45 protein-coding genes and 2 pseudogenes are annotated in these 47,045 nt (G+C 73.6%); 15 read left to right on the top strand and 32 right to left on the bottom strand.

Annotated features, from left to right (window positions below):
* Positions 1 to 415: 415 nt before the first annotated feature.
* The gene (locus AB0R04_RS33900) at positions 416 to 1,420 is read right to left on the bottom strand and encodes a stage II sporulation protein M (RefSeq protein WP_063349146.1); all 1,005 of its coding nucleotides are present in this window, start codon (positions 1,418 to 1,420) and stop codon (positions 416 to 418) included.
* A 293-nt stretch (positions 1,421 to 1,713) separates the two neighbouring features.
* On the opposite strand from AB0R04_RS33900, the gene AB0R04_RS33895 reads away from it, so the two are divergent.
* The gene (locus tag AB0R04_RS33895; RefSeq protein WP_363377430.1) at positions 1,714 to 2,661 is read left to right on the top strand and encodes an RDD family protein; all 948 of its coding nucleotides are present in this window, start codon (positions 1,714 to 1,716) and stop codon (positions 2,659 to 2,661) included.
* A gap of 50 nt (positions 2,662 to 2,711) precedes the next feature.
* On the opposite strand, the gene AB0R04_RS33890 is transcribed toward AB0R04_RS33895, so the two are convergent.
* Positions 2,712 to 3,362 (bottom strand): hypothetical protein, encoded by a 651-nt coding sequence (locus tag AB0R04_RS33890; protein WP_350886472.1) that lies wholly within the window; start codon positions 3,360 to 3,362, stop codon positions 2,712 to 2,714.
* 111 nt (positions 3,363 to 3,473) lie between these two features.
* Between AB0R04_RS33890 and AB0R04_RS33885 the strand changes: the two genes are divergently transcribed.
* Together AB0R04_RS33885 and AB0R04_RS33880 are read left to right on the top strand one after the other, a co-directional pair.
* Positions 3,474 to 3,986: a SigE family RNA polymerase sigma factor gene (locus AB0R04_RS33885; RefSeq protein WP_363377429.1), complete on the top strand. Its 513-nt coding sequence runs from the start codon at positions 3,474 to 3,476 to the stop codon at positions 3,984 to 3,986.
* Positions 3,983 to 5,056: a hypothetical protein gene (locus AB0R04_RS33880; protein WP_363377428.1), complete on the top strand. Its 1,074-nt coding sequence runs from the start codon at positions 3,983 to 3,985 to the stop codon at positions 5,054 to 5,056. Before AB0R04_RS33885 ends, AB0R04_RS33880 begins: the two co-directional genes overlap by 4 nt.
* Before the next feature lie 94 nt (positions 5,057 to 5,150).
* Here AB0R04_RS33880 and ahcY read toward each other — a convergent pair whose 3' ends face one another.
* The 6 genes from ahcY to AB0R04_RS33850 form a co-directional block, all read right to left on the bottom strand.
* Complete coding sequence (gene ahcY / locus AB0R04_RS33875; protein WP_363377427.1) at positions 5,151 to 6,599, bottom strand: adenosylhomocysteinase; 1,449 nt, start codon at positions 6,597 to 6,599, stop codon at positions 5,151 to 5,153.
* 375 nt (positions 6,600 to 6,974) lie between these two features.
* The gene (locus AB0R04_RS33870) at positions 6,975 to 7,952 is read right to left on the bottom strand and encodes a cation diffusion facilitator family transporter (protein WP_363377426.1); all 978 of its coding nucleotides are present in this window, start codon (positions 7,950 to 7,952) and stop codon (positions 6,975 to 6,977) included.
* 76 nt (positions 7,953 to 8,028) lie between these two features.
* Positions 8,029 to 9,303, bottom strand: coding sequence for an SIS domain-containing protein (locus AB0R04_RS33865; RefSeq protein WP_363377425.1), 1,275 nt, complete (start codon positions 9,301 to 9,303; stop codon positions 8,029 to 8,031).
* Between the two features lie 66 nt (positions 9,304 to 9,369).
* Positions 9,370 to 9,552 carry a Trm112 family protein gene (locus tag AB0R04_RS33860; RefSeq protein ID WP_063349138.1) on the bottom strand — a complete coding sequence of 61 codons (183 nt, stop codon included), beginning with the start codon at positions 9,550 to 9,552 and terminating at the stop codon, positions 9,370 to 9,372.
* A gap of 83 nt (positions 9,553 to 9,635) precedes the next feature.
* Positions 9,636 to 11,021 carry a phosphomannomutase/phosphoglucomutase gene (locus tag AB0R04_RS33855; RefSeq protein WP_363377424.1) on the bottom strand — a complete coding sequence of 462 codons (1,386 nt, stop codon included), beginning with the start codon at positions 11,019 to 11,021 and terminating at the stop codon, positions 9,636 to 9,638.
* A gap of 190 nt (positions 11,022 to 11,211) precedes the next feature.
* The gene (locus tag AB0R04_RS33850) at positions 11,212 to 11,655 is read right to left on the bottom strand and encodes a DUF3499 domain-containing protein (RefSeq protein ID WP_363377431.1); all 444 of its coding nucleotides are present in this window, start codon (positions 11,653 to 11,655) and stop codon (positions 11,212 to 11,214) included.
* 85 nt (positions 11,656 to 11,740) lie between these two features.
* Here AB0R04_RS33850 and AB0R04_RS33845 point away from each other — a divergent pair, with 85 nt between their 5' ends.
* On the top strand, positions 11,741 to 12,193 hold the full coding sequence (locus AB0R04_RS33845) for a metallopeptidase family protein (RefSeq protein WP_079135840.1): 453 nt from the start codon (positions 11,741 to 11,743) through the stop codon (positions 12,191 to 12,193).
* 53 nt (positions 12,194 to 12,246) lie between these two features.
* Here AB0R04_RS33845 and AB0R04_RS33840 read toward each other — a convergent pair whose 3' ends face one another.
* From AB0R04_RS33840 to AB0R04_RS33830, 3 genes are all read right to left on the bottom strand, one after another.
* Positions 12,247 to 13,977, bottom strand: a complete 1,731-nt coding sequence (locus AB0R04_RS33840; RefSeq protein ID WP_363377423.1) for a DUF5719 family protein — start codon at positions 13,975 to 13,977, stop codon at positions 12,247 to 12,249.
* A 6-nt stretch (positions 13,978 to 13,983) separates the two neighbouring features.
* The gene (locus AB0R04_RS33835; protein ID WP_363377422.1) at positions 13,984 to 17,835 is read right to left on the bottom strand and encodes a glycosyltransferase family 2 protein; all 3,852 of its coding nucleotides are present in this window, start codon (positions 17,833 to 17,835) and stop codon (positions 13,984 to 13,986) included.
* Between the two features lie 217 nt (positions 17,836 to 18,052).
* Complete coding sequence (locus AB0R04_RS33830) at positions 18,053 to 18,325, bottom strand: WhiB family transcriptional regulator (protein ID WP_063349134.1); 273 nt, start codon at positions 18,323 to 18,325, stop codon at positions 18,053 to 18,055.
* 622 nt (positions 18,326 to 18,947) lie between these two features.
* Between AB0R04_RS33830 and AB0R04_RS33825 the strand changes: the two genes are divergently transcribed.
* The 3 genes and pseudogenes from AB0R04_RS33825 to AB0R04_RS33815 form a co-directional block, all read left to right on the top strand.
* Positions 18,948 to 19,571 carry a cysteine dioxygenase family protein gene (locus tag AB0R04_RS33825; protein ID WP_363377421.1) on the top strand — a complete coding sequence of 208 codons (624 nt, stop codon included), beginning with the start codon at positions 18,948 to 18,950 and terminating at the stop codon, positions 19,569 to 19,571.
* Positions 19,572 to 19,663: 92 nt separating this feature from the next.
* Positions 19,664 to 20,623 carry a 2-phospho-L-lactate transferase gene (gene cofD / locus AB0R04_RS33820; protein ID WP_363377420.1) on the top strand — a complete coding sequence of 320 codons (960 nt, stop codon included), beginning with the start codon at positions 19,664 to 19,666 and terminating at the stop codon, positions 20,621 to 20,623.
* Positions 20,624 to 20,648: 25 nt separating this feature from the next.
* Positions 20,649 to 21,944, top strand: a pseudogene (locus tag AB0R04_RS33815) (coenzyme F420-0:L-glutamate ligase); the annotation flags it as partial.
* Positions 21,945 to 21,948: 4 nt separating this feature from the next.
* Here the strand turns inward: AB0R04_RS33815 and AB0R04_RS33810 are convergent.
* The 5 genes from AB0R04_RS33810 to AB0R04_RS33790 all read right to left on the bottom strand — a co-directional run bounded on the left by AB0R04_RS33810 (position 21,949) and on the right by AB0R04_RS33790 (position 24,207).
* The gene (locus AB0R04_RS33810) at positions 21,949 to 22,218 is read right to left on the bottom strand and encodes a type II toxin-antitoxin system RelE/ParE family toxin (protein WP_363377419.1); all 270 of its coding nucleotides are present in this window, start codon (positions 22,216 to 22,218) and stop codon (positions 21,949 to 21,951) included.
* Positions 22,215 to 22,487 carry a type II toxin-antitoxin system Phd/YefM family antitoxin gene (locus AB0R04_RS33805; protein WP_063349130.1) on the bottom strand — a complete coding sequence of 91 codons (273 nt, stop codon included), beginning with the start codon at positions 22,485 to 22,487 and terminating at the stop codon, positions 22,215 to 22,217. Before AB0R04_RS33805 ends, AB0R04_RS33810 begins: the two co-directional genes overlap by 4 nt.
* A gap of 79 nt (positions 22,488 to 22,566) precedes the next feature.
* Positions 22,567 to 23,013, bottom strand: coding sequence for a PIN domain-containing protein (locus AB0R04_RS33800; RefSeq protein WP_363377418.1), 447 nt, complete (start codon positions 23,011 to 23,013; stop codon positions 22,567 to 22,569).
* On the bottom strand, positions 23,010 to 23,264 hold the full coding sequence (locus tag AB0R04_RS33795) for a type II toxin-antitoxin system prevent-host-death family antitoxin (protein ID WP_363377417.1): 255 nt from the start codon (positions 23,262 to 23,264) through the stop codon (positions 23,010 to 23,012). Before AB0R04_RS33795 ends, AB0R04_RS33800 begins: the two co-directional genes overlap by 4 nt.
* Before the next feature lie 25 nt (positions 23,265 to 23,289).
* On the bottom strand, positions 23,290 to 24,207 hold the full coding sequence (locus AB0R04_RS33790; protein WP_363377416.1) for a DNA-3-methyladenine glycosylase 2 family protein: 918 nt from the start codon (positions 24,205 to 24,207) through the stop codon (positions 23,290 to 23,292).
* Between the two features lie 54 nt (positions 24,208 to 24,261).
* Here AB0R04_RS33790 and AB0R04_RS33785 point away from each other — a divergent pair, with 54 nt between their 5' ends.
* The gene (locus tag AB0R04_RS33785; RefSeq protein WP_363377415.1) at positions 24,262 to 24,753 is read left to right on the top strand and encodes an SgcJ/EcaC family oxidoreductase; all 492 of its coding nucleotides are present in this window, start codon (positions 24,262 to 24,264) and stop codon (positions 24,751 to 24,753) included.
* A 24-nt stretch (positions 24,754 to 24,777) separates the two neighbouring features.
* On the opposite strand, the gene AB0R04_RS33780 is transcribed toward AB0R04_RS33785, so the two are convergent.
* Complete coding sequence (locus AB0R04_RS33780; protein ID WP_363377414.1) at positions 24,778 to 25,890, bottom strand: N-acetylmuramoyl-L-alanine amidase; 1,113 nt, start codon at positions 25,888 to 25,890, stop codon at positions 24,778 to 24,780.
* Positions 25,891 to 25,994: 104 nt separating this feature from the next.
* Here AB0R04_RS33780 and AB0R04_RS33775 point away from each other — a divergent pair, with 104 nt between their 5' ends.
* The 3 genes from AB0R04_RS33775 (at position 25,995) to AB0R04_RS33765 (ending at position 30,023) form a co-directional block, all read left to right on the top strand.
* Positions 25,995 to 26,786 (top strand): TIGR03089 family protein, encoded by a 792-nt coding sequence (locus AB0R04_RS33775; RefSeq protein ID WP_363377413.1) that lies wholly within the window; start codon positions 25,995 to 25,997, stop codon positions 26,784 to 26,786.
* A gap of 141 nt (positions 26,787 to 26,927) precedes the next feature.
* Entirely contained in the window at positions 26,928 to 28,178 is a 1,251-nt protein-coding gene (locus AB0R04_RS33770; RefSeq protein ID WP_363377412.1) for an LCP family protein, read from the top strand.
* A 192-nt stretch (positions 28,179 to 28,370) separates the two neighbouring features.
* The gene (locus tag AB0R04_RS33765; RefSeq protein ID WP_363377411.1) at positions 28,371 to 30,023 is read left to right on the top strand and encodes an LCP family protein; all 1,653 of its coding nucleotides are present in this window, start codon (positions 28,371 to 28,373) and stop codon (positions 30,021 to 30,023) included.
* A 7-nt stretch (positions 30,024 to 30,030) separates the two neighbouring features.
* Here the strand turns inward: AB0R04_RS33765 and AB0R04_RS33760 are convergent, their stop codons facing one another.
* From AB0R04_RS33760 to ssuE, 6 genes are all read right to left on the bottom strand, one after another.
* On the bottom strand, positions 30,031 to 30,645 hold the full coding sequence (locus AB0R04_RS33760; RefSeq protein WP_363377410.1) for an acyltransferase: 615 nt from the start codon (positions 30,643 to 30,645) through the stop codon (positions 30,031 to 30,033).
* 97 nt (positions 30,646 to 30,742) lie between these two features.
* Positions 30,743 to 31,783, bottom strand: a complete 1,041-nt coding sequence (locus tag AB0R04_RS33755) for a glycosyltransferase family 2 protein (RefSeq protein WP_363377409.1) — start codon at positions 31,781 to 31,783, stop codon at positions 30,743 to 30,745.
* 235 nt (positions 31,784 to 32,018) lie between these two features.
* Positions 32,019 to 34,019, bottom strand: coding sequence for a hypothetical protein (locus tag AB0R04_RS33750; protein WP_363377408.1), 2,001 nt, complete (start codon positions 34,017 to 34,019; stop codon positions 32,019 to 32,021).
* A 177-nt stretch (positions 34,020 to 34,196) separates the two neighbouring features.
* Positions 34,197 to 36,764 carry an FtsX-like permease family protein gene (locus tag AB0R04_RS33745; RefSeq protein ID WP_363377407.1) on the bottom strand — a complete coding sequence of 856 codons (2,568 nt, stop codon included), beginning with the start codon at positions 36,762 to 36,764 and terminating at the stop codon, positions 34,197 to 34,199.
* Positions 36,765 to 36,782: 18 nt separating this feature from the next.
* Complete coding sequence (locus AB0R04_RS33740; protein WP_363377406.1) at positions 36,783 to 37,571, bottom strand: ABC transporter ATP-binding protein; 789 nt, start codon at positions 37,569 to 37,571, stop codon at positions 36,783 to 36,785.
* 273 nt (positions 37,572 to 37,844) lie between these two features.
* The gene (ssuE, locus tag AB0R04_RS33735; protein WP_363377405.1) at positions 37,845 to 38,456 is read right to left on the bottom strand and encodes an NADPH-dependent FMN reductase; all 612 of its coding nucleotides are present in this window, start codon (positions 38,454 to 38,456) and stop codon (positions 37,845 to 37,847) included.
* A 963-nt stretch (positions 38,457 to 39,419) separates the two neighbouring features.
* Between ssuE and AB0R04_RS33730 the strand changes: the two genes are divergently transcribed.
* Together AB0R04_RS33730 and AB0R04_RS33725 are read left to right on the top strand one after the other, a co-directional pair.
* Complete coding sequence (locus tag AB0R04_RS33730; RefSeq protein WP_363377404.1) at positions 39,420 to 40,352, top strand: LCP family protein; 933 nt, start codon at positions 39,420 to 39,422, stop codon at positions 40,350 to 40,352.
* A gap of 41 nt (positions 40,353 to 40,393) precedes the next feature.
* A complete protein-coding gene (locus AB0R04_RS33725; RefSeq protein WP_363377403.1) occupies positions 40,394 to 40,849 on the top strand; it encodes a hypothetical protein in 456 nt (151 codons plus the stop codon).
* A gap of 34 nt (positions 40,850 to 40,883) precedes the next feature.
* Here AB0R04_RS33725 and AB0R04_RS33720 read toward each other — a convergent pair whose 3' ends face one another.
* The 3 genes and pseudogenes from AB0R04_RS33720 to AB0R04_RS33710 form a co-directional block, all read right to left on the bottom strand.
* Complete coding sequence (locus AB0R04_RS33720; protein WP_363377402.1) at positions 40,884 to 41,441, bottom strand: hypothetical protein; 558 nt, start codon at positions 41,439 to 41,441, stop codon at positions 40,884 to 40,886.
* A gap of 214 nt (positions 41,442 to 41,655) precedes the next feature.
* Positions 41,656 to 42,126 (bottom strand): NUDIX domain-containing protein, encoded by a 471-nt coding sequence (locus tag AB0R04_RS33715; protein ID WP_363377401.1) that lies wholly within the window; start codon positions 42,124 to 42,126, stop codon positions 41,656 to 41,658.
* Between the two features lie 4 nt (positions 42,127 to 42,130).
* Positions 42,131 to 42,703: pseudogene (locus tag AB0R04_RS33710) on the bottom strand (XRE family transcriptional regulator); the annotation flags it as partial.
* On the opposite strand from AB0R04_RS33710, the gene AB0R04_RS33705 reads away from it, so the two are divergent.
* Entirely contained in the window at positions 42,703 to 43,014 is a 312-nt protein-coding gene (locus AB0R04_RS33705) for a hypothetical protein (RefSeq protein ID WP_363377400.1), read from the top strand. The pseudogene AB0R04_RS33710 and the gene AB0R04_RS33705 overlap by 1 nt on opposite strands.
* A 125-nt stretch (positions 43,015 to 43,139) precedes the next feature.
* On the opposite strand, the gene AB0R04_RS33700 is transcribed toward AB0R04_RS33705, so the two are convergent.
* The gene (locus AB0R04_RS33700; RefSeq protein ID WP_063349110.1) at positions 43,140 to 43,634 is read right to left on the bottom strand and encodes a peptidylprolyl isomerase; all 495 of its coding nucleotides are present in this window, start codon (positions 43,632 to 43,634) and stop codon (positions 43,140 to 43,142) included.
* Positions 43,635 to 43,782: 148 nt separating this feature from the next.
* Here AB0R04_RS33700 and AB0R04_RS33695 point away from each other — a divergent pair, with 148 nt between their 5' ends.
* The gene (locus tag AB0R04_RS33695; protein WP_363377399.1) at positions 43,783 to 44,190 is read left to right on the top strand and encodes a MerR family transcriptional regulator; all 408 of its coding nucleotides are present in this window, start codon (positions 43,783 to 43,785) and stop codon (positions 44,188 to 44,190) included.
* A gap of 15 nt (positions 44,191 to 44,205) precedes the next feature.
* Here the strand turns inward: AB0R04_RS33695 and AB0R04_RS33690 are convergent, their stop codons facing one another.
* From AB0R04_RS33690 to AB0R04_RS33670, 5 genes are all read right to left on the bottom strand, one after another.
* On the bottom strand, positions 44,206 to 44,655 hold the full coding sequence (locus tag AB0R04_RS33690; protein ID WP_063349108.1) for a MarR family transcriptional regulator: 450 nt from the start codon (positions 44,653 to 44,655) through the stop codon (positions 44,206 to 44,208).
* Positions 44,656 to 44,743: 88 nt separating this feature from the next.
* Positions 44,744 to 45,112, bottom strand: coding sequence for an alpha/beta hydrolase (locus AB0R04_RS33685; protein ID WP_363377398.1), 369 nt, complete (start codon positions 45,110 to 45,112; stop codon positions 44,744 to 44,746).
* 246 nt (positions 45,113 to 45,358) lie between these two features.
* Positions 45,359 to 46,027 carry a class I SAM-dependent methyltransferase gene (locus AB0R04_RS33680; RefSeq protein WP_363377397.1) on the bottom strand — a complete coding sequence of 223 codons (669 nt, stop codon included), beginning with the start codon at positions 46,025 to 46,027 and terminating at the stop codon, positions 45,359 to 45,361.
* Positions 46,028 to 46,067: 40 nt separating this feature from the next.
* A complete protein-coding gene (locus AB0R04_RS33675; protein WP_363377396.1) occupies positions 46,068 to 46,550 on the bottom strand; it encodes a GNAT family N-acetyltransferase in 483 nt (160 codons plus the stop codon).
* A gap of 151 nt (positions 46,551 to 46,701) precedes the next feature.
* Positions 46,702 to 47,045, bottom strand: a 344-nt coding sequence (locus tag AB0R04_RS33670; RefSeq protein WP_363377395.1) for an acyl-CoA dehydrogenase family protein, incomplete at its 5' end; no start/stop codon positions are given.

Below are 47,045 nucleotides of genomic sequence, written 5' to 3'. Positions count from 1 at the left end.
TGACTTTTGGCACGCTGTTGAGTTCTCAAGGAACGGACACTTCCTTCGGACCGCCTTCCAGCGGGCCCTCCGGGCGCTTCGTTCTTTCGTGTTTCCAGCTTATCAGATCCTCGCGGCCGTTCTTACCGGCTTCGTTTCTCCGAATTCCCGCTGGCGGGATTTCCTTCGAACTTCGCTCCGAAGCTTATCAAAGCTTTCGGTGTGCTCAGTCCGCGGGATTTTGCTTCGTCGAAGGATGCGCATTCATAAAACGCGCTCACCTCGATTTGGCGGTGTCGTAGACACTAACGCCCGGGACTGACCGTTGTCCAGTCTGTCCCAACCGTTCAAACCTACTAGCCCACCCTCACCACGTCAATGGTTTGGTCGGGATGCGAGAAGAGTACCAGGTCAGAGGCGTGTGGATCACCTCGCCTCAGGCCGCGACGGGTTGCAGATCCGCCCGATCGGCCGCGTCCAGATCACCGACTTCGCCGGCCTCGGCGGCCTTTCGGCCCCACACCAGCGCGTAGAGGAGGAATGCCGCCTCGGCCAGCACGCCGATCGAGATGCGCGCCCAGGTGGGCAGTCCGGAAGGGGTGACGAACGCTTCGAGTACACCGGAAACGGCCAGCACCGTCGCGAGGCCGATGGACATGCCGATGATGGAGCGGCCCTGTTCGGCCAGGGCCGTTCCGCGGGTGCGCGGGCCGGGGTCGATGACCGTCCAGCCGAGGCGCAGACCGAGGCCGCCGGCCACGAACACTGCGGTCAGCTCCAACAGGCCGTGCGGGATGAGCAGGCCGAGGAAGACGTCGAGTCGCCCGGCGGAGGCCATCAGCCCGACGCCGACACCGAGGTTGACCACGTTGGTCCACATCACCCAGAGCACCGGGAGACCCAGCGCGATCCCGAACAGCAGGCACTGCACGGCGATCCAGGCGTTGTTCGTCCAGACCTGTGCGGCGAACGAACTCGCCGGGCGGTCCGAGTAGTACGACTCGTACTGCCCGCCCGGGCGGGTCATCTCCCGCAGGTGATCCGGGGCGACCAGGCTGTTGCGGACCTCGGGGTGGGTGGCCATCCACCAGGCGAGCACCGCGGTGGCCAGCAGCGAGACGACCGCGACCGGCACCCACCAGCGGCGCGCGCGGTACAGCGCGGCCGGGAAGCTCACCGTGTAGTACCGGGCGACGTCGTGCCAGCCGCTGCTGCGCGATCCGGTCACCGCGCTGCGGGCCCGCGAGACCAGGCCGGTCAGCCGGCTGAGCAGGGCCGGGTCCGGTGCGGCGGCCTGGACCTTGGCCAGGTGGCCGGTGGCGCGCTGGTAGAGGGTGACCAGTTCGTCGGCCTCCTCCCCGCTGAGCCGGCGCCGTCGGGCGAGGGCGTCCAGCCGTGCCCACTCCCCCTGGTGGGTGGCGACGAAGACGTCCAGGTCCATTCGGCGGCTCCATGGTCGGCGGTGGGCGCGAGGGGCCCGGTCGCGGGCGGGCGGACGGGCGGGTACGTGCGGACACGCGCGGCCCAGCATGCCAGGAGCGGTGGGCACCCCGGCCGCCGGGATCTCACTTCCCGTGCGGCCACCGGGCGCCGTATGTTTGCGGCTGCGGATCAGACTGCGGAGAGCAGGTCGTGGGGGCCGGTCCGGGTGACGTCCCTCCCCTCGTCCGTGCCGCCCTCGGCGGCCTCCATGAGTGAGCTGTACGGCTCCACGAACGTGAACGGACAGGTGTCTTGAGCGACCTGGTGACGGGTGAGGCGGTCGTCCTCGACCTGCAGACGGCGAAGCTTCCCAGCCGGGCGCTGGCGATCACGCTGGACCTGCTCGTGGAGTTCGCCGCCCTGTTCCTGGTCTCGCTCACCCTGAGCGTCGCCCTGATCGGACTGGACGGTGCGGCGCTGGCGGCCACCCTGATCGGGCTGCTGGTGTTCTTCCTGGTGGCCGTGCCGGTGATGGTCGAGACCTTCAGCCACGGGCGCTCGCTCGGCAAGGCCGCGCTCGGCCTGCGGGTGGTGCGCACCGACGGCGGCCCGGTGCGGTTTCGGCACTCGCTGGTGCGCGGGCTGGTCGGCTTCATGGAGCTGGTCGCCATGACCGGCGTGCCGGCGGTGATCACCTCGGCCGTGAACGCGGACGGCAAGCGGCTGGGCGACATCTTCGCCGGGACGGTGGTCGTCCGCGAGCGCACCCCGGGTGGCGGGACGCCGCCCCCGCTGCCGCCCGTGCACCCGCACCTGCTCCAGGCGATGGGCCGGGAGCTGGTCGCGATGGACCTGTCCGCGGTGCCGGAGCCGCTCTGGCTGGCGATCCGCCAACTGCTGGGCCGCATAGGCCAGTTGGACCCGGCGGTGGCGCTCCAGATGTCCACCCGGCTGGCCGGCGACCTGGCCGCCCGGACCGGTCACCCGGTGGCGCAGGGGCTGCACCCGGCGGCGTACCTGGGCGCGGTGCTCACCGAGCGCCAGCGCCGGGAGTGGACGCGGGCCCAGGCGCAGTGGCAGCGGACCGCGGCCCCCGCACCCGCCGCGTGGCCGGCTCCCGCGCCCCAGCCGGCCGCCCCCTCCTTCGAGAAGCCCGCCCCGCCCACCGCCGACCAGCCGTCCCCGGCCCCGTCCCCGGCCCCGGCCCCGGCCCCGTCCTCGACACCGGCCCCCGGCACCGGCTTCGCGCCGCCCGCCTAGGCTCACCGCGCTGCCGCGCGGGCCCGCCGCCCGGCCCGCGCAACCCGGACCTACTCCCCGAACTGCGCCGGCCAGGCGTTCGGCGGCGACGCCAGCTCCTCCAGTTCGATCCCGTCGGCCGCCAGCACCACGTCCCCCGCGAGGTGCACGACCTGCTGCTCGCCGGTCTCCAGGTCCGCGACCTGGTACCGCTCGACCAGCAGCGGCCCGGAGTCGGTCTGGTGCGTGTCGACACCCTCCAGCAGCCACCCCTGGTCGAAGGTGCGCGGCGCCAGCACCGGTTCGGTGAACGCGACCAGCCGCACCCGCGCGCTCGCCCCCTCCCGCAGCCGCAGCAGCCGGGCGGTGGCGACCAGGAAGGCCGGCGAGCCGCCGGTGAACCCGTGCGCCCGGTCGTGCCCCTCCACGCTGTGCTCGCCGCCCGGGTCCGCCGCGTCCGTCCGGACCCAGGCGACGCCGTCCACCGCGCCGCCGCGCACCTGCCAGCCGCCGGCCCGCAGTTCCATCCGCAGCGGGCGGGCCCGCGAGTCCAGGGTGAGGTCGACGCTGCCGATCACCCGCCCGTCCGGCGCGTAGGTCTTGGAGACGTACCGCCAGCCGGCCGCCCCGGGGGCGCAGCTGAAGCGCTCCTCCCCGAGCAGCACGCGGTCGTGACCCAGAGGAGTCATGGCTGTGTGGAGCGAGTACCGGCCGTTGGGCATGCCCGAAAGCCTACGTGCGCATTCGCATGCAACGTTCGGGGCGGGTGCCCGCATTAGGGGGGTGGACGGCGCGCACGAGCGCCGACGACACGAGGGAGAAGGGGGGCGCAGATGGCGAAGCAGGCACGCGACGAGGAGTTCACGGAGTACGTGACTTCCAGGAGCGGCTGGCTGCGCAAGGTCGCCTATCTGCTGTGCGGGGACTGGCACCGCGCGGACGACCTGGTCCAGGAGACCATCACCAAGCTGTACGTGAACTGGTCGCGGGCAGGCCGCATGGAGAACCTGGACGGCTATGCCCGCAGGGTGCTGGTCAACACCTTCCTGGCCGAGCAGCGCACCTCCTGGTGGCGGCGGACCAGCCGGCCGGGCACCGACCTCGACACCGAGTCCATGCCCGTCGACCTCGACGCCTCGCTGGACCTGCGCCACGCCCTGGCGACGCTGCCGGCCCGCCAACGGGCGGCCGTGGTGCTCCGGTACTACTGCGACCTGACGATCGACCAGGCCGCCGACGCCATGGGCTGCTCGTCGGGCAACGTCAAGAGCCAGAGCTCCCGGGCCCTGGACACCCTCCGCGGCAGGCTCGCCGCCCGCCCCACCGTCGCAGAGAGGACGCCATGACCAGCAAGGATCACCACGACCTCACCGCCCGGCTGACGGCCCTCGCCGACGGGTCGGCGCCACCTGCGCGGTTCGACGCCGACCGTTCGATCGCCGAGGGCACCGCCCGGCTGCGCCGTCGCAAGCGCGCCGCGGTCGGCGCCGTCGCCGCCGTGACGGTGGCGGTGGTGGCGACCACCGCGCTGCTGGCCCCGGGAAGCGGCACCGTCACCCCGACACCGCCGGCGGGGCCCACCTCGAGCACCTCACCGTCCTCGACGCCGACCCCGACCCCGACCCCGACCGTGAGCGGCATCGACCCGCTGACCACCGAGGTCCACTTCGGCTGGCTGCCCGACTGGGTGGGCGGCGAGCAGCACATCAGCTACGAGACCGGCTACCACGGCATCTACGCCAAGGCCCGAGGCGCGGGCGAGAACGCCGCCCGCATCATGCTCTCCCAGTACCCGGCGGGCTCCGAGCCCCCGATGACGGGGGTCAACGTGAAACTCAGCAAGGTCGACGCCGAACCGGTCAACGGACGACCGGCCTACCGGGTGGTCGCCGACCAGCCCGAGAGCTACCAGCCGACGCTGCGCTGGCTGACCCCCGCGGGCCGCTGGGCCGAGGTCAGCGTGGACGGCCAGACGCCCGGGGACGTCACCGACGAAGTCCTCCACAAGGTCGCCACCGGCGTCCGGTTCGGTCACTGGAACGTCCCGCTGCCGGTGCAGTTCACCGGCCTGCCCGAGACGTTCAAGGCCACCGACGTCATGCTCTCGCGTCCGGACCCGGACGGCGTCGGTGCCTGGGACCTGTGGCTGATGTTCCAGGTCGAGGGGAAGAACGTCTCGGTCAGCATGCGGCCGGTCGGGCCGCGCCCGGTCTACACCAGCACGGACGGCTCGCCCTACACCGACCCGCACCCGCTCTTGGAGTCCGTCCAGAACGGGGTGGAGATCTCCATCGGCACCGGAGCCGGCGATCCGCCCTCCCTGGAGCAGCTCGGCGGCCTCCCCTGGATGCTCGCCCACACCAAGGCCCTCGGCCCGGACGCCGCCGACTGGACCACCGACGTCATCGTGCCCTGAACACAGACCGCCGAACGCGCCGGTGGCCGGCACCCCTGCGCAGGGGTGCCGGCCACCGGCGTACGCCGCACCGCGTCAGCCGCGGTTCACCGCATCAGTAGCGGTACTGATCCGCCTTGTACGGGCCCTCGACCGGGACGCCGATGTAGTCGGCCTGGTCCTGGCTCAGGGTGGTCAGCTTCACGCCGAGCGCGTCGAGGTGCAGCCGGGCGACCTTCTCGTCCAGGTGCTTGGGCAGCACGTAGACGCCGATCGGGTACTGCTCGGTCTTCGTGAACAGCTCGATCTGGGCGATCGTCTGGTTCGCGAAGGAGTTGGACATCACGAACGACGGGTGGCCGGTCGCGTTGCCCAGGTTCAGCAGGCGGCCCTCGGAGAGGACGATGATGGTGCGGCCGTCCGCCTTGCGCCACTCGTGGACCTGCGGCTTGACCTCGGTCTTCACCACGCCGGGCAGCTGCGCCAGGCCGGCCATGTCGATCTCGTTGTCGAAGTGGCCGATGTTGCCGACGATGGCCTGGTGCTTCATCCGGGCCATGTGGGAGGCCATGATGATGTCCTTGTTGCCCGTGGTGGTGATGAAGATGTCGGCCGTCTCGACGACGTCCTCCAGGGTGGCGACCTGGTAGCCGTCCATCGCCGCCTGGAGCGCGCAGATCGGGTCGATCTCGGTGACGATGACGCGGGCGCCCTGGCCGCGCAGCGACTCGGCGCAGCCCTTGCCGACGTCGCCGTAGCCGCAGACGACGGCGACCTTGCCGCCGATCAGGACGTCGGTGGCGCGGTTGATGCCGTCGATGAGCGAGTGGCGGCAGCCGTACTTGTTGTCGAACTTCGACTTGGTGACCGAGTCGTTGACGTTGATCGCCGGGAACAGCAGCTGGCCGTCACGGTGCATCTCGTACAGGCGGTGGACACCGGTGGTGGTCTCCTCGGTCACGCCCTTGATGGTGGCGGCGACCTCGGTCCACTTGTTCGGGGAGTCCTTGAGGGTGCGGTTGAGCAGCTCCAGGATGATCCGGAACTCGTCGTTGTCCGCGGTGGACGGGTCCGGCGCGGCACCGGCCTTCTCGAACTCGACGCCCTTGTGGATCAGCAGGGTGGCGTCGCCGCCGTCGTCCAGGATCATGTTCGGGGTCTTGCCGTCAGGCCAGGTCAGGGCCTGCTCGGTGCACCACCAGTACTCGTCCAGGGTCTCGCCCTTCCAGGCGAAGACCGGCACGCCCTGCGGGTTCTCCGGGGTGCCCTCCGGGCCGACCGCGATGGCGGCGGCCGCGTGGTCCTGGGTGGAGAAGATGTTGCAGGAGCACCAGCGGACCTCGGCGCCCAGGGCGGTCAGAGTCTCGATGAGGACGGCGGTCTGCACGGTCATGTGCAGCGAGCCGGTGATGCGGGCGCCGGTCAGCGGCTTCGACTCGGCGTACTCGGCGCGGATCGACATCAGGCCGGGCATCTCGTGCTCGGCCAGCTGGATCTCCTTGCGGCCGAACGGCGCCAGGGAAAGGTCGGCGACCTTGAAGTCACCGGTGGTGTCGGTCGACATGCGTCTGCTCCTCGCTGATGGGGTGGGCGTGGCCAAGGTCCTGTGTGTGCGGTCGCAGCGGGGCGGGGCCGTACGGGTGCACGGCTACGCCGGGGCGGCCGGATCCGTGGTGCTGGACCGGTTCCCTGCTGCGCAGCACAAACCGTCGGAGGACCTCTCTCCCTCGACCGGGGCACACCCCACAGGGGCGGACCGCCGATCAACCGCCATCAGCAGCGACGTTCTGGCTCTGGTGACGAATCTACACCGGCGGCCCCACCGGCCGTCCGCCGATGAGCGATTTCGGCCTCGGACCGGACGGGTCCTCAAGCGGATCCCAGCCGGCCCCCTGGTCTGCCCCCCGGCCGGCCCCGGCCAGGGGCGGACCGGCGCCGGTCAGTGCGAGGCGCCGGGCCCGGGCCCGCCGGGGGTGGCCGCCGGGTCCTCGCCCGCGGCGGCCTTCTCTGCGCTGTAGACGTCGGGCTCCAGGTAGATCGCCCGCGCGATCGGGACGGCGGCCCGGACCCGCTCCTCCGCCGCGTCGATCGCCTGCGCGACGCGGGCGGCGCTGTCCTCCGCGTTGACCGCGATCTTGGCGGCGACCAGCAGTTCCTCCGGCCCCAGGTGCAGGGTGCGCATGTGGATCACGCCGGTGACGGCCTCGCCGTCCACCAGCGCCTCGCGGATCCGGCGCACCGAATCCCGGTCGGCGGACTCGCCGAGCAGCAGCGACTTGGTCTCCAGGGCGAGCACCACCGCGATCACCACCAGCAGGAGGCCGATGCCCAGAGTGCCGACGCCGTCCCAGACGCCGTCGCCGGTGATCACGGTGAGCGAGACGCCGAGCAGCGCGAGCACCAGGCCGATCAGCGCGCCGGCGTCCTCCAGCAGCACCACCGGCAGCTCCGGGGCCTTGGCGGTGCGGATGAACTGCACCCAGCCCTGGCCGCCCTTGGCCTTCGCCGACTCGCGCATCGCGGTGAGGAAGGACCAGCCCTCCATCGCGACGGCGAAGAGCAGCACGCCGACCGCCCAGCCCCAGGAGTCCAGCTTCTCCGGGTGGTTGACCTTGTGCCAGCCCTCGTAGATCGCGAACAGGCCGCCGACGCTGAAGAGGACGATCGCCACCAGGAAGCCGTAGACGTAGCGCTCGCGGCCGTACCCGAACGGGTGCTCCTCGTCCGCCTCCCGGCGCGCCCGCTTGCCGCCGATCAGCAGCAGCACCTGGTTGCCCGAGTCGGCGACCGAGTGCACGCCCTCGGCCAGCATCGACGAGGAGCCGGTGAAGCCGAAGGCGGTGAACTTGGCCACCGCGATCGCCAGGTTCGCGGACAGTGCCGCGACCAGTGCCTTGGTGCCGCCTTCTGTACTCATGTTCCGGGTCCCTCCGCCGCAATGGCTGGTCGCGCTGCTCCGTCGAGCGCTTACCGTACCGGCCGTGCGGCGTGGCTCAGGACTGCGCGGCGGCGAGCCCGAGGTAGACGGCGGCGAAGTCGGTCAGCGCGACCAGGTCGGCGAGCGCGTGCAGCGGGTCCGGCCGGGTGGTCGCGTACTCGGTCAGCCGGACGTCGTGGGCGCCGGCCAGCCGGTGCGCGCGGGTGACGCCGAAGCTGCGCGGGCCCGCGTCGTCCTCCGGCACCTCGGCCGGCCCGCCCTGCTCCTCGGGCGCGCCGCCGGGACGGACACCGGGCTGGGCACCGGGCGCCCCCGGGACGTGCCGCAGCAGCAGGACCTGGAGGTGCAGCGGATCCGGCTCGTCGACCCGGTCACGGAAGAAGTCGTCCGGGTCCGCGCCCGCGCCCAACTGGCCGGTGAACATGCCGCGGTGGGCGGTCAGCACCTGCGGCAGCGGCCCGGCCAGCGCCGGGCGGCCGGCCCGTTCGGCGAGCTGGGCGGCGAAGCGGGTGGCGACGGCCCCGGCGATCGGGCCCTCGGCCCACAGCAGCGGGACCGTCCCGGCCAGCCGGGCGGCCAGGCCCTTGGCCGGGTTGGTGTACGCGGCGGCGTCGGGGCGGCAGCGGACGGCGGTCGCGTCCAGCAGGTCGGCGACGGCCGGCAGCGCGTCGTACGGCAGCTGGGTGATGCCGATCTTCTGGGCGAGCGCGAGCAGCGGGGCGAGGTGGGACCACAGCGCGGCCGGGTCCTCGGCGGGGAGGTCCGGCTCGGCGGCCGGGCCGGCGGGCGCCTCGTCCTCGGGCAGCGCGGAGGCCACGTACGGCAGCGGCAGCGCGCGCACCTGCAGCGCGGCCTCGGCCAGCGGGCTGCCCGCCGGGGCGGTGACCACGATCGCGCAGCCGCGCGCGTAGGCCTGCTCGGCGAGGCCGACCAGGCCAGGTTCGCCGCCGTCGGCGGAGCTGACCACCAGGAGGTCCAGCGGGCCGGCCCAGCCGGGCAGTTGCCAGCCGAGCCCGGCGGTGAAGGCGGGCGGCGCGCCGGCCCGGTCGGCGCGCGGGGCGGCCGCCTCGGTCGGCGGCAGCGTGGTGATCAGGCCGGCGTGGCCGGCCAGCGCGGTCAGGATCTCGCCCGCCGTCAGGGCGCTGCCGTGGCCCGCGACCAGGACGGCGCGCGGGCGGCCGTCCGGGCGCAGCCGGTCCAGGCCGGCCGCGTCGGCCAGCCGCAGCGCGGTGCGGACCCGCGCGCCGGCGCCGGCCAGGGCCAGCAGGGCGCGGTCGCGGTCGGCGCGCTGCAGGGCGGCCGGGTCGTCGAGCAGGGTGTCGTCGAGCATGCGGCGGGCCTCCGACTGCTGTCCTGTGCGCGCTGGGCTGGCGGGGTGGGGGCTTCGCCCCAAGGATCAGGCCGGGCGGCGGGCCTCGTCCACCAGCAGGACCGGAATGCCGTCCCGGACCGGGTACGCGAGGCCGCAGTCCGCGCCGGTGCAGAGCAGCTCGGGCTGCTCCTCGGTGCCGCCCTCGGTGAGCGCGGCCCGGCACTGCGGGCAGACCAGGATCTCCAGCAGGAAGGATTCGAGCTTCATGGGGCTCTCCAAAAGTCGGGGGGTGGCACGGCGGTGCCCCGGCCGATAGGCAACCCTACCGGCCGGGGCACAGGAGGCCTCGGTCAGGCGCGGACGATGGCGAGCACGCCGTCGCGCAGCTCGGCCATCTTCGCCGGGTCCTTGGCCTCGGCGTTCAGGCGCAGCAGCGGCTCGGTGTTGGAGGCGCGCAGGTTGAACCACCAGTCCGGGCCGGCCACGGTGAGGCCGTCCAGCTCGTCGACGGTGGTGCCCTCCAGGCCGGCGTAGGCGGCGCGGACGGCGGCGGTGCTGGCGGCCTGGTCGGCGACGGTGCTGTTGATCTCGCCGGAGGCGGCGTAGCGGTCGTACTCGGCGGTGAGCGCGGACAGCGTGCCGGGCTGCCCGCCGAGCGCGGCCAGCACGTGCAGCGCGGCCAGCATGCCGGTGTCGGCGCGCCAGAAGTCGCGGAAGTAGTAGTGCGCGGAGTGCTCGCCGCCGAAGACGGCGTCGGTGACGGCCATCTCCTGCTTGATGAAGGAGTGGCCGACCCGGGTGCGCACCGGGTTGGCGCCGAGCTCGCGGACCACCTCGGGGACGGTCCAGGAGGTGATCAGGTTGTGGATGACGGTCGGCTCGGCCTCGCCGGCGGCCTGGGCGCGGGCGATCTCGCGGGCGGCGACCAGGGCGGTGATGGCGGACGGGGAGACCGGCTCGCCGCGCTCGTCGACGACGAAGCAGCGGTCGGCGTCGCCGTCGAAGGCCAGGCCGAGGTCGGCGCCGACCTCGCGGACCTTGGCCTGGAGGTCGACGATGTTCTTCGGGTCGAGCGGGTTGGCCTCGTGGTTGGGGAACGTGCCGTCCAGCTCGAAGTACATCGGGACGAGCTCGATCGGCAGGCCGTCGAAGACGGTCGGCACGGTGTGGCCGCCCATGCCGTTGCCCGCGTCCACGACGACCTTGAGCGGGCGGATCGCGGTGAGGTCGACCAGGCCCAGCAGGTGGTCGGCGTAGCCGCGCAGGGTGTCCTGCTCGGACAGCGCGCCGGGCTCGACGTCCTTGGCCGGGACGGTGACGGTGTCGTCCTCGCCCGTCCAGGACTCGACCAGCTCGCGGATCTCGGCGAGGCCGGTGTCCTGGCCGACCGGGGCGGCGCCGGCCCGGCACAGCTTGATGCCGTTGTACTGGGCCGGGTTGTGGCTGGCGGTGAACATCGCGCCGGGCAGGTCGAGCTTGCCGCTGGCGTAGTAGAGCTGGTCGGTCGAGCAGAGGCCGATCTGGACCACGTCCGCGCCGTAGGCGGCGGCACCCTCGGCGAACGCCCGGGTGAGCGACGGGGAGGAGGGGCGCATGTCGTGGCCGACGACGATCGCGGACGCGCCGGTGACCTGCACGAACGCGGCGCCGAAGGCCCGGGACAGGTGCTCGTCCCACTGGTCCGGGACGACGCCTCGGACGTCGTAGGCCTTCACGAGCTGCTTGAGGTCGCGCACTGCGGCTCCACCCTGGTCTCTGTACTGGTCGGTGTGCGTGTGATCGGCGGCTGGCCGCCCACGGTCACGATACGTCGGGGTCACCGCCCGTTCGGTCGACGGTCCGCGGTGACGGTAGACGGGCAGCGTACCCAAGTCGGACGAACGCCCGGTGCAGGCCCGGGCGGGGTACGGCGTCGGCTGTGCGGCGTCAGTTGTCCGGCAAGCGCAGGACGCGCAGGTGGCCGCGGCGGCCGCCCTCGGTGGACTCGCCCTCGGACCCGCGGCCCTGACGGGGGGTCTGCGGCCGGGCGGCCTCGCGGACGGCGTTGGCGAGGGCTTCCAGGTCGTCGCTGCTGCGGCGCAGCGGCCCGGCCTCGGCGGCCAGCCGGACGACCTCCCAGCCGCGCGGGGCGGTGAGGCGCTCGGCGTGCTCGGCGCACAGGTCGTAGCAGTGCGGCTCGGCGTAGGTGGCGAGCGGGCCCAGGACGGCGGTGGAGTCCGCGTAGACGTACGTCAGCGTCGCGACGGCCGGCCGGCCGCACGCGGTCCGCGAACAACGACGTACAGAGCTCACGAGGGTGGACGGTACCGCACTCCTCGCCGGGGAGCGAAGACCGCCTGTCCGGCGGGTGTGCCGTGTCGCGGTCCGCACGCCGGTCCACGCCTCCGCCGCCTCGGGCGTTTCCCCGTCGGAGTAGTCCACTTCCGACCGTCCAAGGACTACCCTCGGCAGTGATATGGACAGCTCTGCACCGCAGTCATCGACGGGACCCTCGCGCCGTCCCCGGCATCGCGACCGGCACGGCAGGGGGCTGCGCGGCCCGCTGGCGCCGCCCCAGGTGCCGATCTCGCTCACCCGCTCCGAACTGTTCGACGACTACGTGCGCGAATCGGTGGAGCGTCTTGAACGGCGCTGGCCGCAGTTGATCGAAGTGGAGTTCGCCGTCCAGGAGGTGCCGCTGCACGAGCCCGACGCGGCCGACGGCGAGGACGGCGTGCCGCTGGGGCGGGTGTTGCCGGGCAAGCAGGGGCGCAAGAGCCAGATCGTGGTGTACCGGCGGCCGGTGGAGATCCGGGCGAAGACCCGGGAGGACCGCGCGGCGCTGGTGCACGAGATCCTGATCGAGCAGGTGGCGGAGCTGCTGGGACTGTCCCCGGACGCCATCGACCCGCGCTACGACGAGGACTGAGCACGCGGACGGGGCGGTACCCGGGCCTGCCGGGTACCGCCCCGTCCGGTTGGTCAGCGCAGGACGACGCCCGGATCCTGGCCGGCCCGCGGGACCCTGACGGTGCTGTGGTCGTCGCGCAGCGCCTGGATGGTGAACATCGGCACGTCCTTGGCGGGCAGCGAGAGCATCCGGGCGGCCATCACCGGGCCGCCGGAGACGGTCTCGACGGTGAGCGCGAAGCTGCCGTTCAGCCCGCCGGGCTCGGGCGCCGGGAGGGCGACCGTGCCGCCGGCCGGCAGCTGGACGTCCTTGCTCACCGGGGTGCCGCCGCCGCTGCCGGCCGAGGCGGTGACCCGGACGGTGGCGGCGTCGCCGGCGGAGGTCAGGAACAGCGTGGACGCGCCGGCCCGGTTGTCGGCGACCGTGGCGCGGGCGCCGACCGGGCCGGTGCCGGTGAGCCAGGCGGCGTCGCTCTTGCCGCCGCCCCCGGCCCGGTCGACCCGCAGGCCGGCCACGACCCGGGTCGGGTGCTTGTCGTCGGTGGGCGACAGCCGCAGCCCGGCGACCTCGTCGCGGGTGACCTTGCCGAGGTCGACGGCGGCCACCATGCCCGCCTTGATGTGGATGGACTCGTTGCCGGCCGGGGTGAACCAGCCGTTCTTGCCGGAGAGCTGGATCTTCAGGTCGGCGTCGTCCTCCGGCGGCGCCCAGACCACCAGGTGGGCGGCGGAGGTGTCGGCGGGCAGGCCGGGCAGCACCTGGGTGGCCGCCGGCTCGGCCGAGGCCGGGATCCAGTCGGCGCCCTTGCCGCCGTCGGCGGCGTGCAGCGCGGCACCGACCCGCCCGCTGCGGGCGACCACGTGCACGGCGAGGTCGTTGACCGCGCCCTTGCTGATCGTCGGCAGCAGCACGGACTGGGAGCTGCCGGGGGCGACGGTGATGCCGTTGGCGGCGTCGTTCTCGATCAGGCCCTTGTCGCCGTACAGCTTGATGTCGACCACGGCGGCGGAGGACTCGGTGTTCACCAGGCTGACGTAGTCGACCCGGTCGCCGGCCGTGCTGGCCCCGGCGAACCAGAAGCTGGTCCCGGCGGGGGTGCAGGTGAGGCCGGACAGGCCGAGGCCGCGCTGCTCGGTGACCACGGTGGTCTGGGTGACGGTGAAGCCGGGGGCGAGGGCACCGGTGGCGACGGCCCCGGTGCCGGGCGCGGTGTCGCCGTTGGCGGCCGGGCCGGTGGCCGGGGCGCCGGGCTTGGCCAGGGTCAGCCGGGCGTCGGCGGGCGCGGCGCCCTTGTCCGGAGCGGCCGGGGCGGCCGAGCCGGACGGCGCGGCGGGGGCGCCGGACGCCGGGGCGGAGGGCGCGGTGGTCGGCGGGGTCGCGGGCGCGGCGGCGTCGGAGAGCCAGCCGGCCCCGCCGGTGGCGCCGCCCGCCCCGGGCGGGGTGTAGGCGGTGAGCGTGGTCGAGCCGGTCAGGCCCTGGAGCGGCTGCGGGCAGACCGCCGCCGTCCGCTCGACCTGCGCGGTGGTCGGGGCGACGCCGCCGTCCGCCTTGGCGGGGGCGGCCGGCGGGCGCGTCTCGGCGATCCCGAACACCGCCGCGAGCACGACGGCCGCGGCCAGCAGGGACTGCGTGGTCCTGGTGCCCCCGGACCGCCCGGCCGGCCGGGCGGAGGCCGCGGGCTCCGGCGCCTGGGCCGGGGCGGGCCCGGACTGCCCGGCCTGCCCGGTCTCGGCGGCTTCGGCGGCCTCCGTCGGCTCGACGGCCTCGGGCGCGGACTTCTTCCTGAATGCGGGCTTCTTCATCGCGGGTCAGCTCCCCGATCCGTGCTGGTGCGGGTACCGGCCCGTGCCGTTGGGGTCGTTCGGGTCGTTGGGGTCGTAGTAGGGCTCGGCCTGCGGCTGCCCCGGCACCCACGGCTGCTGGTGCTCCGCCTGCTGGTAGGGCTGCTGCTCGTAGCCGTACTGCTGCTCCTGCGGGTACGGCTGCTGCTCGTAGCCCTGCTGCGGGTACGCCTGCGGCTGGTAGCCCTCGTAGCCCTGGCCGTCGTACCCCTGGCCGCCGTACGGCGCGGCCACCGGCTGCTGGGCCGCGTACTGGTCGTAGCTGTACGGGTCGGCCTGCTGGTACGTCTGGTACGGGTCGGCGTACGGCTCGGTCTCCTGGACGGCGGCGGCCGCCTGGACCGCCTCGGCCATCGGCTCGCCGGCCGGCTGCGCCGGGATCGCGCCCGGCGGGCCCTCGTACACCCCGCCGTCCTCGCCGCCCTCGCCGCGCTCGGCCATCCGGCGGGCCCGGCGGCTGCCGGGGGCGGGCGCCTGCGCCTGGGCCGCGGCGGCCAGCGCGGCGGCGGCCACCACCTCCTCGGGCAGGTCGTCGTCCTTGTGGCTGCGGCGTCCGGGCAGGGCCAGCACCAGGATGGTCAGGCCGAGCAGCACCTGGGCCCAGATCCAGCCGGTGTGCGCGAAGCCGTCCTCCCGGGTGACGGTCAGCTTGCCGCCGCCGGCCGGGAGCTTGAAGCCCTGCGCCCAGCCGTCGACCGTGACGGACTCCAGCGCGGTGCCGCCCACGGTGGCCTTCCACTCGGGTGCGGCGGACTCGGCGAGCCGCAGCACCCGGCCGTCCGGGCCGGCCGGGACGGTGGCGGTGAGGTCGCGGGCCCCGGCCGGGACGACCACCGGGGCGGCGCCCGGGGCGGTGATCACCGCACGGACGGCGGGGGCGCCGGTGACCTGCCAGAGCGCGGAGTCGCCGTCCTGGTTGGCCTTCACCAGGCCGGGGGTGGTGTCCAGGACGTCCTTGTAGGTGCCGATCACCGACTGCTGGACCAGCACGTAGGCGATGCCGTAGCCGGAGAGCGCACCGGCCTGGTCGGCGCCGGAACCGGCCAGCAGGCTGCCGACCATCTTGTTCAGGCCGTCCTGGGTGCCGGTCGCCGGGTCGACGGTGGACTCGGCCTGGCCGAGCGTCAGGCCCGCGCCGCGGACCACGGTGTAGCGGACCGCGCCGCCGCCCGGGTCGCCGGTGACGACCAGGGTGCGGGAGCGGTCGGTGGTGCCGGCCTCCTCCGCGATGAACGCGGGCACCTGGCCGGCCTGGGCCCGGTGCAGCGGCTTGCCGGCGCCGGTGAGCGCCCACCACAGTCCGGTGCCCAGCGGGGCCAGCACCGCGGCGGCCACCACCAGCGCGGCCACCGGCTGGCGCCAGCCGAACGCGATCCCGGCCACGCGGGCGTTGGCGCCGTCGGCACCGATCGCGGCGGCCGCCAGCAGGGCGATCCCGGCGATCAGCGAGGCCGGGCCGGCCCAGGCGGGCACCGCCGGACCGCCGGAGGCCGGGGTGACGGAGGTGCCCGCCACCGCGACCGCGAAGACCAGACCCGCACCGGCCGCACCCCAGGCGGACAGCACCGCACGGCGACGGTCGGCGCGCAGCAGTGCGGCGAGCGCGGCGAGCACCACGCCGGCCGACAGCCAGACCGGCGGCACCCCGGCGCCGCCCGGGTTGACCAGCAGCAGGCCGGCCGCGCTCGCACCGGTGCCGTGCAGGCCGGGCAGGCCGGCCTCCAGCAGCAGCCACTGCGGGTGCGCCAGCACCGACAGCGACCACGGCGCCAGCACCAGGACGGGCAGCGCGAGGATCACCAGGACGCGCAGGCCGAGCAGGCGCAGCGCGGCGCCGCCCGAGCCGAAGGCACCGCCGCGGACCACCGCGACGACCAGCGTCGCCAGGCACAGCGGCAGGGCGAGCGCCCAGGTCAACGGCACGAAGGAGGTGGCCAGGGTGAGCAGCAGGACGGTCATCCAGACCGGCCGCCACCCCGGGCGGGCGCCCTTGGCGGCGCTCTCGTCGCGGATGCCGAGACCGGCCGCGATCGCGGCGGCGCGGGCCAGCGGCGGCAGCAGCACGGCGAGGACGGCGGTGCCGATCCGGCCCTGGGCGAGCGCGCCGGTCGCGGCGGGCAGCAGCGCGTAGGCGGCGCTGGCCCAGGCCCGGACGAGCTTGGAGTCCAGCAGCGGCCGGGACACCAGGTAGGCGCTGACCGCGGACAGCGGCACGGTGAGCACGACCAGCAGGGTGAGCGCGAGGTCGGCGTGGTCGAACAGCACCCAGGACAGCACCGCGAGCACGCCGAGGTACGGCGGCGCGGCGGCGGCGGAGCCGGTGCCGATCGGATGCCAGGCGTCCGCGTACATCGACCAGAGGCCGCCGGCGCCGTCGGTGGCTGGCAGCAGGGCGCCGCCGAACAGCTCGCCGCTGCCGAACAGGCCGCGGCAGGCGATCAGGGCGAACACCAGCAGGGCCGCGAACAGCACCGGCGCCGGACGCCGGGCCAGCTTCTTGATCAGCGTGAACTGCTCGACGACCAGGTCCTCGTCGTCCTCGCCGCCCGGCCCGGCCTCGACCGAGCCGTGCCGGCCGGTGTCGTCCTCTCCCCCTATGCCGAGGGAGCCGATCACGCCCTCGACGGCGAGCCGGGCGGTGGCGCCGGGCGGCGGGAAGAGCGTGCGGTCGTCCAGGGCGTCGGCGGCCCGGGTGCGGGCGCGCTGCTTGCGCGCGGCCAGCAGCCGGGGGAAGCGGACGAGTTCGTGGCCGAGGCCGGTGAGCTCGTCGAAGGCCTGGCGCGGGTCCTTGCCGAGCAGGTTGGTGACGGCCCGCAGCAGGGTGCCGAGCACCAGCCGCAGCAGGACGTAGGGGAAGAGCGCGCCCTTGCAGTTGGCGAGCAGGGTGTAGACGGCGCCGGCCTTGTCCAGCCGGTGCGGGTGGGCGGGGCCGCAGTCGATGGCGCGGCGCTCGCGGCTGGCCGCCTCGGCGTGCCGCAGCACGGCGTCGGGGGCGACCACCACGCGGTGGCCGGCGGCGTTGACCCGCCAGCAGAAGTCGGCGTCGTCGCGCATCAGCGGCAGCGCCTTGTCGAAGCCGCCGAGTTCCTCGAAGACGTCGCGGCGCACCAGCATGCCGGCGCTGGAGACGGCGAGCACCGGGCGGACCTGGTCGTGCTGGCCCTGGTCCTGCTCGCGGCGGTCGAGGCCGGTCCAGCGGCGGCCGGAGCGGGCGATGGTGACGCCGACCTCCAGCAGCTGGCGGCGGTCGTACCAGCTGCGCAGCTTGGGGCCGACCACGGCGGCGCTGGGGGTGGAGTCGGCGACCTGGAGCAGCCGGCGCAGCGCGTCGGTCTGCGGCTCGCAGTCGTCGTGCAGCAGCCAGAGCCATTCGACGGGCTGGGTCTCGCGCGGGCCGCCGCGGCCGAGGTCGTCCTCCTGGGCGAGCGGGTCGCCGAAGTCGTCCCAGCCGCCGGTGACCGGGTCGTAGCCGGAGGGGTCGAGCCGGTACGGCAGGTCCTCCGGGCGCAGCGGCGGGCTGCCGAAGACGGCCTCGGCGACGGCGGTGCCGAAGCCGGCCCGGCGGCCGAGGAGCAGCGGGCCGCTCTCGGGCAGCCAGTCGGCGAGGGTGTCCGCCAGCAGTTGCGGAGAGTTGTCGGTGGAACCGGTGTCGACCGCGAGCACCCGCTGGACCTGGCGGTCCTGGCCGAGCAGGCCGGCGAGGGCCTGCGGCAGCCAGCGGGCCCCGTCGTGCGAGACGATCACCGCGGTGACCAGGTGGCGCGGGTAGGCGGGCGGCCTGGCAGCGGTGAAGCCGCTCTGGTGGCTGTAGACGGTCATCGAGTGCGCGGGCCTCAGTTCTCGGTGGACACAGCCGGTGAACGGCAACCGGATGGCGCACCACACTAACGGCTCCGGATGGCGGCTTCGTCCGCGGTGCCGGTGCGGGACCGGTGAAGAGCCGGCAGGGAACACGAAAGCGCCCCACCGCCGCGGTGAGGCGCCCGTACTGCCGTGTGGTTGTCGAAGGGTCAGCGGGGGTCGGCGGCCGCCCCGGTCAGACCGCGCTCTTCTTGAGCCGACGGCGCTCGCGCTCGGAGAGGCCGCCCCAGATGCCGAACCGCTCGTCATTGGCGAGGGCGTACTCCAGGCATTCCGAACGGACCTCGCAGGCGAGGCAGACCTTCTTGGCCTCGCGCGTGGAGCCGCCCTTCTCGGGGAAGAAGGACTCGGGGTCGGTCTGGGCGCACAACGCGCGCTCCTGCCAACCGAGTTCCTCTTCCTCCTCCGCGATGCCGTCACCGATCAACAGCTCAAAGAGCTCGCTCATGTGGCGCGCCTCCTCTGCCCCTACTTGGCGTCCCCGTGGTTGCCGTTGCCTCGTGCGGCCGACGACACGAGTGAAATTACAGTTGCGTCACTCTGGCTCAGTCAAGCCGAGCTCTGGTATTGGGGCGAGGATTCACTCCCCGGCACCAAGCCGTTACGAATAGTGTACATATTCGGACACATTGGACCTTCGATCCGAAAGCCCTGAACGGCGTCGAACCAGCCACAACCCTTCGGCGAGTGACGCTCGGTCACCATCACAGGCCGGTCATCGCCCTGCCTTCCCGGCGATCTTCCCATCGAAACATAGAGCGTGATTTATCACCCCATCCGGGCAACTTCTTGGCGTAACCCCCTCGAATGCCGCATCCCTGTGTTTGACACCGGCCCACGGATGCGGTCTGCTTTCCTCTATGTCAGAGTTCGCCAGCCCCCGGAGCGGTTCCACGCTCCGCCGTGCCGTGAACTCTTGTTGTCGCCTCTGCTCCTGCTGTATCTAGGCGCCCGCGTCCCACCGCGCGCCGCCCCCAGGAAGCACAGAGGCCGCCCGCGATTCCCGTCCCAGGACATCCCGGATCCGGCTGATCCCCGACGAACCAGCCGCCACTCCGAGGACGACTCCCGTGCGTATGACCCGCATCCGCAAGCGGAACCGCGACCGCAACAAACTCGCCCACCGAAGCCCCTCCCCCACCGCGCCCGCCGCGCCCGCCCGGGGCTGGACCGACGGCCTCAGCGACGTCTCCATCGCCGGTGACCCGCTCGCCTTCCCGCACCTGGCCCGCACCGACCTGCCCCGCCACCCCACCACCGTGGCCGGCCACGCCCGGCTGATCCGCGAGATCGCCGCCGACCGCGCCCGCTGGGAACCCCTGGTCCGCTACGACGCGCTCACCCGCTGGTACGCCCGGCTGGAGACCGGCCCCGGCTACGAGGTCTGGCTGCTCAGCTGGCTGCCCGGCCAGAGCAGCGGCTTCCACGACCACGGCGAGTCCTCCGGCGTGATGACCGTCGTCCAGGGCGAGCTGATCGAGCGCTCGCTCACCCGCGCCGGCGAGGGAGCCCGCACCCTGCGCCCCGGCGGGCAGCGGGTCTTCTCCTCCGGCTACCTCCACGAGGTGGTCAACGGCACGCTCGAACCCGCCGTCTCCATCCACCTCTACACCCCGGGCCTCACCGAGATGAACCAGTACGGCGGCACCGCCGTCCCCGAGCAGCACCCGCAGGCCCAGGCCGAGGCGCACTGAGCACCCGCCCGCGTCAGCCCGGCCGTCGCACCCGCCGGCGACCGGGCCGGCGACCGGGCTGACGGGCAGTCGGACCGTGGCAGGATGAACCCATGCGCATCGTGGCACTGGCAGGCGGAATCGGCGGAGCGCGCTTCCTGCGCGGACTCCTCGCGGCAGTCGGACCGCAGGACGAGATCACCGTCATCGGCAACACCGGCGACGACATCCACCTCTACGGCCTCAAGGTCTGTCCCGACCTCGACACCGTGATGTACACCCTCGGCGGCGGCATCCACGAGGAGCAGGGCTGGGGCCGCACCGACGAGACCTGGTCGATCAAGGCCGAGATGAAGGAGTACGGCGTCGGCCCCGAGTGGTTCGGGCTCGGCGACCGCGACTTCGCCACCCACCTCGTCCGCAGCCAGATGCTCACCGCCGGCTACAGCCTCAGCCAGGTCACCGAGGCGCTGTGCGTGCGCTGGAAGCCCGGCGTACGGCTGCTGCCGATGAGCGACGACCGGGTCGAGACCCACGTGCGGATCACCGACGAGCAGGGCACCCGGGCGATCCACTTCCAGGAGTACTGGGTCAGGCTGCACGCCGCCGTCGACGCCGAGGCGATCATCCCGGTCGGCGCCGACACCGCGAAGCCCGCGCCCGGCGTCCTGGAGGCCCTCGCCGCCGCTGACGTCATCCTCTTCCCGCCGTCCAACCCGGTCGTCTCCATCGGCACCATCCTCGCCGTCCCCGGCATCCGGGAGGCCGTCGCCGCCGCCCCCGCCCCCGTCGTCGGGCTCTCCCCGATCATCGGCGGCGCCCCGGTGCGCGGCATGGCCGACAAGGTGCTCGCCGCCGTCGGCGTCGAGGCCACCGCGGAGGCGGTCGCACTGAACTACGGCTCCGCACTCATCGACGGCTGGCTCGTCGACACCGCCGACCAGGCCTCGGTCGCCGCCGTCGAAGCCGCCGGGATCGCCTGCCGGGCCGTCCCGCTGCTGATGACCGACGTCGAGGCCACCGCCGAGATGGCCCGGGCCGCCCTCGCCCTCGCCGAGCAGGTGCGCAAGTGAGCGGGCGCGGGCGCAGCGGGGCGGGCGCATGAGCCTGCGGATCCTGCCGGTCGAGGGGCTGCCGGAGATCGACGCCGGGACCGACCTCGCCGAGCTGCTCGCCAAGGCCGGCGAGTACCAGGACGGCGACATCCTGATCGTCACCTCGAAGATTGTCAGCAAGGCCGAGGGCCGGCTGCTGCACGCCGCCGACCGCGAGGCCGCGATCGAGGCCGAGACCGTCCGGGTGGTCGCCCGGCGCGGCCACGCCCGGATCGTCGAGAACCGCAACGGCTTCGTCATGGCCGCCGCCGGCGTCGACGCCTCCAACACGGCCCCCGGCACCGTCCTGCTGCTGCCCGAGGACCCGGACGCCTCCGCCCGCGCCCTGCGCGGGCGGCTCCAGCAGCTCACCGGCCGCCGGCTCGCCGTCGTCGTCACCGACACCTTCGGCCGGCCCTGGCGCACCGGGCTCACCGACGTCGCCATCGGCGCCGCCGGGCTGTCCGTGCTGGAGGACCACCGCGGGCGCACCGACAGCCACGGCAACGAGCTGGCGCTCACCGTCACCGCCACCGCCGACGAACTCGCCGCCGCCGCCGACCTGGTGAAGGGCAAGACCAGCGGCGTGCCGGTCGCCGTCGTCCGCGGGCTCGGCCACCTCGTCACCGCCGAGGACGGCGACGGCACCCGGCCGCTGGTCCGCTCCGCCGTCGACGACATGTTCCGGCTCGGCACCTCCGAGGCGCTGCGCCAGGCCGTCACCCTGCGGCGCACCGTCCGCTCCTTCACCGACACCCCGGTCGACCCCGGCGCCGTGCGCCGCGCCGTCGCCGCCGCCGTCACCGCGCCCGCCCCGCACCACACCACGCCGTGGCGGTTCGTCCTGCTGGAGACGGCGCAGACCCGCACCCGGCTGCTCGACGCGATGCTCGCCGCCTGGCAGCGCGACCTGCGCGAACTCGACGGCTGGGACGACGCCCGGATCGCCCGCCGCACCGCCCGCGGCGACGTCCTGCGCGAGGCGCCCTACCTGGTGGTGCCCTGCCTCGTCATGGACGGCTCGCACCACTACCCCGACCAGCGGCGCGCCGCCGCCGAACGGGAGATGTTCACCGTCGCCGCCGGCGCCGCCGTGCAGAACCTCCTGGTCGCCCTCACCGGCGAGGGCTACGGCTCCGCCTGGGTGTCGTCCACCATGTTCTGCCGCGACACCGTCCGCGCGGCCCTCGACCTCCCGGACGACTGGGACCCGATGGGCGCCATCGCCGTCGGCCGCCCCGCCGAACCCCCGCGCGAACGCCCGGACCGCAGCGCCGACACCTTCATCGAGGTGCGGTAGCGGTTCAGAGACCGCGATAGATCTCGCGGCGATTGCCAACGGCCACCACGAGGATCACCAGCACGCCGTCGTGGATCTCGTAGGCCACACGGTAGACGCCGACGCGGAGGCGGTAGAGGCCGTCGTGACCCGCCAGCTTCTTGACATCCGGGCCATCGACGTAAGGGTCCTCACCGAGAACGGTGAGTGCGGTGAGGATCCGCATCGCATCGACCTGGCTGATGTCACGCAGCTGGCGCTTGGCATGCGAGGTGAAGCGGAACGCGTACTTCACGCAGCGCTCCCGGAGGAGTCCTTGGGCGAGTCGAACAGGTCGGCCAGGAGCTCGGCCATGGTCACGGTGGGATCGTTCCGGTGCTGCTCGGCCTCACGGGCGAGCAGTTCGTCGGCGGCATCCTCGATGGCATCGAGGATCTCGATCGGCACGACCGCTCCGACCCGCTCGCCCTTCCGAGTGATCACGGTGATCTCGCCGGCCTCGGCCTGGGTGACCACCTCGGCGAGGTTCGCACGCAGTTCCCGGATGCTCAGTGCGTCAGTCATGCATCCAGCGTACACATCGGCGTGTACACCGCACGGCACTTTCGATTCACCGCCGCCGGTGGTCGAGGTGCGGTGAGGATCAGCCGTCGAGGTCGTCCGGCAGCAGCCGGAAGGCCTTGCGGTTGGTCAGTGGCCTGATCGCACGGAAGTGGCGACGGTCGACGGTCAGCACGGCGTCGGTCCTGAACTCCGCGGCCAGCGCGACGTTGATGGCGTCCGTCAGGCCGATGTCCAGGTCCGGGTACTGCCGCATGACCGCCCGCGCGGTGGCAAGGTGCGCACCCACCTCGGGCACCTCGAAGCGGCCGATCGCACATCGGTCGATGATGTCGTCCAGAACGCGCATCGCCATCGCGGCTCCGAGTGTCCGGTGCGCGAGGTAGTCCAGCTCGGCCAGCACCAGGGGCGAGATGACCAGATGGCCGACCGTACGCAAGGCCTTCAGGCAGGCGTCGTGGTCGGGTTCCTCACCGGCGTATGCGGCGAGCAGGGCGCCGGTGTCACCGACCACCGCGACGTCGGTCACCTGCCGAATCCTTCCATGTGCTGGTCGAGGTCGGCCAGAATGCGCCCGCCGCCGCCGGGGATGACCGGCATGTCGTCGAGCTCGTCCCCCATCGGATCGGTCCGGAAGGGGTAGACGGGTGCGGCCAGGCTCGGCGGCAGGATGGTGGCCACATGCCTGCCGTCCTTGGTGACGGTGACGGTCTCGCCCCGCTCGACGGCTCCTATCACCCTGGCCGTCTGCTGGTTCAGCTCCCGCATGGTTGCTTCCATGCGAGGCAGTGTACTACGGCGTAGTTCAGCGCCGCCGGTGGTCGTTGGGGGTGAGGCGGGGGCCGTAGCGGGGGGCGTGGGGGGTGGTGGCCAGCAGGAGGCGGCAGAGGCGGTGGCGGTGCGGGCGGTAGGGCTCCAGCAGGGCGAGCATCTGGGCGTCGTCGCTGCGGGGGCGGCCGGCCAGGGCCCAGCCGACCAGGTTGGGCAGGTGGAAGTCGCCGACCGAGACAGCGTCCGGGTCGCCGTTGCTGCGCTGCAGGGTCTCGGCGGCCGTCCAGGGGCCGACCCCCGGGACGGCGGTGAGCCGGGCGAAGGCCTCGGCGTGGTCCATCGCGGCGGCCTCCTCCAGCCGGGGCGCCAGCCGGACGGCGCGCATGACCGTCGCCGAGCGCTTCGGGTCCACCCCCGCGCGGTGCCACTCCCAGCTCGGCACCAGCGCCCACTCCCGGGCCGACGGCGCCACCCGCATGCCCTCGGCCGGGCCCGGCGCCGTGGTGCCGAAGTCCCGTAGCAGGGTGCGCCAGGCGCGGTAGGCCTCGTCGGTGGTCACCTTCTGTTCCAGGATCGCCGGGACGAGGGACTCCAGGACCAGCCCGGTGCGGGTGAGGCGGACCGCGGCGGTGCGGCGCTGGGCGTCCCGCAGCGGGCCGGGCGGCAGCACCAGGGCCTCCGGGTCGTCCTGCGCGCCCAGCAGCGCCGGCAGCCGCTCCAGCAGCCACGGCGCACCCGGGCCCCAGGCCGTCGCCTCCACCTCGCCGGCCGCCGGGCGTGCCAGCACCCGCAGCGTGCCGATCCCGGCCGGGGTCCGGGACGCCCGCCAGAGCGCGCCGTCGCCGGTGGTGCGGTACGCCGGGTCGGCGGGGCCCCGGCGCAGCGGCAGCAGCGTCCGGGCGACGTCCAGCGGGAAACCCGGCCGCCAGCGCCGTACCGACTCGCCCGTCACCGCCGCGCACCTCCTCCGCTGTCCGGCTCCACCGCCTTCGTCGACCATGGGGATATGAACGATACGCGGCTGCCGGAGCTGTCCTCCGGGGACGAGAGCGCGGTGCGGGCGCTGTACCACCGGGCGCTGGAGGGGTGGAACCAGCGGGACGGTTCGGCCTTCGCCGGGCCGTTCGCCGAGGACGGGGAGGTGATCGGCTTCGACGGCACCCGGCACTGCGGGCGGTCGGTGATCGCCGCCGAACTGGGGCGGCTCTTCGCCGACCACGCGACGCCGGAGTACGTGGCCAGGGTGCGCCGGGTCCGCGCGCTGGGGCCCGGGGTGGCGCAGCTGGACGCCGTCGCGGGGCTGGTGCCGGACGCCGCGGAGGACCTGGACCCGGCGCTCAACGCGGTGCAGACGGTGATCGCGGTGAACGCCGGGGCGGGCTGGCGGATCGGGCTGCTGCAGAACACGCCGGCGCGCTACGACCTCCGGCCGGATCTGGCGGCGGCGTTGACGGCGGAGCTGCGGGGGCTGGTCGGGCGGGGGCCGGGGCCGGCGTAGGGCGGTGCGGTGCGGTGAGGTGCGTCAGGGGGTCTGGAAGCGCGCCGCGGCCGTGCGGAGGGCGGGGAGCCGGGCGTAGAGGGCGTTGCCGGGGCACTCGGTGTTGAAGGCGTCGCGGTGGCCGGAGACCGCGTCGAAGTCGACGACGGTGCCCTTGGGGTAGCGGCTGGCGTCGGAGGAGGAGGTGAGCTTGGTGCGGCCGTCGGCGGGGTGGCCGGTGAGGCCGAGCTTCCAGCCGGCGATGGCGGCGAGGCCGTCCAGGAGGGGCTGGGTCGGGGCGTCGCCGACGTAGGTGCCGATGGCGGCGACGCCGGCCGAGTCGGTGTTGAAGCCGAGGGTGTGGGCGCCGTGGACGGGCTGGTCGACACCGCCGGCCCGGCCCTCGTAGACGGTGCCGCAGCGGTCGACCAGGAAGTTGTAGCCGATGTCCCGCCAGCCGCTGCTCTGAACGTGGTACTGGTAGATCGACCTGATCACCCGGGGGGCGTCGGAGCAGGCGTAGTCGGTGGCGGTGGCGGTGTGGTGGACGAACACCTCGTGGACCGGGCCGGTGTACTCGAAGGCCTGGTCGCGCAGGGACTCGTCCGCGCCCCAGCCGGCCCGGGTGACGATGGCGGGGCGCGGGGCCTGGTGGCCGTCGGCGGGGCGTCGGGGCAGGACCCGGGCGGCGGGCGCGGGCGCGCCCTGGCCGGGGTCGACCAGGTCGAGCCGCAGGCCGGGCGGGGGCCCGGCGGGGCCGGGGCGCACCTCGACGGCGACGCCGTCGCTGCGGCCGGTCCACAGGGGCGCGGTGGCGCCGCGCGGGGCGAGGTCGGGGCCGTCCTCGGTGTCGGCCTCCAGGTCGTGCCAGTCGCCCCAGCGGCCGGTGGCCGCGTCCCGGGTGCGGACCCGGACGGCGCCGCCGGCCAGCGCGTCCGCCGGGCCGTCCCAGCCGACGCCGAGGAGTTCGAACGGCCGGGTGGTGCGCGGCGCCAGGGCCGGGCCGGGGCCGAGCGGCAGTGAGGTGACCGACCCGCCGCCGGCGGAGCCGCGGCGCCGGGCACCGTCGGGATCGGCCGGACCGGCGGTGGCGGCGGGCTGGAGGAGCAGGGCGACGGTGCAGCCGGCGAGCACGGCGGCCGGGAGGGAAAGGCGCATAAACCGGATGGTGGCGGCAAATCGGGCCACTCGCCACGTCGCCTCGCGCCCGGTCCGCCACCCCTCCCGACGGCCCACTCGAAGGCCGTAGGCTGGGGCGCACCATGACTGCGCATTTCGCTGCCGATGCCCGCACCCCCGTCGAACTGCTGCACGCATATCTGCGAGGCGGCACGCCCACGGTCGATCCCGCGGCCCCGCTGGTCACCTTCTACGACGACGCCACCGGCGAACGGGTGGAACTGTCCGCCCGGACCTTCGACAACTGGGTGGCCAAGACGGCCAACCTCCTCCAGGACGAGTTGAACGCCGGCCCGGGCGACCGGGCCGTACTGCTGCTCCCCGCCCACTGGCAGAGCGCCGTCTGGCTGCTGGCCTGCTGGTCGGTCGGGGTGGCGGTGGTGCCCGGCGGCGACCCGGCCGCCGCCGACCTGGTGGTCAGCGGCCCGGACGGACTGGCGGCCGCCCACGCCTGCGAGGGCGAGCGGGTGGCCCTGGCCCTGCGCCCGCTCGGCGGACGCTTCCCGCAGCGCCCCGACGGCTTCCTCGACTACGCCGCCGAGGTGCCCGGCCAGGGCGACCGCTTCGCGCCGTACTCGCCCGTCGCCCCGGACGGCCACGCGCTGGAGACCGCCGTGGACGGGCTGCCGCTGAAGCTGACCGGCGAGCAGACCGTCGCGCTGGCCCGGGAGGGGGCCGCCCGGCTCGGACTGAAGCCCGGCGACCGGGTGCTGTCCACCTTCTCGTTCGACGACTGGACCGGCCTGGAGGCCGGTCTGCTGGCGCCGCTGGCGGCCGGCGCCTCGGTGGTGCTGTGCCGCAACTCGCAGGGGCTCGACCCCGAGCAGTGGGAGAAGCGGACCGAATCCGAACGGGTGACACTGCGCCTCGGGTAACCCCCGGGTCGGGCCGGGCGGGTAGGGATCCCTGCCATGGCCGAGGACGACACCGCGCACCCCCCGACCGACCCGCCCCCGACGGATGCGCACCCTTCCGAACCCGAACCCGGACGCCCGCGTCGGCGCCGGCGGTGGCCGATGATCACCGCCGGCGTCGTCGCGTTCCTGCTGGTCGCCACCGGGGCACTGCTCTGGATCGCCTACCGCACACTGGACGGCAACATCCGCACCGACTCGGCCACCGACCGGCTGCTCGCCCGGCTGGAGGCCGAGCGGCCGAGCCGGACCGCCGGGGCCCAGGGCTCCGAGAACATCCTGCTGATCGGCAGCGACGACCGCTCCGGCACCAACTCCTCGTACGGCGGCGAGCCGGGCACCCAGCGCTCGGACACCACGATCCTGCTGCACCTGGCCGCCGACCGGAAGCACGCGACGGCGGTCTCCATCCCGCGCGACGTCATGGTCACCGTCCCCGCCTGCGAGAAGCCCGACGGCACCCGCAGCAAGGCCGGGCTGATGCAGTTCAACTGGGCGTTCGAGACGGGCGGCGCGGCCTGCTCGATCCGCGCCGTCGAGCAGCTCAGCGGCATCCGGATCGACCACTACGTGATCCTCGACTTCAACGGCTTCAAGACGATGGTGAACGCCATCGGCGGGGTCGAGGTGTGCGTCCCGCAGGCGATCCACGACAAGGACGCCAGACTCGACCTGCCCGCCGGGCGGCAGACCCTGCACGGCGAGCAGGCACTCGGCTACGTCCGGGCCCGGGAGAGCCTGGGCGACGGCAGCGACACCCAGCGGATGGGCCGTCAGCAGCAGTTCCTGGCCGCGCTGATCCGCAAGGTGCAGTCGCAGGGCGTGCTGCTGAACCCGGCGCGGCTGTGGCCGGTGCTGGACGCGGCCACCTCCTCGGTCAAGGCGGACGGCGGGCTGTCCTCGCTCGGGGCGCTGTACGACCTCACCCAGGACCTGCGGGACATCCCCTCGGCGGACGTGGTGCTCCTGACCGCACCGCGCCGCCCGTACCGGTACGACTCGGACCGGGATGAGTTCGTGCAGCCGCAGACCACCCAGCTGTTCACCGCGCTGCGGGACGACCGGTCGGTCGCCGTCCGGCCGCCCGGTTCGGCGCCGTCGCCGGGTGCCGTCGCCGGGGCGGGCGTCGGTGTCGGGGCGGGCGTCGGTGTCGGGGCGGGCGCGAGCCCGAGCCCGAGTCCAAGTCCGGTGGCGGCGGGTGCGGGCGCGGGGTCGGACGGGGCGGCCGGGGCCGTGGGAGCTGCGGGGGCTCCGGGGGCTCCGGGGGCTCCGGCGAAGGCGTCACCTTCGGCGAACGCCTCGCCCACCTTCGAGGGACGCACGGCCGACGTGGACGCCTGCGCGCAGCACTGACCGCCGCTGCGCCGCAGGTCGACACGGGTTTTCCGGAAATCCCGCACACCCAGGGGACTTTACCCGGCCATTACCTGGACATGGCGCAGATCACACCGGAACGATTCAGCCGTTCGGCTCGTCTAGTGTGTCCGGATCGGCCCGCCGAACGGGCGAGCCGGAGCCGTGACCGGTCGGAGGTAGGGAACCCCCGTGCAGCAGGACAAACCGGAGGTCGATCCCGCCGACCAGTGGACGCGCGACCCGGAAACCGGCCAGTACCGCCTCGACCCGGCCGCCGGCATCCCCGGGCAGCGCCGCCGGACGGCCGACCGGAGAGCCCCCGGGGAGACGCCGGCCACCGAGTCGGCCGGGACCGCCGACGTCCCCGGGCCGGGCCGCCGCGACTCCCGTCGCCGGGCGGCCGCCGCCGCCAAGCGGACCCGGCGCCGCCGGGCGCTCAAGTGGACCGCCGGGGCCGGCGCCCTGGTGATGGTCGCGGGCTGCGGCGGGGCGTACTACCTGTACCAGCACTTCAACAGCAACCTGACCTCCGTCAAGGTCCAGCTGGGCAACGAGGAGGAGCGGCCCAAGGCCGCCGGGGACGCGCTCAACATCCTGGTACTGGGCACCGACAGCCGGCAGGGCCTCGGCCGCGAGTACGGCGACGAGGGCAGCGCCGGGCACGCCGACACCACGCTGCTGTTCCACATCTCCAAGGACCGCTCCAACGCGACCGCGATCAGCATCCCGCGCGACCTGATGGTGCCGATCCCGGAGTGCCAGAACGGCAGCGGCAAGAAGATCCCCGGCTCCGCGCGGGACATGTTCAACAACAGCCTCGGCCAGGAGGGGCGCGACCCGGGCTGCACCTGGAAGACCGTCGAGAAGATGACCGGGATCCGGGTCGACCACTTCGTGCAGGTCAACTTCGAGGCGGTGAAGACGCTGTCCAGCGCCGTCGGCGGGGTCGAGGTCTGCGCGGCCAAGGACATCAACGACACGGACTCGCACCTGAAGATGAGCAAGGGCCGGCACGTGGTCCAGGGCGACGAGGCGCTGGCCTTCGTCCGCACCCGGCACGCCGTCGGCTTCGGCGGCGACCTCACCCGCATCCCGCTCCAGCAGCAGTTCATCAGCTCGATGATCCGCAAGATCAAGAGCGACGACACCCTGACCAGCCCGAGCAAGCTCTACAAGCTCGCCGACGCCGCCACCAAGGCGCTCACCGTGGACTCCGGGATCGGCAGCGTCGACAAGCTCAAGGACCTCGCGCTGGACCTCAGCAAGGTGGACACCAAGAACATCACCTTCGCCACCGTGCCGGTCCTGGACGACCCCAAGGACAAGGACCGGCTGGTGCTCAAGCAGCCGGACGCCGGGCAGCTGTTCTCGATGGTCGCGGGCGACCGCTCGCTGACCGAGACCGCCGCCCCCGCCGACGCCGCCACGGCCGCACCGGAGACCGCACCGGCGGCCCCGACCGCCGCCGCCCCGACGGTGGACCCCAAGGACGTCCGGGTGACGGTGCGCAACGGCAGCGGGACGCGCGGGCAGTCGGGGCCCACCGTGGAAAAGCTCCGCGCCAAGGGCTTCGCCAAGGCCATGACCGCCCCCGACGCGCCCGTCACCGCGACCACCACGGTGTCCTTCCCGGCCGGGCAGGACGCCGCGGCCGCCGCCCTGGCCGCCGCGCTCGGCCTGCCGGGCGACGCCGTCCGGCCGGACCCGAAGGCGGATCCGAAGGGCCCGCTGGCGCTGGTGCTCGGCAAGGACGTCCTCGCCGCTCCGGCGGCGGCCCCGACCGAGGCACCGAAGGACCTCCAGCGGGTGCAGGCGGACGACACCGATGCGTGCGCCAAGTAGCTAGGCCCTACGCCGGCGCGAGGGTGCCGTCCGTCTCCCGGTAGTGCTCGCCGGTGCGGGGGCAGTGCCAGCGGCCGTCGCCGACGGGTTGCAGCGGCTCGCCGGCGCGGCCGACCCAGCCGATCCGGCGGGCCGGGACGCCGGCGGCCAGGGCGAAGTCCGGGACGTCCCGGTGGACCACCGCGCCGGCCGCGACCAGCGCCCAGCGGCCGACCGTCACCCCGGCGACCAGGACCACCCGGCCGCCGATCGAACATCCCTGACGGAGCGTCACCCCTTCGGCGTGCCAGTCCTGTTGACCCTTGGGCCGACCGTCGGGGGTCACCGCGCGGGGGTGGCGGTCGTTGGTGAGGACGGCGGCGGGGCCGATGAACACCCCGTCCTCGACCAGCGCGGGCTCGTACACCAGCGCGTGGTTCTGCAGTTTGACCCGGTCCCCGATCCGGACACCGGGGCCGACGTAGGCGCCGCGGCCGATCACGCACTCGGCGCCGACCACCGCGCCCTCGCGGACCTGGGCGAGGTGCCAGACCGTCGTCCCCGCGCCGATGACGGCCCGTTCGTCGACGTCCGCGCTCGGCTCGATCCGGGCCGCGCCGGGCCCGCCCTCAACTGTCGCCATGCGCACCGACGATAGCGGCGCGGGCTCGACCGTCAGGGCTTGTCCGACAATTCGCGCGCCCGGCGGGAATTGTCGGACAAACCCTGCCGGGTCGGCGTCAACTCGCCCTGGAGAGCACGTCCTTGGCGGCCGGGCCGACGCTGCCTATCACCCGGCGGGCCAGTGAGCGGGGCGAGGTGAGGAAGCCGAAGCCCCAGCTGAGGTGCATGGTGGCGAGCGCCACCGGCAGCATCGCCCTGGCCTTGAAGGACAGGCCGCGGCCGCCGACCAGCCCGCCGCCGAGGATGCCCAGCAGGTACGCGCCGGGCACCGCGAGGAGGGCCGGGTGGACGGCGACGCCCAGCACCAGCCCGAGGGTGACGGCCAGCAGGGCGGTCGGCGGGGCCAGGTAGCGGAGGTTGACCGAGCCGCGGTGGTAGCGGGTGACCACCCGGCGCCAACGGCCGTAGTCCTTGTACTGCTTGGCCAGCGCCTTCACCGACGGCCGGGGCCGGTAGGTCACCTTGAGCTGCGGGGTGAACCAGACCAGCCCGCCGTCCTGGCGGATCCGGTAGTTGAGCTCCCAGTCCTGGGCGCGGACGAACTCCTCGTTGTAGCCGCCGAGCTTCTCCAGCACCTCGCGCCGGAACACCCCGAGGTAGACGGTGTCCGCCGGGCCGGCCAGGCCGCCGGTGTGGAAGGCGGCGTTGCCGACACCGATCTTGGAGGTCATCGCGGCGGCGACCGCGTTCTCCCACTCGGTCTCGCCCTCGGCGTGCATGATGCCGCCGACGTTGGCGGCGTCCATCTCGTCGAGCAGCCGGACCGCGGTGGTGATGTAGCCGGGGGTGAGCAGGCCGTGGCCGTCCACGCGGACCACTATCGGATGGCGCGAGCCGCGGATCGCGGCGTTCAGCCCTGCGGGGGTGCGGCCGGTGGGATTCGGCACGGTCCGTACCCGCGGGTCCTCCGCCACCAGTTCGGCCGCGATCTCCGCGGTCCGGTCGGTGGACGGACCGAGGGCGATCACCACCTCCATCGGCCCGGGGTACTCCTGGTCCAGGATGCGCCGGACCGCCGTCCGCAGGTGTCGTTCCTCGTTGAGCACCGGCATGATCACGGAGACAGCCGGCAGCTCCTCAGCAGCCTTGGTGTTCATCGGGGCCAACCGTACCGGTGCGGACACGTCTCCGTCTTGTCCCGGTCCGGGCCGCTGCTCGCAGCCCGCGACGCCCGGTTGGACTCCTTGATCACGCCCACCGTACTCCGCTCCGCGTACGGGCCCGCAGCCGGGTCGGAACGGGCGGTTTCCGGAGGGCGGGACGGAGCCCGGGAGAGCGCCCCGGCGGGGTTCGGTGGCGGCCGCGCGGGTTCGGTGCAGGTTCGGCGCAGGTTCAGAGCAGGTGGTGAACGATGGTGAAGAGCGCGTAGCCGCCCAGCGACAACCGGTTCAGCAGGTGCTGCGGGCCGCCCAGCCGGTCCGGCAGCGACCGGTGCGGGCGCAGGTCCGGCCGGTGGGCGGCGGTCGCGACGGCCCGGGCCAGCTCCACCGGGTCGTAGCGGTCCCCGAAGTGTCCGGCCAGCCAGGCGGCCGGGCGGCTGCCGACGGTGACCTCCTCGCCCGAGCGCAGCTGGACGGTGAGCAGGTTGCGGTGGACCGCGGCCGCGTTGATCTCCTGCCACCGGAAGGTCCGGGTACGCAGCGCGGTGGCGATCCGCAGGCCGTCCCGGTCGGCGACCATCTGCCAGGAGAGGGTGCGGCCGCAGGCGAGGATCGCCACCGTGCCGGTCAGGAGCGGGTGCACCAGGCCGCCCCACCAGCCGCTCCGGCCGAGCAGCACGACCAGGCCCGCGAGCAGCAGGGCGGGCACCGGACCGGCCACCGCCCGCAGCGGCAGCGGCATCTCCCAGCGGCGGGCGGGCACCGGTTCGGCGTCCGGCCCGGCCGCGGGGGCGGCGGCCACCGTCTCGGCGGTCAGGGCGGCGACGGCCAGTTCCCGCTCCCGGTAGCCCTCGGTGCGCCGGCCCGGCCGCGGGGCCCGGGCGGCGGGGGCGACCACGGCCGCCACCCAGCGCGGGTCGTGGTCCAGCAGTCCGGGGCGGACCAGGAGCTGCTGCTCCGGCCCGTCGGGCCCCCGGTACAGCACGGCCGGCACGCTCCGGCCGGCGCGGGCGAGCCAGGCGGCGGCCTGCTCCGGGGTCAGCCGGTCGAAGACGTCCCCGAGCTCCTCCTCTTCCTCGTCGTAGGAGACTTCGAGATCGAGGTGGTCGGCGTCGTCGTCCTCGGTCTCCAGGTGTTCGGGCACCCAGGCCGGGCCCTCGCCGTCCGGGGCGCCGTAGCGGGCCCAGCGGTAGCGGTCGCGCTCGACCAGCCGCCAGAGCGCGGGGCCGTCCGGCGGGCCGTCCAGCGGCTGCACCAGCAGGTCGCCCTGGGCGTCGGCGCGGACCCGGACGGCGAGGGCGGGCGCGGAGCCCGCGAAGGAGGGCCGGGAGCGGCGGGCGTTCGCGGTGGCGGCCGAGCCGAGCAGCAGCAGGCCGGGCAGGGCGAGCAGGCCGCCGGCGGTCAGCGCGCCGGTGAGGTCGTAGTCGTCGCCGGCGGCGCGGACGGCGGCGCCGTCCACCAGCAGCGGGACGGGCTCGCCGGGCTGCGGCGGCCGGGCCCACCAGACGTCCAGCCGGGCGGTGCGTTCCGGGCCGCCGCCGGGCGGGTGGAAGCGGACGGTCAGGACGCCGTCCTGGTCGGTGTCGCCCGCGGTGCCGGTGACCTGGTCGGCCCGTTCGGCGCTCGCCTGCTGCCGGGCCTGCCCCCACAGCCCGTACAGCGGGAACGCCAGGGCGGCGGCGAGCAGCAGGGCGCCGAGCGCGCGGCGCAGCACCGGCGGGCCGTCGGGGTGGACGGGCGAGGGCGCTCCGGCGGCGGTCCAGGGGAAGGGGACGGGCGGGGCCATCAGTTCGTCGAGCTGCTGGCGGGCGCGGCGGCGGCCGAGCTCGGCGCCGATCAGCACGGCGGAGAGCAGCAGGTGGAGCAGGACGGCCGTCCAGCGGCAGAGCGGGGTGACCAGGCCGTGCGGGGCGTACCAGAGCACCGCGAGGACGGCCGGCGGGACCAGCGCCCGGCCGCGGAACCGGCCGGCCAGCAGGACCACTTCGGCGAGCACCGACCAGGCGGCCAGCGAGGAGCCCCAGGTGTCCCGGCAGACGCCCTGGACGTTGCAGTCGCCGGGGGTCGGCTCCACCGCGGTGGCCAGGATCACGAAGGCGGCCGGCAGCAGCGCCGGCCAGCGGCCGTCCAGGCGCCAGGCGGTGCGGGCGGCGCGCCAGCGGGCGGCAGCGGCGGCGGTGAGGGGCGCGGCGCTGGGCAGCGGCGGGGCGTCCGGGGTATCCGGGGCGAACATCGGACGATCATCTCAGTCGGCCTGGGGCGGCCCGTGCCGCAGGGGCCGGGTGCTGTCCGCACCCGGCCCCTGCCCCCCGTTCCCCCCTCGGCGGCCCCCCACCGCCGGGTCCTGCGGCCCGCGCCGCCCGGTCGGTCCGTCGCGACGGCTGCGGTCGATCCGTCCCGACGGCCCCGGTCAGTCCGTCGCGATGGCCGCGAGGACGTTCATCCGCCCGGCCCGGAAGGCCGGGACGAGGGCGGCGACCAGTCCGATCACCACCGAGGCGACCAGCGTCACCGCGAGCGTGGTGGTCGGGACGGAGAGCGTGGCCAGGCCCTGGTCGCGCAGCACCCGCTGGGCGGTGACGCCCCAGGCCAGCCCGAGCCCGGTGCCCAGGACCGCGCCGAACACCGAGATCACCACGGCCTCCAGCCGGATCATCCGGCGCAGCTGGCGGCGGGAGAGCCCGATCGCCCGCAGCAGGCCGATCTCCCTGGTCCGCTCGACCACCGACAGCGCCAGGGTGTTGACCACCCCGAGCACGGCGACCGTGATGGAGAGGCCGACCAGGCCGTAGATCAGGTAGAGCAGGGTGTTGACCTGGGACTGCACGACCTCCTTGTAGCCGGCCTGGTCCTTGATGGTCAGCTGCGGGTACTCCTTGAGCGCGCCTTCCAGGGCGGTCAGCGTCTTCGCGACGTCGGCTCCGGAGGAGGCCTTGGCGAAGAACGTCCAGACCGGCGGCTGCTCGTCGGCGGGCACGGCCCTGGCCATGGTGTCGAAGTCGACGAAGGAGCCGTCGCCGAACAGCGAGCCCTTCGCGAACACGGCGCCCACCGGCAGCACCTGGGTGCGGCCCTTGCCGTAGGCGACGGTCACCTGGTCGCCGACCTTCAGGCCGTGGTCCTTCGCGAAGGCCTCGCCGATCCCCAGCTCGCCCCGCCCGATCGCGTCCACCGAACCGGCGGTGACCGGGAGGTGGAAGTCGGTGCCGAAGAAGGCGGGCGGCGCGGCGGTGAGGTTGGTCTTCGCGCTCCGGCCGTCCGGCAGTTGGAGCTTGGGGTTGAAGAACTTCTGGGTGGTGACGTGGTCGATGCCCGGGGTCCGGCGGACGGCGTCCAGCATCTCGGGGGTGATCGAGGTGCGGCCGCCCTGGACGATGTAGTCCGCGCCCACCGACCGGTCGATCTGCGCGTTGGCCGAGGTGACCGTCGAGGCACTGAACACCGAGGAGCCGATCACCAGCGCCAGTCCGATCATCAGCGCGGCGGCGGTGGCCCCGGTGCGACGCGGGTTGCGCATCGCGTTGCGCTGGGCGAGCCGGCCGGACGGGCCGAACAGCGCCGGCAGCAGCGCGCCCAGCACCCGCACCACGGCGGTGGCCAGCAGCGGGCCGAGCACCACGAAGCCGATCAGGGTGAGCAGCACGCCGAGACCCAGGTACTGGCCGCCGGTGGCCGCCTTCTGCGCCTGCGCGGCCAGCACCAGCAGACCGCCGCCGCCCGCCGTCAGGACGAGACCGGCCACCGTGCGGACCAGGTTCGCGCGGCCCTCGGCCGGCGTGCCGTGGTCGCGCAGGGCGGCCATCGGCGCGATCCGGCTCGCCCGGCGGGCCGGGACCCAGGCCGCCACCAGCGTCACCACGATGCCCAGGGCGTACCCGGCGAGGAACACCGTCGGACCGATCTTCAGGTCGCCCGCGTCGAGCTTCATGCCGATCGCGTTCATCAGCTTGATCAGGCCGACCGCGATGCCCAGACCGGCCGCGACCCCGAGGGTCGAGCCGAGCACGCCGAGGATCAGCGCCTCGACCAGGACCGAGCGGTTCACCTGCCGGCGGCTACCGCCGATGGCGCGCAGCAGGCCGATCTCCCGGGTGCGCTGGGCGACCAGCATCGAGAAGGTGTTGATGATCAGGAAGCAGCCGACGAACGCCGAGATGAGCGAGAAGCCGAGCATCGCGTTCTTCATGAAGCCGAGGCCGCTGCCGATGCTCTTGGTGTTCTCGTCCTTCTGCTCGGCCGCGGTCTTGACCTGGTAGCCGGAGCCCAGCGCGGCCAGGGCGTCGGCCTTCAGCCGGTCGTTGCCGCGGCTGCCGTCGCCGAACGCCTCGACCGAGGTGTACGCCTGCCCGCCGAGCAGCACCTGCTGGGCGGTCGGGGTGTCCAGGAAGGCCAGCGCCGCACCGGGGTTGGTGGTGGTGAAGGAGGCGATGCCGGAGATCGTGAACTCGTGCCGGCCGTCGGCGTTGTCGACCCGGAGCTTGGCGCCGAGACCGAGCCCGGCCTTCTTCGCGGTGTCCGCGTCCAGCACCAACTCGCCCGCGTTCCGCGGGACGTGGCCCTGGGTGAGGCGCACCGCGCTGCGCGGGGTCTCGGTCCAGTTGCCGACCAGGGTCGGTGCACCGGAGGTCGGGCCGACCAGCTTGTTGGTGGCCGGGTCGACCAGGGTCGCGTTCTCGACCATGACCTGGCCGACCGCCGACTTCACCCCCGGCACCGCGGCGACCTGCTGCGCGGCCGCCACCGGGACGGTCCGCGGCTTGTCGGAGGCCTGCTGGTCGTCGTCCTCGGCCGGCTTGGGCGGCTGGACGGAGACGTCGGAGGCGGTCGCGGCGAACAGCTTGTCGAAGGTGCTGGTCGCGGTGTCGGAGAAGACCAGGGTGCCGGAGACGAACGCGACCGACAGCATCACGGCGATCAGGGAGAGCACCATGCGGCCCTTGTGGGCGAAGAAGCTCCGCAGAGCGGTTTTGAGCAGCATCTGTCCCGTCCCGCCCGCTCAGCTGGTCCGCTTGCCGTCGAAACGGCGCATGCGTTCGAGGACGGAGTCGGCGGTGGGCGCGTGCATCTCGTCGACGATCACGCCGTCGGCGAGGAAGAGCGCGCGGTCCGCGTAGCCCGCGGCGACCGGGTCGTGGGTCACCATCACGATGGTCTGGCCCAGTTCGTCGACCGAGCGGCGCAGGAAGGTGAGCACCTCGGCGCCGGCCCGGGAGTCCAGGTTGCCGGTGGGCTCGTCGCCGAAGATGATCTCGGGCCGGGCGGCCAGCGCCCGGGCCACCGCGACGCGCTGCTGCTGACCGCCGGAGAGCTGCGCCGGGCGGTGCTTGAGCCGGCCGGCCAGGCCGACGGTCTCCACCACCTGGTCCAGCCAGGCCTGGTCCGGCCGGCGGCCGGCGATGTCCATCGGCAGCGTGATGTTCTCCAGCGCGGACAGCGTCGGGAGCAGGTTGAACGCCTGGAAGATGAAGCCGATCTTGTCCCGGCGCAGCCTGGTCAGCTGCTTGTCCTTGAGGCCGGTGATCTCGGTGTCGCCGATCCAGATCCGCCCGGCGCTGACCGTGTCCAGGCCGGCCAGGCAGTGCATCAGGGTCGACTTCCCGGAGCCCGACGGGCCCATGATCGCGGTGAAGCGGCCGCGCTGGATGTCGACGTCCACCGCGTCGAGCGCGGTGACCCTGGTCTCGCCCGCGCCGTACGCCTTGCTGACCTGGCGGGCCGCGGCGGCGACGGCGGGCGCGCCGTCGGGAAGCTGGGGGTCGTACACGGCTGTGGCTGCCGTCGTCACTGGAGTCTCCTAAGAAGTGGGCCCGACCGTCGACCCCGGCCGGCCCTCCGTACGCGGGCATGGCGCAGGACGCGGGCATGGCGCAGGAAGGGTCGTCGACCGGGAGTTGACCCCACCCACCGGGCCCGGCGGGCGCCGGCTCCCGGGAGAACCTCGCCCCTCGTCGGCACGAGCGGGGACGTCCACAACGTTATGAGCAACGGCGGGCACGCTCGTCATCCGCCGGAATGAAGCCGCCCGACCAAGGATCTACGGGGCGCGGCGCCCCTCCCCCTAGGGGGTGCCGCGGCCCGTCTCGGGGACGCCCCGTACGGGGTCCGGGCCCCGGTTCCTCAGCCGGTCAGCGCCGGTGCGGCCAACCGCTCCAGGGCCTGCGCGAAACCCTCCACGACCGGGGCCAGCAGTGTCGGTCTCGCGCTCGACCAGGGTCGTCCCGTCCTCCCTGGTGGTGATGTGGCGGTCGAGCACGAACCAGCCCTGGGTGATGTGGCCGGCGCCCATCGAGCTGAGCACCGGGCGCAGCGCGTAGTCCACCGCCAGCACGTGCGCGGGCGAGCCGCCGGTGGCCAGCGGCAGGACGGCCTTGCCGGCCAGCGCGTACTGCGGGAGCACGTCCAGCAGGGCCTTCAACAGGCCCGAGTAGGCGGCCTTGTAGACGGGGGTGCCGATCACGACGCCGTCCGCCCGGGCGAACAGCTCGGTCACGGCGACGATCTCCGGGTGGTCGAAGTCGCCCGACAGCAGCGCGTGCGCGGGCAGGCTGCGCGCCTCGAACGGGACGACGTGGTGGCCGCGGGCCTCCAGCCCGGCGTCGACGTGGCGCAGCAGGCGGGTGGTGCGGGAGGTCGCGGACGGGGAGCCGGAAACGGACAGGACGGTGGCCATGGGGTTCACCTTTGGCTGGAGGCGGGGGCGGCGCGACGCGGCGCAGGAGGACCGCTGCGGGTCGGAGCCCGGGAAGGTGTTTCGACGTGCTCGACGCGTTCGACTTACTCGACGTGCTCGACGCGTTCGACGCGTTCGGGGTGAGGTGCTCGGCGCGGGTGGGGTGACGCCGAGGTGATCCGGTGGGCGCGCTTCAGCCGCGACAGAGCGAACAGGCCACACCACGCCGCAGGTCGACGTGCCGCCGACGCGTGAGTGCCCAACGCTGATCCATACCCGAAATGCAAACACGCTGCGTTCGAACCGGTCAAGAATCGTTTCGCCAGTTGAACGGCGGGTGACGTGACGCGTGGTGACCGGGCTCACGTCGACCCGGCGCCCGCGCCGCCCCGCCCCGTCCTGCCCAGTCCCGTCCCACCCCACCGTCGTACGGCCGCGCGGAAGTTGCGGCGGAACGATCCGACCCGTGCATCAAAACTGCTACAAGCGACCTGGTGAGTACCCCGGGGGGAGTCAGCACGAGCGGGGTCGGGCATCCTCGACGACATGAACACGTGGCAGGAGGGCCGCCCGGGAGGCGGCGGGAACCCGTACCGAGACGGGAACCCGTATGGGGGCGGCGGCAACGGCGGCGCGTACGGGCGCGGCGGGGGCGGCGGGGCGGCCGAGCCGCCGCTGCCGTCGTCGATGAACCCGCGCGGGCCGGGTGCGCCCGCGCCACGACAGCCGGAGCCGTCCCGGCTCGGCGGCGTCCCGCCGCAGGGTCCGGGCGGGCAGCCCGGCGGCCGCCCCGGGGGGCCTGGGGGCCCGGGTGGTCCGGGTGGTCCTAACGGTCCTGGTGGTCCCGGACGGCCGGGTGGGCCCGGAGGCCCGGGCGGCGCCCAGCCGGGCGGTATACAGACCAAGCGGTGGCCGCGGCGCCGGATCGTCAAGTGGTCGGTCTTCGGCCTCCTGATCGCCGTCATGGTCACCGCCGTCTCGACCTGGTTCTGGGCCGACTCCAAGCTCAACCACGAGAACGTGCTCGCCGACTACCCCGGCCGCCCGCCGGCCGGCAAGGGCACCAACTGGCTGATCGTCGGCTCCGACAGCCGCCAGGGCCTCACCGACTCGGAACAGGACGACCTGCACACCGGTCACGACACCGAGGGCAAGCGCAGCGACTCGATGATGGTCCTGCACGTCGGGGACAACGGGAACACCCTGATGAGCATCCCGCGCGACTCCTGGGTACCGATCCCCGAGTACAAGAACAGCAGCGGCAAGACCCTCAAGGGCACCACCTCGAAGATCAACTCGGCCTTCGGCAACGGCGGCGGCCGCCTCCTCGTCCAGACCGTCGAACTGAACACCGGCATCCGCATCGACCACTACGCCGAGATCGGCTTCGCCGGCTTCGTCGGCATCGTCGACTCCATCGGCGGCGTCGAGATGCACATCGACCAGGACCTCAAGGACAAGGACTCCGGCCTCGACCTCAAGGCCGGCGACCAGACCCTCAACGGCAAGCAGGCCCTCGCCTTCGTCCGCCAGCGCCACCAGATGGCCGACCAGGACCTCGGCCGGATGCGCAACCAGCAGAAGTTCCTCGGCGCCCTCGCCCACCAGGCCGCCTCCCCCGGCACCGTGCTGAACCCGTTCACCTTCTACCCGCTGGTCGACTCCGCCCTCGGCACCCTCATCGTCGACGACGACGCCGGCCTCACCGACCTCGGCTCGCTCTTCCTCGCCATGAAGGACGTCAACGGCGGCGGCGGCAAGACCCTGACCGTCCCGATCGGCAACCCGGACTACCGGACCAAGACCGGGGAGTCGGCGGTGCTGTGGGACGCCGCCAAGTCCAAGCAGGTCTTCGACGCCTTCAAGAACGACACCGCGGTACCGGACATCAAGTAACCCATGGTGACGTGAAGTAGCCTCGCCGCCACAATGGGTGGATGTCACTCGTCACCGCGCTCGTCTACCGCCGCCGCCACCGCCTCCTGGGCCGCCTGGTCCAGGAGGCGCTCGCGCTCTACGGCATGGAGGTGCCCGCCGCCTGCGAGATCGGGCCCGGGCTCGTCGTGTTCCACCGCGGCTTCGGCACGGTGCTCCACCCGTACACCACCCTCGGCGCCGGCGTGACGCTCTACAACGGGGTCACCATCGGCCGGGCCGACCCGTGGGTGCCGCAGGAGCGGAGCGCCATGCGGCGGGTGGTGGTCGAGGACGGCGCGGTGCTGTGCGCGGGCGCCAAGGTGGTGTGCAAGGAGGGCGTGCTCACCGTCGGCGCCGGCACCGTCATCGGCGCCAACGCCGTGCTCACCCGCTCCACCGGGCCCGGCGAGATCTGGGCCGGCGCCCCCGCCCGCAAGGTCGGCCTGCGGGACGGGGCCCGGACAGCGGCGGCCTGACCAGCTGGCGGGAGCAGGCCCGTACCGCAGTCGCCTAACCCGCCTGCGGGAGCAGGCCGGTGCCGCACTCGGGGAAGCGGACCAGCCACTCCCCCTCGCCGCCGGCGGCCTCGGTGGCGCCCGCGTAGCCGTAGTGGATCAGCCGCCCCTCGCCGCCCGCCAGCCAGCGGGCGCCGGTCAGGTGCACGGTCAGGGCCGCCGGGCGGTGCGGATCGGGCCGCTCCAGCACCAGTTCGTGCTCGGCCTCGCCCGGCCGGAAGGCCACCGCGGTCTCCGTGGTCGGCCGGCGCGGGCTGTCGCCCTCCCGGTACGTCCAGTACGCGGCCACCGTCACCGTGAGCGCGCCGTCCACGCCGCCGGTGCCCGGCCGCACGTACTCCTCGTCCGGCACCCAGCGCGAGTGGTGGCGGATCTCCTCCGGCCCCCAGCGCTCGTCCCAGCGCACCCAGTAGCCCGCCACCCGCTTGACCGTCATGACCTCGCAGGCGACCCGCACCGCGATCCGCGCCGGATTGACCGGCTCGCACGAGGCGAGCGAGACCACCGTCACCTGCTCGTACGTCACCGCGCCGTCGTCGGCGTCCTGTTCCATCGGTGAACCACCTTGCCGGAGTGTCGAGTTCGCCGCGGCTCCGACCGCGCACGGAGAGCCTAGAGCGACCGCGCCGGCGCACGCAGTGATTGCGCGGTTCCGGCCCGCCCACCCGCCCACCCGGCTACCCTGCCCCCGCACTCCGCCAGGCGGTCGGGCCTCGGGGCCGGTGAGCCACCGCTCGGTGCGGGCGCCGTCCGGCGCCGCGGCAGACCTAGCCGAGGTAGGGAATCGCCCTGTTCTCCAGGAAGTGCTGAAGCCGGAGGCGCTGAGTGTGGTGCGTCGGCAGCCCTTCGATGTCGCCCGGCGCCACGAACCGGACGTCTGTGGACTCATCCGAGATCCGCAGTTCCCCGCCCGTGATGCGCGCGGTGAAGCAGACGTTGAACTGCTGCCGGACTTCGCCGTCCGAGTAGGCGATCACGTGCCGGGGGTCGGTGTACGTGCCGACCAGCCCAGTGATCTCGACGTCAAAACCGGTCTCCTCGCGGACCTCCCGAACGGCCGTGCCCGGGAGCGACTCACCAAGGTCCATCGTTCCACCCGGCAGCGCATACAGGCCGTTGTCGGTGCGTCGTTGGAGGAGGATGCGCCCTTCGTCGTCCGTCACCACGGCGGACGCCGCCACTACCAGCCGATTCGGCTTGGGCGCGCCGGGATCGTCGTAGAACTCGGTCCGTGCCACGTGATCAGTTCTCCTCAACCGGTCGGGCGGTGCTCCACACCGCGTCGAAGCTCGCAGCATAGGTGTCGAACAGCGTCCCCAACCCGGTCCGGCGCAGGTGCCACACCGGGGCCCCGAAGGCGTTGACTCCCCACACATGCGCGTTCACCAGTACCTGGTCGTCCGCCCGGTAGAGGCTGTTGTACAGCGTGGTTCCGTGGGTGCGGATCTCGATCCCCGGTGTGCCGAGCAGCGGGCGGTAGTGCAGGAGAGCAAGCCGACATCGGGACTCGATACCGTGACCGAACTTCTCCTCCTCTCCGCGCCGACTGACGTTCTCGCTGTCGGCGTCGCCGAGTGCGATCCGAACCGCGCAACCATCGGCAGCGCGTTCCCGAAGCAGATCGTTCAGCCGGGGGTACGCCTCGTGGAGGAAGACAGCAGCGTAGACAAGCACGTCAATGCGTTCGGCGGCCTGCCCGAGCAGGCTCACGAAGACGGATACCGGCAGGTCGGCGCGCTGTTCGTAGAGCGCCACCAGTTCAGGGCTCATCGCCCTTGCGGCACTCCCCGGACGACGTTGGCAGCTGGCTGGCCATGTTCGCCGTTGGGGTGCAGGTGCCCGGGGTGTTCCCGCTGGTTGAGCGGTACGCCGATGGCACGTACACGTTGTGGCTGCACGACACGGCCATCACGTCGTGGGCCACCGTCGACTGGGAGCCTGGCCGGCACGACTACGAGGTGGTGCAGTCGGGCCCCCGGAGCCTCTGGAACGAGGTGGAGGCAGCCTGGCGCTGGTGGTGCCGCCACGATCGACCCGGCTTCGACCGCTTCGGCCTCACCGTCACACCCAGTAGTCACACGGTGTGGCTCGACGGCCCAGAGAACCCGGTACCGCTCCGAGGCTGACCGCCGTCCCGCCCGCCTCAAGCCCGGAACCGTACCGAAAACTGCCACCGCCCCGGGGTGGGAAGTCGACTGATCAGACTTCCACGGCCGGGGCGGTGTGCGGTTTCGAACTGATGAACCGGTGACTACTCGACGATGCCGGACTTGGCGATGGTGACCTTCGCCGAGGTGCGGCCGCTCTGCGAGCCGAGCTTCTCGACCGCCGTCACGACGTCCATGCCCTCGACGACCTCGCCGAAGACGACGTGCTTGCCGTCCAGCCAGTCGGTGACGATGGTGGTGATGAAGAACTGCGAGCCGTTGGTGTTGCGGCCGGCGTTGGCCATCGACAGCAGGCCCGGGCGGGTGTGCTTGGCCTGGAAGTTCTCGTCGGCGAACTTCTCGCCGTAGATGCTCTTGCCACCGGTGCCGTTGTGGTTGGTGAAGTCACCGCCCTGCAGCATGAACTGCGGGATCACGCGGTGGAAGCCGGAGCCCTCGTAGCCGAAGCCGTTCTGGCCGGTCGCGAGCTCGCGGAAGTTGCGGGCGGTCTTGGGGACGACGTCGTCGTACAGCTTGAAGACGATGCGGCCCGACGGAACGCCGTCGATCTCGATGTCGAAGAAAACGTTGGAAGCCATGCAGGGATCATGGCACGACCCGTCGGCCGACGCGCGTCACCCCCGGTCCGGCGCCGGGTGGCGGTCCCGTGTTATCCGGCCGGTGCGAGGGCCGTGGAAGCTAACATCGGCGTCAGGTTCAAGCGGTCACGGCGACGGGGTGGACGGCATGCGGATCGGTGAACTGGCCCGGCGGACGGGCGTGAGCGAGCGCTCGCTGCGCTACTACGAGCAGCAGGGCCTGCTGGCCGCCCGGCGGACCGACGGCGGGCACCGGGAGTACCCGGAGCCGGCGGTGGACCGGGTCGTCCTGATCCAGGAACTGTTCGCGGCCGGGCTGCACAGCCGCACGATCTACAAGATCCTCCCCTGTATGCGCGACTCCGACGGCGGCCCGAACGAGGTCGCCACCCCGCTGCTGGTCGAGGAGCTGGCCTCCGAACGGGACCGGATCGACCGGATGGTCACCGACCTGCTCCGCTCCCGCGAGGTGCTGGACGAGGTGATCGCGACCGCCTCCGGCCGGCCGCGGGCCGAGACGGCGGAGGCCGGGGCTGCGGAGGCCGACGCGATGTAGACCCGGACCCGGGGCTCAGGCCTTCAGCTTGCGCCAGACCGCTTCCAGGGCCGCGATGTCGCCCTCGTCGAGCCGGTCGGTGAAGACCGGCGCGAGGACGGCCCGCCGGGTGGCGTCGGCCTCGGCAAAGGCGGCGCGGCCCTGCCCGGTCAGTTCGATCCGCACCGACCGGGCGTCGGAGGCGGAGGGCGTGCGGGCCACCAGGCCGCGTGCGGCCAGGGCGTCGACCACCCGGGAGACCTGGCTGCGGCTGAGCATCGTCTTCGCGCCCAGGTCGGAGGCGGCGACCGGCTCCTGCTGCCCGTTGAGCCAGAGCATCACCTCGAACCAGGACAGCGACAGCCCGTGCACCCGGGTGAGCTCGCGGTCCACCTGGGCGGCGAGGGTGGTGCCGGCCCAGACCAGGCCGTAGAAGGCGTGGTCCCGCTCGGACAGCGGGCCCAGGGAGAGGTCGGCACGGTTCATGACGTTCATCGTACCGAGGTGCGTGCGCGTGCACGGATTCCGTGCACGCGCACGACCCGGGCGGCCGGGCAGGGCGGCCGGGCAAGGCCTAGAACGCCTGGTGGTCCGGCTCGCAGACCGTGCCGGGCGGCGGGAGCTCGCCGCTGACCAGGTACCGCCGCTCGCGGTCCCAGGCGCAGGCGCTCGGGTTGCCCAGCGCCGTGTGGCCGTAGCCGTGGACGGTCAGCAGGCGGCCGCGGGCGAGGGTGTCGGCCAGCGCGCGGGAGCCTGCGTAGGGCCAGGCCGGGTCGCCGGGGTTGAAGAACAGCGAGCCGATCCGGTGCGCCGGGTCGGTCGCGGGGTGCCGGATGACGGCCGGCTCGACGGTGCGCCCGGCCGGGTCGCGGTAGTCCATCGGCACCGTGGCGCGGGCACAGTCGAAGTCCGGTACGCAGGACCGCCAGTCCAGCCGGGGCACCGGCGCCGCGGGGGCGCCGCCGCCGAGGCGGCCGGGGCGAGACCGGCCAGCAGCAGCCCGGCGGCCGCGGCGGCACCGGTTCCGAGGGCGGAGGTGAGGCGGGGTCGGGGCATGGGGCAGGGCCTCCCGTTTCGGTGGACTGACGTGCAGTCACCAAGGTTCGGGGCACCCGCTGTCAGACCTCTCACACCCCACCGGCACCACTGCCATGCCGCTGTCACCACCGCCCCACGCGACTCAGGCGGCTCAGGCGGGCTTGCGGGCCAGCAGGTAGGCCTGCGGGGTCGGCTGCACGCCCTCCTCCGGCTCGCGGAGCGTGCGGGAGGTGAGCCGCAGGCCGGCCGTACGGATCAACTCCGCGATCCGGTCGGGCTGCCGGCGGCGGAAGTCCAACGCCACCGGGTGCCCGAAGGGCTGGTCGATCCGCAGCGGCTCGTCGCCGACCTGGAAGGCGAGCAGCAGGTGGCCGCCCGGGGCGAGCACCCGCGCGAACTCGGCGAACACCTCCGGCAGGCGCTCCGCCGGGGTGTGGATGATCGAATACCAGGCGACCGCGCCGGTCAACTCGCCGTCGCGCAGCGGGAGATCGAACAGCGAACCCTCGGCGAAGTCCAGCCCGGGGTACGTCGCGCGGGCCAGCTCGACCATCCGCGGCGACAGGTCGATGCCGCGGACGTCGAGACCGAGGCCGTGCAGGTGGTGCGTCACCCGGCCTGGGCCGCAGCCCAGTTCGGCCACCGGGCCGTCGGCGTGCCCGGTACGGACCGACTCGGCGCGGACCAGCTCGGCGAAGGCCGCGAGCACCGCCCGGGACAGCGGTTCGCCGGCCAGTTCGTCGCGGAATCGGTCGGCGTAGTCGACGGCGATGGCGTCGTAGAACGCCCTGGTCGTGGCGAGGAAGTCCGGCTCGGTCATGGTCCGGCACCCTACTCGTCACCGCCAGGCCCTGGGGCGGTCAGCGCATGGCCGGCTCCAGCTCCAGCTCCGCCACCGTCTGGTCGCCGCTCGTCTCGCCGGTCGGGCGGAAGCCAAGGCCGGTGTAGAAGGCGGCGGGACCCTCCGGGCCGGGGACGTACGTGACGGTGGCGCGGGTGCCGCCGCGGCGGCGGATCTCGGCGCAGACCTGCTCAACGGCGAAGCGGCCGTAGCCGCCGCGCTGCTGCTCAGCGTCGACGAGCAGGCGCCAGAGGCCGGAGCGGGGGCGGTCGTCCGGCTGCTCGGGGTTGAACCTGATGTCGAAGAACGCCATCACGAAGCCGACCGGCCGCTCCCCGTCCATGATCAGCCGGGGCCAGGCGGTGTCCCCGTGGGCGTACGCCTCGGCCAGCGACTTCGCCACCGGCGCGACCAGGGCCTCCTGGTCGGGGCGCACCTTCAGGGCGAGGGCGGCGTCGATGGTGTCGGGGGTGATCCGGGCCAGGCTCAGTGCGGAGGACATGGCGGGCAGCCTACGAAGCGGGGCCGCCCGCCGTCGCCCGCTTTTCGGGGCCGAGGTGCGGTCCGGGCCGAGGTGCGGTCGGGGCCGAGGTGCGGTCCGGGCCGAGGTGCGGTCGGGGCCGAGGTGCGGTCGGGGCCGGAGCGCCGTCCGGCTACGGCAGGTTGCGGGCCATGACGATGCGCTGGACCTGGTTGGTCCCCTCGTAGATCTGGGTGATCTTCGCGTCCCGCATCATCCGCTCCACCGGGTAGTCCCGCGTGTACCCGTACCCACCCAGCAACTGCACCGCATCCGTCGTGATCTCCATCGCCGCATCCGACGCGTAGCACTTCGCCGCCGCCCCGAAGAACGTCAGATCCCCGTCCCCACGCTGCGACTTCGCCGCCGCCGCATACGTCAGCTGCCGCGCCGCCTCCAGCTTCATCGCCATGTCCGCCAGCATGAACTGCACACCCTGGAACTCCGCGATCGCCTTCCCGAACTGCCGCCGCTCCT

The organism is Kitasatospora sp. NPDC056731, from assembly GCF_040687675.1.
Lineage (GTDB): Bacteria > Actinomycetota > Actinomycetes > Streptomycetales > Streptomycetaceae > Kitasatospora.
Note: the sequence above shows the minus strand (reverse complement) of the source record. Positions and strands in the feature narration are given on the sequence as shown.

Bases quoted from the DNA above. Each gene is read 5' to 3' on its own strand.
- AB0R04_RS33775 (WP_363377413.1), top strand. From the start codon at position 25,995: ATGACTGCGCATTTCGCTGCCGATGCCCGCACCCCCGTCGAACTGCTG.
- AB0R04_RS33730 (WP_363377404.1), top strand. From the start codon at position 39,420: ATGGTCACCGCCGTCTCGACCTGGTTCTGGGCCGACTCCAAGCTCAAC.
- AB0R04_RS33845 (WP_079135840.1), top strand. From the start codon at position 11,741: ATGGACAGCTCTGCACCGCAGTCATCGACGGGACCCTCGCGCCGTCCC.
- AB0R04_RS33720 (WP_363377402.1), bottom strand. From the start codon at position 41,441: ATGGAACAGGACGCCGACGACGGCGCGGTGACGTACGAGCAGGTGACG.
- AB0R04_RS33675 (WP_363377396.1), bottom strand. From the start codon at position 46,550: ATGTCCTCCGCACTGAGCCTGGCCCGGATCACCCCCGACACCATCGAC.
- ahcY (WP_363377427.1), bottom strand. From the start codon at position 6,599: ATGTCGACCGACACCACCGGTGACTTCAAGGTCGCCGACCTTTCCCTG.
- AB0R04_RS33695 (WP_363377399.1), top strand. From the start codon at position 43,783: ATGCGGATCGGTGAACTGGCCCGGCGGACGGGCGTGAGCGAGCGCTCG.
- AB0R04_RS33705 (WP_363377400.1), top strand. From the start codon at position 42,703: ATGTTCGCCGTTGGGGTGCAGGTGCCCGGGGTGTTCCCGCTGGTTGAG.
- AB0R04_RS33835 (WP_363377422.1), bottom strand. From the start codon at position 17,835: ATGACCGTCTACAGCCACCAGAGCGGCTTCACCGCTGCCAGGCCGCCC.
- AB0R04_RS33755 (WP_363377409.1), bottom strand. From the start codon at position 31,783: ATGAACACCAAGGCTGCTGAGGAGCTGCCGGCTGTCTCCGTGATCATG.
- AB0R04_RS33885 (WP_363377429.1), top strand. From the start codon at position 3,474: ATGGCGAAGCAGGCACGCGACGAGGAGTTCACGGAGTACGTGACTTCC.
- AB0R04_RS33770 (WP_363377412.1), top strand. From the start codon at position 26,928: ATGATCACCGCCGGCGTCGTCGCGTTCCTGCTGGTCGCCACCGGGGCA.
- AB0R04_RS33780 (WP_363377414.1), bottom strand. From the start codon at position 25,890: ATGCGCCTTTCCCTCCCGGCCGCCGTGCTCGCCGGCTGCACCGTCGCC.
- AB0R04_RS33785 (WP_363377415.1), top strand. From the start codon at position 24,262: ATGAACGATACGCGGCTGCCGGAGCTGTCCTCCGGGGACGAGAGCGCG.
- AB0R04_RS33760 (WP_363377410.1), bottom strand. From the start codon at position 30,645: ATGGCGACAGTTGAGGGCGGGCCCGGCGCGGCCCGGATCGAGCCGAGC.
- ssuE (WP_363377405.1), bottom strand. From the start codon at position 38,456: ATGGCCACCGTCCTGTCCGTTTCCGGCTCCCCGTCCGCGACCTCCCGC.
- AB0R04_RS33680 (WP_363377397.1), bottom strand. From the start codon at position 46,027: ATGACCGAGCCGGACTTCCTCGCCACGACCAGGGCGTTCTACGACGCC.
- AB0R04_RS33745 (WP_363377407.1), bottom strand. From the start codon at position 36,764: ATGCTGCTCAAAACCGCTCTGCGGAGCTTCTTCGCCCACAAGGGCCGC.
- AB0R04_RS33900 (WP_063349146.1), bottom strand. From the start codon at position 1,420: ATGGACCTGGACGTCTTCGTCGCCACCCACCAGGGGGAGTGGGCACGG.
- AB0R04_RS33880 (WP_363377428.1), top strand. From the start codon at position 3,983: ATGACCAGCAAGGATCACCACGACCTCACCGCCCGGCTGACGGCCCTC.
- AB0R04_RS33830 (WP_063349134.1), bottom strand. From the start codon at position 18,325: ATGAGCGAGCTCTTTGAGCTGTTGATCGGTGACGGCATCGCGGAGGAG.
- AB0R04_RS33840 (WP_363377423.1), bottom strand. From the start codon at position 13,977: ATGAAGAAGCCCGCATTCAGGAAGAAGTCCGCGCCCGAGGCCGTCGAG.
- AB0R04_RS33870 (WP_363377426.1), bottom strand. From the start codon at position 7,952: ATGAGTACAGAAGGCGGCACCAAGGCACTGGTCGCGGCACTGTCCGCG.
- cofD (WP_363377420.1), top strand. From the start codon at position 19,664: ATGCGCATCGTGGCACTGGCAGGCGGAATCGGCGGAGCGCGCTTCCTG.
- AB0R04_RS33700 (WP_063349110.1), bottom strand. From the start codon at position 43,634: ATGGCTTCCAACGTTTTCTTCGACATCGAGATCGACGGCGTTCCGTCG.
- AB0R04_RS33805 (WP_063349130.1), bottom strand. From the start codon at position 22,487: ATGACTGACGCACTGAGCATCCGGGAACTGCGTGCGAACCTCGCCGAG.
- AB0R04_RS33725 (WP_363377403.1), top strand. From the start codon at position 40,394: ATGTCACTCGTCACCGCGCTCGTCTACCGCCGCCGCCACCGCCTCCTG.
- AB0R04_RS33750 (WP_363377408.1), bottom strand. From the start codon at position 34,019: ATGTTCGCCCCGGATACCCCGGACGCCCCGCCGCTGCCCAGCGCCGCG.
- AB0R04_RS33795 (WP_363377417.1), bottom strand. From the start codon at position 23,264: ATGGAAGCAACCATGCGGGAGCTGAACCAGCAGACGGCCAGGGTGATA.
- AB0R04_RS33865 (WP_363377425.1), bottom strand. From the start codon at position 9,303: ATGCTCGACGACACCCTGCTCGACGACCCGGCCGCCCTGCAGCGCGCC.
- AB0R04_RS33860 (WP_063349138.1), bottom strand. From the start codon at position 9,552: ATGAAGCTCGAATCCTTCCTGCTGGAGATCCTGGTCTGCCCGCAGTGC.
- AB0R04_RS33890 (WP_350886472.1), bottom strand. From the start codon at position 3,362: ATGCCCAACGGCCGGTACTCGCTCCACACAGCCATGACTCCTCTGGGT.
- AB0R04_RS33690 (WP_063349108.1), bottom strand. From the start codon at position 44,655: ATGAACCGTGCCGACCTCTCCCTGGGCCCGCTGTCCGAGCGGGACCAC.